General features: G+C 68.6%; 38 protein-coding genes (1 of these 38 running past the window's edge). 21 read left to right on the top strand and 17 right to left on the bottom strand.

Features of this window, described 5'->3' with window-relative positions:
- The 14 genes from LLH23_07685 to LLH23_07620 form a co-directional block, all read left to right on the top strand.
- A protein-coding gene (locus tag LLH23_07685; protein MCE5238360.1) for an alpha/beta hydrolase crosses the window boundary here: on the top strand, positions 1-207 show its final stretch. The gene continues 756 nt to the left of window position 1, outside the view; only the last 207 of its 963 coding nucleotides appear in the window; its start codon lies off the left edge, out of view; it ends in the stop codon at positions 205-207.
- 363 nt (positions 208-570) lie between these two features.
- Positions 571-1,107: a 30S ribosomal protein S6 gene (rpsF, locus tag LLH23_07680; protein MCE5238359.1), complete on the top strand. Its 537-nt coding sequence runs from the start codon at positions 571-573 to the stop codon at positions 1,105-1,107.
- A 137-nt stretch (positions 1,108-1,244) separates the two neighbouring features.
- Positions 1,245-1,730, top strand: coding sequence for a single-stranded DNA-binding protein (locus LLH23_07675; GenBank protein ID MCE5238358.1), 486 nt, complete (start codon positions 1,245-1,247; stop codon positions 1,728-1,730).
- Positions 1,731-1,855: 125 nt separating this feature from the next.
- Complete coding sequence (locus LLH23_07670; GenBank protein MCE5238357.1) at positions 1,856-2,824, top strand: ROK family protein; 969 nt, start codon at positions 1,856-1,858, stop codon at positions 2,822-2,824.
- Positions 2,825-2,946: 122 nt separating this feature from the next.
- Positions 2,947-6,624 carry a transcription-repair coupling factor gene (gene mfd, locus LLH23_07665; protein MCE5238356.1) on the top strand — a complete coding sequence of 1,226 codons (3,678 nt, stop codon included), beginning with the start codon at positions 2,947-2,949 and terminating at the stop codon, positions 6,622-6,624.
- A gap of 32 nt (positions 6,625-6,656) precedes the next feature.
- A complete protein-coding gene (locus tag LLH23_07660) occupies positions 6,657-7,979 on the top strand; it encodes a stage 0 sporulation family protein (protein ID MCE5238355.1) in 1,323 nt (440 codons plus the stop codon).
- A 6-nt stretch (positions 7,980-7,985) separates the two neighbouring features.
- Entirely contained in the window at positions 7,986-8,207 is a 222-nt protein-coding gene (locus LLH23_07655) for a zinc ribbon domain-containing protein (protein ID MCE5238354.1), read from the top strand.
- 115 nt (positions 8,208-8,322) lie between these two features.
- Positions 8,323-10,269: a methionine--tRNA ligase gene (gene metG, locus LLH23_07650; protein MCE5238353.1), complete on the top strand. Its 1,947-nt coding sequence runs from the start codon at positions 8,323-8,325 to the stop codon at positions 10,267-10,269.
- Between the two features lie 144 nt (positions 10,270-10,413).
- Positions 10,414-11,829, top strand: coding sequence for a GAF domain-containing protein (locus tag LLH23_07645; GenBank protein ID MCE5238352.1), 1,416 nt, complete (start codon positions 10,414-10,416; stop codon positions 11,827-11,829).
- Positions 11,816-13,282, top strand: coding sequence for a transglutaminase-like domain-containing protein (locus LLH23_07640; GenBank protein ID MCE5238351.1), 1,467 nt, complete (start codon positions 11,816-11,818; stop codon positions 13,280-13,282). Before LLH23_07645 ends, LLH23_07640 begins: the two co-directional genes overlap by 14 nt.
- A gap of 76 nt (positions 13,283-13,358) precedes the next feature.
- A complete protein-coding gene (locus tag LLH23_07635; protein MCE5238350.1) occupies positions 13,359-14,588 on the top strand; it encodes a hypothetical protein in 1,230 nt (409 codons plus the stop codon).
- A 4-nt stretch (positions 14,589-14,592) separates the two neighbouring features.
- Positions 14,593-15,543, top strand: a complete 951-nt coding sequence (locus LLH23_07630) for a D-alanine--D-alanine ligase (GenBank protein MCE5238349.1) — start codon at positions 14,593-14,595, stop codon at positions 15,541-15,543.
- A gap of 155 nt (positions 15,544-15,698) precedes the next feature.
- Entirely contained in the window at positions 15,699-16,730 is a 1,032-nt protein-coding gene (locus LLH23_07625; GenBank protein MCE5238348.1) for a hypothetical protein, read from the top strand.
- An 86-nt stretch (positions 16,731-16,816) separates the two neighbouring features.
- Entirely contained in the window at positions 16,817-18,481 is a 1,665-nt protein-coding gene (locus LLH23_07620) for an amidohydrolase (protein ID MCE5238347.1), read from the top strand.
- Positions 18,482-18,539: 58 nt separating this feature from the next.
- On the opposite strand, the gene LLH23_07615 is transcribed toward LLH23_07620, so the two are convergent.
- The 3 genes from LLH23_07615 to LLH23_07605 form a co-directional block, all read right to left on the bottom strand.
- A complete protein-coding gene (locus LLH23_07615; GenBank protein ID MCE5238346.1) occupies positions 18,540-19,235 on the bottom strand; it encodes a response regulator transcription factor in 696 nt (231 codons plus the stop codon).
- Complete coding sequence (locus LLH23_07610) at positions 19,228-20,376, bottom strand: DUF4118 domain-containing protein (protein ID MCE5238345.1); 1,149 nt, start codon at positions 20,374-20,376, stop codon at positions 19,228-19,230. Before LLH23_07610 ends, LLH23_07615 begins: the two co-directional genes overlap by 8 nt.
- Positions 20,377-20,588: 212 nt before the next feature.
- Positions 20,589-22,514 carry an APC family permease gene (locus LLH23_07605; protein MCE5238344.1) on the bottom strand — a complete coding sequence of 642 codons (1,926 nt, stop codon included), beginning with the start codon at positions 22,512-22,514 and terminating at the stop codon, positions 20,589-20,591.
- A 243-nt stretch (positions 22,515-22,757) separates the two neighbouring features.
- On the opposite strand from LLH23_07605, the gene LLH23_07600 reads away from it, so the two are divergent.
- Positions 22,758-26,174, top strand: coding sequence for a hypothetical protein (locus tag LLH23_07600; protein ID MCE5238343.1), 3,417 nt, complete (start codon positions 22,758-22,760; stop codon positions 26,172-26,174).
- A gap of 113 nt (positions 26,175-26,287) precedes the next feature.
- On the opposite strand, the gene LLH23_07595 is transcribed toward LLH23_07600, so the two are convergent.
- Positions 26,288-27,667, bottom strand: coding sequence for a hypothetical protein (locus tag LLH23_07595; GenBank protein ID MCE5238342.1), 1,380 nt, complete (start codon positions 27,665-27,667; stop codon positions 26,288-26,290).
- Between the two features lie 11 nt (positions 27,668-27,678).
- A complete protein-coding gene (locus LLH23_07590) occupies positions 27,679-28,662 on the bottom strand; it encodes a hypothetical protein (GenBank protein ID MCE5238341.1) in 984 nt (327 codons plus the stop codon).
- A 130-nt stretch (positions 28,663-28,792) separates the two neighbouring features.
- Between LLH23_07590 and LLH23_07585 the strand changes: the two genes are divergently transcribed.
- The 6 genes from LLH23_07585 (at position 28,793) to LLH23_07560 (ending at position 37,379) form a co-directional block, all read left to right on the top strand.
- A complete protein-coding gene (locus LLH23_07585) occupies positions 28,793-29,992 on the top strand; it encodes a Gfo/Idh/MocA family oxidoreductase (GenBank protein ID MCE5238340.1) in 1,200 nt (399 codons plus the stop codon).
- Between the two features lie 24 nt (positions 29,993-30,016).
- Positions 30,017-31,099, top strand: coding sequence for a magnesium/cobalt transporter CorA (gene corA, locus LLH23_07580; GenBank protein ID MCE5238339.1), 1,083 nt, complete (start codon positions 30,017-30,019; stop codon positions 31,097-31,099).
- A 129-nt stretch (positions 31,100-31,228) separates the two neighbouring features.
- Positions 31,229-31,600 (top strand): FxLYD domain-containing protein, encoded by a 372-nt coding sequence (locus LLH23_07575; GenBank protein ID MCE5238338.1) that lies wholly within the window; start codon positions 31,229-31,231, stop codon positions 31,598-31,600.
- 52 nt (positions 31,601-31,652) lie between these two features.
- Complete coding sequence (locus tag LLH23_07570; protein MCE5238337.1) at positions 31,653-32,651, top strand: Gfo/Idh/MocA family oxidoreductase; 999 nt, start codon at positions 31,653-31,655, stop codon at positions 32,649-32,651.
- An 82-nt stretch (positions 32,652-32,733) separates the two neighbouring features.
- Positions 32,734-33,981: a Glu/Leu/Phe/Val dehydrogenase gene (locus LLH23_07565; GenBank protein MCE5238336.1), complete on the top strand. Its 1,248-nt coding sequence runs from the start codon at positions 32,734-32,736 to the stop codon at positions 33,979-33,981.
- Between the two features lie 140 nt (positions 33,982-34,121).
- Entirely contained in the window at positions 34,122-37,379 is a 3,258-nt protein-coding gene (locus LLH23_07560) for a heparinase II/III family protein (protein MCE5238335.1), read from the top strand.
- 6 nt (positions 37,380-37,385) lie between these two features.
- Here LLH23_07560 and LLH23_07555 read toward each other — a convergent pair whose 3' ends face one another.
- From LLH23_07555 to LLH23_07500, 12 genes are all read right to left on the bottom strand, one after another.
- On the bottom strand, positions 37,386-38,216 hold the full coding sequence (locus LLH23_07555) for a GRP family sugar transporter (GenBank protein ID MCE5238334.1): 831 nt from the start codon (positions 38,214-38,216) through the stop codon (positions 37,386-37,388).
- Positions 38,213-39,847 (bottom strand): hypothetical protein, encoded by a 1,635-nt coding sequence (locus tag LLH23_07550; protein ID MCE5238333.1) that lies wholly within the window; start codon positions 39,845-39,847, stop codon positions 38,213-38,215. Before LLH23_07550 ends, LLH23_07555 begins: the two co-directional genes overlap by 4 nt.
- A gap of 49 nt (positions 39,848-39,896) precedes the next feature.
- A complete protein-coding gene (locus LLH23_07545; protein MCE5238332.1) occupies positions 39,897-42,164 on the bottom strand; it encodes a hypothetical protein in 2,268 nt (755 codons plus the stop codon).
- Positions 42,161-44,518, bottom strand: a complete 2,358-nt coding sequence (locus LLH23_07540; protein MCE5238331.1) for a hypothetical protein — start codon at positions 44,516-44,518, stop codon at positions 42,161-42,163. Before LLH23_07540 ends, LLH23_07545 begins: the two co-directional genes overlap by 4 nt.
- 34 nt (positions 44,519-44,552) lie before the next feature.
- Positions 44,553-45,668 carry a hypothetical protein gene (locus LLH23_07535; GenBank protein MCE5238330.1) on the bottom strand — a complete coding sequence of 372 codons (1,116 nt, stop codon included), beginning with the start codon at positions 45,666-45,668 and terminating at the stop codon, positions 44,553-44,555.
- A gap of 151 nt (positions 45,669-45,819) precedes the next feature.
- Positions 45,820-46,362: a TlpA family protein disulfide reductase gene (locus tag LLH23_07530; protein ID MCE5238329.1), complete on the bottom strand. Its 543-nt coding sequence runs from the start codon at positions 46,360-46,362 to the stop codon at positions 45,820-45,822.
- A gap of 67 nt (positions 46,363-46,429) precedes the next feature.
- Complete coding sequence (locus LLH23_07525; GenBank protein ID MCE5238328.1) at positions 46,430-50,998, bottom strand: hypothetical protein; 4,569 nt, start codon at positions 50,996-50,998, stop codon at positions 46,430-46,432.
- A 4-nt stretch (positions 50,999-51,002) separates the two neighbouring features.
- Positions 51,003-51,638 (bottom strand): AMMECR1 family protein, encoded by a 636-nt coding sequence (locus LLH23_07520; protein ID MCE5238327.1) that lies wholly within the window; start codon positions 51,636-51,638, stop codon positions 51,003-51,005.
- A gap of 176 nt (positions 51,639-51,814) precedes the next feature.
- A complete protein-coding gene (locus LLH23_07515; GenBank protein MCE5238326.1) occupies positions 51,815-53,452 on the bottom strand; it encodes a glycoside hydrolase in 1,638 nt (545 codons plus the stop codon).
- Between the two features lie 23 nt (positions 53,453-53,475).
- The gene (locus LLH23_07510) at positions 53,476-54,471 is read right to left on the bottom strand and encodes a hypothetical protein (protein MCE5238325.1); all 996 of its coding nucleotides are present in this window, start codon (positions 54,469-54,471) and stop codon (positions 53,476-53,478) included.
- 87 nt (positions 54,472-54,558) lie between these two features.
- A complete protein-coding gene (locus LLH23_07505) occupies positions 54,559-56,844 on the bottom strand; it encodes a dehydrogenase E1 component subunit alpha/beta (protein ID MCE5238324.1) in 2,286 nt (761 codons plus the stop codon).
- A 233-nt stretch (positions 56,845-57,077) separates the two neighbouring features.
- On the bottom strand, positions 57,078-57,671 hold a 594-nt coding region (locus LLH23_07500; GenBank protein ID MCE5238323.1), incomplete at its 5' end, for a hypothetical protein.

Here is a 57,671-nt window from a genome sequence, read left to right as displayed (position 1 = left end):
GCGCGGAGTGTCTCCTGCCCGGCGCTGGTGCTATGGGGCGCGGACGATCCGGTGGTGCCGCTGTGGGCCGGGCGGAAGCTGGCCCGGCAGCTGGGCTGTGAGATCCAGGTGTTCGACCGCTGCGGGCACTTCCTGCCCGAGGAGTACCCCGAGGAGACGGCGGAGTCGATTGAGGGCTTCCTGGAGGGGTTGCCCGACGGGAGATGAGGGGGCGCAGTCGGTGTCGCGCCAGGGCCAGGGCGGGGTGTCGGCGAAGCCGACAGGGACCCCGCCCCGAACGCTGTCCCGGTGGCTCCCCGCAGCGGGGTCCCCGTCGGCCCAGACTGCTGCGCAGTCTGACGCCGACACCCCGCCCTGGTCGCTGCTGGTAGCCCACCGGCGAACGTGGGCTACACCCAGCGGAGAGCGGACAGCCCGGGTGTTGCTCTGCCGACGGGGTTGTGCTATACTACTTGTCCACTATTCGCGCCAGTGTTAGGACGCTGATCCCGCTTGAGCGGGATCAGCGCTTCTTCCTGCTCCGCCGCGCACGCGGCAGAGCCTCTTGGCCAAGGGAAGGATGTGAACGGGTTGCCCAAACAGCCTGTGCTCTATGAGGCGATGTACATCGTAGATTCCGCGCTGGACGAGGCCGCGTTGGAGGGCATTGTCAGCACGTTGGAGCAGCATGTGCAGAACATGGGCGGCGAGCTGGTCGCCACCCGCGAGTTCGGCCGCCGCCGGTTGGCCTTCGAGATTGACGGCCACACCGCCGGCACCTACATGATCACGTACTTCAAGAGCTTCGGGGACGTGGTGGACGAGGTCAAGCACGAGATGCACCTGATCGAGGGCATCGTGCGCGGCATTGTCGTCGTGGCCAACCCCAAGGCGATCTTCGACCCGCAGGCCAAGGCCGCCGAGCCGGAAGCTGCGCCGGCTGAGGCCCCCGCGGCTGAAGCTCCGGCCGCCGAGGCTCCGGCTGCCGAAGCTCCCGCTGCTGAAGCCGCCGCTGAGCCGGAGGCCGAGGCGCCTGAGACCGCCCCCGAAGCCGAGGCGGAGGCCGCGCCCGAGGCTGATGCAGGTGAGGCTCCGGCGGCTGACGAAGCTCCTGCGGAAGAAGCCTGAAGCGCTGACGGCGGGCCATATGGCCGAGCCTCAGCGGCGAACTGCATCGCAGCGAACTGCACAGCAGCGGAGGGCGCTTGTCCTCCGCTGCTTCGCCTTGAGAACCACCCCATTCCAGCCGGGCCGGAGGGATCAACATGATCAACAGCGTTGTGCTGGTCGGTCGTCTGGCGAACGATCCGGAGATGCGCTATACGCCCAGCGGCATGCCCATTGCGAACTTCCGCCTGGCGGTGGACCGCGGCCGCAAGAGTGAGAGCGGCGAGGACCAGACCGACTGGCTGAACATCGTGGCCTTCCAGAAGACCGCCGAGCTGGTCGCCCAGTACCTGGACAAGGGCTCCCTGGTCGGCGTCGAGGGCCGCATCCAGTCGCGCTCGTGGGAGGGGCAGGACGGCAAGCGGCAGTATGCGGTCGAGATCGTGGCCAACAACGTGCGCTTCCTCGAGAGCCGCGCCGAAGCCGAGCGGCGCCGCGCCGCTCGCGGGCAGTCGGGACCGCCCGGGGCCAACCAGGCTCCGCGTCCGTCGGCGCCGCAGGCCCCGCCGCAGGGCCCGCCCCCGACACCGCCGGATGACTACGGCCCCGTCGGCGAGAATGAGGACCCCTTTGGCGATCAGTAGGCCGGCGTAGGGGCTGTCTGTGGGGCCGATGCTCCGCCTGGCGACGCCCGACAGGAGTGTCGGGCGTACCTCTCCCGCTACAGCCCCGACACGCGGCCCAACCGTTGCAGGAGTGAGTGAGTTCCATGCCGGATGCGGACCTGGCACTGGGCATTGACCTGGGTGGGACGACCTTCTCGGTTGGCGTACTGGACCGTGAGGGGCGGCTGCTGGCCGAGACCAGCCACCAGACCCCCCAGAGCTCGAACCCCGACGAAGTCCTGGAAGAGCTGGGCCGGGCGGCCCAGCGGCTGGCCCGCGACACCGCCCCCGAGCGCGGCATTGCCGGTCTGGGCATCGGTATCCCCGGGCCGGTGGACCCCCATACCGGCCTGATCAGGCAGTGCCCGAACCTGCACGTCCTGGACGGGGTGAACGCCGCCCGGGTGCTGCAGCGCGTCACCGGCCTGCAGGTCGTCATCTCCAATGACGCCTACAGCGCCACGCTGGCCGAACTGCGCCACGGCGCCGGGCGGGGCTGCCGCTACATGGCCCTGCTGACGCTCGGCACCGGCGTGGGCGGCGGCATCGCCATCGAGAACAAGGTGCTGCGCGGCCCGCGGCAGATCCTGGGCGAGGTGGGGCATCTCATCATCCAGCCGGGCGGGCCGAAGTGTGGCTGCGGCAGCCATGGCTGCCTGGAGGCCCTGACGGGCCGGCAAGCCATCGTGGACCTGGCCGTCCGCAAGCTGCAGGAGGGCCGTCCCAGTCGCCTGGGCGACATCGTGGGGGCCGAGCACGAGCAGATTGACCCGCGGCTCATCGCCGACCAGGCGCGCGACGGCGATGCGCTGTGCGCGGAAGTCATGGACGAGGTCGGGCACTACCTGGGTCTGGCGATCTGCAACATCATCGTCCTGTGCGATCCGGACAAGGTCATCCTGGGCGGCGGGATCGCCGCGGCGGGGGAGGTGCTGTTCGGCTCGATCCGCCGCACGGTACGCCACGCCGGGCGGATCAGCCGCTTCGATCCGGCGAACATCGTGCCGGCGGAGCTGGGCAACCGGGCCGGAATGGTCGGGGCCGCTTCGCTGGTGTGGGAGCACCTGGCGTAGGGGACCGACCCCGCCGGGCCCATGGCACTGACATAGACGGGGTCAGCCCCCTGCGGACCGGCTGACGCCGCTCCTCCGGGGACAGACCCCTCGGGGGGCAGACCCCCCAGCGATCATCCATCGTGTCGAACGCTGCCATCAACAACCTGAAGTGGATCATCGAGGGGACGCCGCCATACCAGGAGATTGCCGCCGCCGTCCGGCAGGGACAGCAGGTGTGCGTCGAGGGGATCAGCGGGGGCGGCAAGTCCTTCTTCATGGCTGCACTCCTGGCGGACGCCCGTCGGAGCGCCCTGGTCCTGACCTTCAATGACGAGCGGGCGACGCAGCTCGCGTCGGACCTGCGGGCCCTCCTGCAGGGCGGGGTGTCGGGCCAACGGCCCGACGGGGACCCCGCCCGGGTTGTAGGCAGGACGGCAGCGGCGGGGCCCGTCGCACACGACGCGACACCCGCCGCCCAGCGGCAGGTGCTCATCTATCCCTCCGTCGCTTCTGCCCTGTATGACGGCGTGACCCCCGAGCGGGCGACCGTGGCTGAGCGGCTGACGGTGCTGGAGCGCCTGTGCGCTGGCGAGCCCGTGATCGTCGTGGCGAGCATCCGCGCCATCACGACCCTGACGATGCCGAGCGCGGACCTGGTGGCGGCACGGCGCGAGGTGGCCGTGGGGGACGAGATTGACCGCGATGATCTGGCCCGGGCACTGTACAACCTGGGCTATGAGTCGGTGGACCTGGTAGATGATGTTGGGCAGTTCTCGGTGCGCGGGGGCATTGTGGACGTCTCGCCGCCGACTAGCACGCTCCCGGCGCGCATCGAGCTGTTCGGCGACGAGGTCGAGACGATCCGGCATTTCGACCCGCTGACCCAGCGGTCGGTGGACACGATCCAGCGGATCGGCCTGGGGCCGGCGGGAGAGATCCTGCTGACCGAGCGGGCCGTCAACCGGGCCCTGCCGATCATCAAGGGGGCCTACCGGCGCGAGCTGGACCGGCTGAACGAGGAAGGCAAGCACCGCGAGGCGTCGGTGCTCAAGGAGCGCCTGAGCGAGGACCTGGAACTGCTGGAGCAGCTCCGGCCCATGCCGCGCCTCGTGCACTATCTACCGTACATCTATCCCGAGCCCGAAAGCCTGTGCTCATACCTGCCGCCGGACGCCATCTTCTTCGTGGATGAGCCGGTGCGGGTACAGAGCGGAGCGCAGCAGTTCGAGGAGGATGTCCACGACGCCTACCGGCGAGGCCTGCGCCTGGGGCAGCACTTGCGGCTGCCCGACACGTCGGTGATGCACTTTGACAAGCTGGCGGCCCTGCACCTGACGCGCGGACGGCCGATCGTGTACCTGAGCATGCTGCAGCGGCAGGTGCCGTGGGCGCCGAAGGCGCCGCTGGTGCACCTGGCGACCCCGCCCGTGGACAGCTTCGGCGGGCGCTTCGAGCTGCTGGCGGACGGGCTGGGCGAGTGGCAGCGCGAGGGCCAGCACATGCTGGTGTGCTCGCGCGACATGGACGGGACGGCGGAGGTGCTGCAGTCGCGGGGGCTGCGGGATGTGGTGGCGCGGCCGGAGGCGGAGCTGAAGGCCGGGCAGATCACGGTGTCCCCCCTGGACCTCGACAGCGGCTTCCGGCTGCCTGAGGCCAAGCTGGTGCTGCTGACGGGGCGGGAGATCTTCGGCTGGCGGAAGCTGCGCCGGCCCGATGAGCCGGTCTACGCCCGGGGTTTCCAGCTCCTGTCGCTGCGCGACTTGAACGAGGGCGACTACGTGGTGCACATCAACCACGGGGTGGCCATCTACAAGGGGCTGTCCAAGCAGACGGTCGGCGGCATCGAACGCGACTACATGCTGCTGCAGTATGCCGAGGACGAGAAGCTGTACGTGCCGGTGACGCAGCTTGACCGGGTGCAGAAGTACATCGGGGCCGAGCAGGCCAAACCGGTCATCACGAGCCTGAAGCGCGGGCGCTGGGACCTGACCAAGAAACGCGCCAAGCGCTCGGCGCAGTTACTGGCCCGAGAACTGATGCGGCTGTACACGGCCCGGGAGATGGCGCAGGGCCATGCCTTCGCCTCGGACTCCCCGTGGCTCAAGGAGCTGGAGGCCTCGTTCCGCTTCGAGGAGACGCCGGACCAGCTCCGTGCCATAGAGGACGTGAAGCAGGACATGGAGAAACCTGTTCCTGCGGATCGCCTCATCTGCGGGGATGTCGGCTACGGCAAGACCGAGGTCGCCATCCGTGGGGCGTTCAAGGCGGTGCTGGGCGGCAAGCAGGTGGCGGTGCTGGTGCCGACAACGGTGCTGGCTCAGCAGCACTTCAACACCTTTCGGGAGCGCCTGTCACGCTACCCGGTCGAGGTGGGGGTGCTCAGCCGCTTCAAGACGCCGACGGAACAGCGCCGCCTGGTGAGCAGTCTGAAGGCCGGGGCCGTGGACATTGTCATCGGCACCCACCGGCTGCTGGGCGAGGACGTGAGCTTCGCCGACCTGGGCCTGCTGGTGATTGACGAGGAGCAGCGCTTCGGGGTGCGGCAGAAAGAGAAGCTGAAGCGCTTTCGCGAGGGGGTGGATGTCGTCACCCTGACCGCCACGCCGATCCCGCGGACGCTCAACATGGCCCTGTCGGGCATTCGCGAGATATCGATCATCAATGACCCGCCCCAGGGGCGCCTGGCGATCCACACCGAGGTGCGCGAGCGCGATGACGCGCTCATGGCCGAGGTCCTGCGGCGCGAGCTGGCGCGCGGGGGGCAGGCGTACTTCGTCCACAACCGCGTCCAGTCCATTGGCCACGTCGCGGCCCACGTGCAGCGCCTGGTGCCCGAAGCGCGGGTGGCCGTGGCGCACGGCCAGATGGAGGAACACGACCTCGAGCGCGTCATGATGGCGTTCTACGCCGAGGACTTTGATGTCCTGGTCTGCACGACGCTGATCGAGAACGGCCTGGACATCCCGAACGTCAACACTATTGTGGTAGATGACGCGGACCGTCTGGGGCTCTCGCAACTCTATCAGCTGCGCGGGCGGGTCGGGCGGTCCAGCCGCCAGGCCTTCGCCTACCTGCTCTATCGCTACCCGGACCGGATGACCCAGGAGGCCGAGGAGCGGCTCAAGGCCATCGAGGAATTCAGCAAGCTGGGCAGCGGGTTCCAGATCGCGCTGCGCGACCTGGAGATCCGCGGGGCCGGGGACATCCTGGGGGCCGAGCAGAGCGGGCACATGTCCGCCGTCGGGCTGGACCTGTACACGCAGATGCTGGCCGACGCCGTCAAGACCCTCAAGGGTGAGAAGACGCGCTCGGCGGAGGGCCACCCGACCGTGGACCTGCCGCTGGAGGCGATCATCCCGGCCGAGTACGTGCCCAACGAGAACCAGCGCATCTCGCTCTACCGGCGGCTGGCGGCGGTCGAGGATCGCGACCAGCTCCAGGCGCTCGTCAAGGAGACCAAGGACCGCTACGGTCCGCTGCCGTCGCCGGTGAGGAACCTGGGCCGCATCGTGCAGCTCAAGCTGCTGGCGATGGAGGTGGGGGTGGCCGACATCGCCGTGGCCGACCAGCGCGTCACGGTGACGATGACCGAAGACAACCAGTTCAGCGACCGCGAGCAGCGGGTGATGCGCGGGCTGTATGTGCCCACACTCAAGCAGCAACGCAGCGGGGCCAAGCCGCTGCTGCCCCGCTTCCAGGTCGCCTCGCACCAGCTCAGCTTCGGCTACTTCAAGGCCGAGCAGCCGGAACTCATCAAGCGGCTGACCGAGGTGCTCAAGCGGCTCCGGGACCGGCAGCAAATGGTGGCTACGGCGTAGCGGCGGGGCGGAGAACACGAGAACGTGAAACCATGACCGAAGAGTACTTCGAGTATGCCGAGCCTGCCGCGATCGGTGTTTCCTTTCGCCGGAGCGGTAGGGTATACTACTTTGCGCCGAATGGTCTGCGCGTGCGCCAGGGCGACCAGGTGCTGGCCGAGACCGAGAAGGGCGTGGACATCGGCGAAGTCGTGTTCGTGAAGTATGATCTGCCCGGCGCCGACGAGGGGCGGCAGCTCAAGCCGCTGCTGCGCCGAGCCACCCCGGAGGACCTGGCCCGGGAACAGGAGCTGCGGCAGAAGGAGCGCGAGGCCCGGCGCGTCTGCGAAGAGAAGGTCACGGCTCACAACCTGCCCATGCGGCTCATCGCCGCCGACTACACGTTCGACGGGCAGCGGCTCGTGTTCTTCTTCTCGGCCGAGGGCCGGGTAGACTTCCGCGCGCTGGTGCGCGATCTGGCCGAGACGTTCAAGACGCGCATCGAGCTGCGCCAGGTCGGGGTGCGCGACCAGGCCAAGATGATCGGCGGGCTGGGGCCGTGCGGCCGCCCGCTGTGCTGCAATGCCTTCTTGCGGAACTTCGATCCGGTCGGCATCCGCGTGGCCAAGGACCAGGGACTGTCCCTGAACCCGGCCAAGATCAGCGGCATCTGCGACCGGCTGATGTGTTGCCTGCGGTTCGAGCACGAGACGTACTGCGAACTGGCGCGGAAGCTGCCCAAGGCCGGGCAGACGGTGAACACGCTCAAGGGGCAGGCCGTCGTCAAGCATGTGAACCTGATGCATGAGCGGGTCCAGGTCCAGTACCCCAATGAGGAGACCGAGGACCTGAAGGCCGACTACATCTGGGCGCTGGATGCACCGGAACCCGAGTGCGTCAGGGAAGCGCGACAGGCCGTCCCGCCGCTGCCGACCGGTGACGAGGCGACCGTTGAGGAACCGCGCAGCCGCATGCGCCCGTCACGGGCCGAGCGACCGTCACGCGGTGAACGCCCGGCGCGAGGCGAGCGCCCGGCGCGCGGGGAGCCCACCTCGCGGCCGCCACGCCGCGCCGCCGCCGACAAACCGGCGCCGGCGACGGCCCCGGACGCTGCTGCGGAAGCGCCCGCCGGCGAGGAAGCAGGGCCGTCGTCGCGGCGTCGCCGGCGTCGCCGCTCGGATCGCAGGCGCAAGCCGGCTGAGGGCGCGACCCCGCAAGGGGCCGCCCCGGCCCCGCCGGCCAGGCCGGCCCCCGCGCCGCAGGCGCCGTCCGCCCCGACTGCCGGCGAGGCGCCAGCCACCGGGGAACAGCCCCGGCGTCGGCGCCGCCCACGGACGCGGCCGCGCCGCAAGGGGCCCACACCGCCACAGGAATGATCGTCCATGCCTGTCTATGAGTACAAGTGCAAGCGCTGCGAGCATGTCTTCGAGAAACTGATGTCGCGGGAGCAGCGGGACAAGCCGGGGCCCTGCCCCGAGTGCCACTGCGCCCGCAGCCAGCGGCTCATGTCGGTCTTCGCCGGGCACAGCTCCGGCGGGGGCTCCATCGGCGGCAGCAGTTGCAGTAGCTGCTCGAAGGGTAGCTGCGCCGGCTGCCATCACTAGCAGCCCTGTAGGGCGGGGGCTCGTACCCCGCCCAGTCTGTCTACTTTGTGCCATGCGGGGCGGGGTACGAGCCCCCGCCCTACAGGGCAGCATCACCTGAACAGCGGAAACGAACATGCCCGAAGTCTTCTACATCACCACACCCATCTATTACGTCAGCGGGCAGCCCCACCTGGGCAATGCCTACACCACCATCGCGTGCGACGTGCTGGCGCGCTACCATCGCCTGCGGGGCGAGCTGGTCGTGTTCGCCACCGGCACCGATGAGCACGGGAACAAGAGCGTGCTGGAGGCCGCCAAGGCCGGCCTGGCCGTGGATGAGTACGTCGCCCAGATGGTGGGCGCGTACCAGGGAACCTGGGAGCGGATGCACGTGAAGTATGACCGCTTCATCCGCACCAGCGAAGAGGAGCACGTCCGCGTCGTGCAAGACGTGTTCGCGCGGCTGCGCGCCAGCGACGACATCTACCTGGGCGAGTACGAGGGCTGGTACTGCGTGCCCTGCGAGACGTACCTGCTGGAGGCCGACATCGCCGACGGCAAGTGCCCGGACTGCGGGCGGGAAGTCAAGCGCGTGGCCGAGCCGGCGTACTTCCTGCGCACCAGCAAGTACGCAGACCGGCTGCTGGACTACATCGAGGACAACGAGCGGTTCATCATGCCGGAAGGGGCGTGCAAGGAGGTCCTGGCCTTCATCAAGCAGGGCCTGCGGGATGCGTGCATCTCGCGCGCCCGGACGGACTGGGACATCCCGGTGCCTGGCGACGACAGCCAGTCCATCTACGTCTGGTTTGATGCCCTCATCAACTACCTGACGGTGGCGGGCTACGGGGTGGACGAGGCGAAGTTCGCGCAGGTGTGGCCGCCGTCGGTGCAGGTCATGGCCAAGGACATCCTGCCGCGCTTCCACGCGACGATCTGGCCGGCGATGCTGATGGCCCTGGGGGTGCCGCTGCCCGAGATGATCTTCGCGCACGGTTGGTGGCTGGCCGACAGCGGCGACAAGATGAGCAAGTCCAAGGGCAACTTCGTCCTGCCGTATGAGACGGCGGTGGAGCTGGCCGAGCAGTCGGGGGCGCGCACGGCGGTGGCAGTGGATGCGCTGCGGTACTTCGTGCTGCGCGAAGTGCCTTTCGGCCTGGACGGCAGCTTCAGCTTCCGGGCGCTGGTGGGCCGCTTCAACGCGGACCTGGCCAACGACCTGGGCAATCTGCTGAACCGCTCGCTGCCGCTGGTGGAGCGCTATCTGGATGGCGTCGTGCCGACGCCGGGACCGGGAGCCGGGAACCTGGCAGAGTCGATCACCCGCACGCGCGCGACGGTCGAGCAGGCCCTGGAGGTGGCGGACTTCCGCGGGGCGCTGGAGGCCATTTGGGAGCTGCTGGGCGAGGGCAACAAGTTCCTCCATGAGCGCGAGCCGTGGACGCTCCACAAGGACGGGAAGCAGGTCGAGCTGGAAGCCGTCCTGTATGATGCGTTGGACTGCGTACGGGTGGTGGCGATCATGATCGCCCCCTTCATGCCCGAGGTGGCCGAGGAGATCTGTCGGCAGCTCGGGCTGGCGGCCCACGAGGCCCTGCAGTGGGAGCGGGTCGAGGCGGGGCAACTGCCGCCGGGGACGAAGATCGAGCGAGACAACCCGATCTTCCCGCGCATGGACATGGAGCGGCTGGAGCAGAAGCTGCAGGGCCGCGAGCAGCAGCAAGCAGCCCTCGCACCACCGCAACCGGAGGCACCCGTGGTGTCGTTCGACCAGTTCAAGCAGATGGACTTGCGTGTGGGTAGGGTACTAGAGGCCGAACGAGTGCCGGGGGCGGACAAGCTGCTGAAGCTGCTGGTGGACATCGGCGAGCCGGAGCCGCGGCAGATCGTGGCCGGCATCGCGCAGGAGTTCAACCCGCGCGAGTTGCTGGAGCGCGCGGTCATCGTGATCGCCAACCTGGAGCCGGCCAAGATCCGCGGCGTCGAGAGCCGGGGGATGCTGCTGGCTGCCGGGGCGGAGCAGGCGCTGGCGTTGCTGACTGTGGACGCGGACGTGCCCGTGGGGACCAAGGTGCGGTAGGGCGCGTGGGGTCGGGGTTGCGCGCGTGAGGACACGCGCGCCCACGCGACGGAAGCGACGGATGTGCGCATGAGGACATGCGCGCCCACGCGGCCGCAATTCTGACCGAGGGATGATCCCGTGACCAAACGGCCCTTAGGCCCAATGATAATGCTGCTGCTGGCCATGGCCGGCATCACCGTCGTGGTGCGGGTGGCTGACAACGAGCGGGCGGTCGAGATCGCGCGCCAGTTCTACTACCTGCCGATCATCTACGCCGGGTTCAACTTCAGCATCTACGGCGCCGTGATCATCTCTTTGCTCGCCGCCTACCTCAGCGCCACCAAGGGCGCCCAGACGAGCTTCGAGTACAGCACCTATCTGAGCCTGGAGGACCTGGCTCCCATCCTGCAGCTCGCCATGTTCTTCGTGGTGGGCTACTTCGCTTCGACCGTCTCCCGGGCCATCCGGCGACGGGCGGTGGAGGCCCGGCTGCTGTACGAAGTGGCGCGGAGCATCACCACCTCGCTGCGCCTGCGGCAGGTGCTCGATCTGATCGCCACCAGCGCCCAGCGCGTGATGGGCGCCCGGGCCTGCGGCATCCGCCTGCTGGATAAGGAGACCGGCGAACTGCGCCCGGTGGTCATGCACGGGTTGAGCGAGGAGTACCTGGCGAAGGGCGCCGTATCGCGCGAGGGCAGTCCGCTCGACCGGCGGGTGCTGGCGGGTGAGGCCGTGCAGGTGCTGGATGTCCGTAACGACCCCGAGTTCCAGTACCGCGCCGCCGCCGATGCGGAGGGGCTGCGGTCGGTGCTCAGCGTGCCGCTACGCAGCAAGGACGAGCCGCTGGGCGTCATCCGCGTGTACGCCCGGGGCCGGCGCCGCTTCCGCAACCGCGAGGTGGACCTGCTCACGGCCTTTGCGCACCAAGCGGCGGTGGCCATTGAGAACGCCGAGCTGTACGAGGACATCCGGCGGAACTACTACGAGACGATCCGGGCGCTGACCACGGCCATCGAGGCCCGCGACCCAACTACGTACAACCACTCCGAGCGCGTCACGGAGTTGGCGGACCGGCTGGCGGCATCGCTGGGCATGGGCCCCGACGAGCGTGAGACGCTGCGCTTCGGCTGCATCCTGCATGACGTCGGCAAGATCGGGGTGGAAGAGAGCGCCATGGAGGCGCGCGACCCGGAGGACCGAGAGCTGATCTTCTACCGCATGCACCCGCTGATCGGGCGCAGCATCCTGCAGCCCATCGGCTTCCTGGCCGACGCGGTGCCGACCGTCGTATACCACCATGAGTGTTGGGATGGCTCGGGCTTCCCGGAGGGGCTGAGCGGGGAGAACATCCCCTACCATGCCCGGCTGTGCGCCGTAGTGGACGCCTACGAGCGCCTGCGCAACCCGCAGCGGTTCGCCCAGCAGGCCCTGTCCATCGGCGAGGCCATCGAGGAGATCACCGCCGGCGCCGGCACGATCTTCGACCCCCGGCTGGTCTCCAGCTTCCGGAAGCTCATGGAGAGCGGGGCGCCTCGTGCCGAGCCCGAACCCTCTGAGAACGCGGATGAGCATGAGTGACGCGCACCGCGCGGTGAGGCGGTGGGCGAGCGTCCTGTTCCTGATGGCCGGAGCCGGCGCTGCCACCGCCGCGCCCGTCGCGCTGCCGGACGGCGCCCTCGGCACCCACTGGTACACCATCAGCATCCTCGGCACCCGCAGCGGCTGGTCCGAACAGTCACTGCGCCGCACGCCCGACGGCTACGAGAGCCTGGAGCGGACGGTGCTGCGCGTGGCCCTCGATGGGCGCGGCCTGACCTCCGCCCGTTCCGAGACCCGCCGCTATGACGAGGCCCTGCGACTGGTCGAGGTGGAGAACGAGGCCGACCAGGTCGGCCGGCGCGTGCGCGTGACGGCTCGGCGCCAGGACGGCACGCTGCTGGTCACCCGCACCAGCCCAGATGGCGAGACACGCCAGCAACTGCCGATCGGCGAGACGTTCGGCCAGGACCTGCGCGTGCTGCAGGCGTTGCTGGACAAGCAGGTTATCCCCGGCTGGAAGACCGTCTTCAGCACCTTCGACTGCGACCTCGGGCAGGTGGATGAGGTCACGATCAACGCCGTCGAGCGGGTCGAGACGCCGCGGCCGGCGTGGGTGCTACAGGCGCAGAGCAAGCTGCTGAGCGTGCTGAGCCGGACGTGGGTGACCGACGAGGGGGTCATCCTGCGGCAGGAAGTGCCCGGGATGATGCAGATGACGATGCAGTTGGTGACCCAGGAGGAGGCGCTGGCCGACCTGCAGCCGTTCCTGCTGGCCAGTTCCGTCCCGGTGGACCGGAACATGGGGCGCCCCGGCAAGCTGCAGCGCGTGAGCCTGGAGATTGCCGATGGTGGCGGCGCGCCGGACACGCTCTTCCCGACCACCCCACGCCAGACCGTTACGCCGGGAGACCACACGGCCGTACTGACGGTGGTGGCCGGGTCGGCGCCCGGGGCGCCCGGACAACTGCCCTTCACCGCCCCGGAGTTGCAGCCGTACCTGAAGCCCAGCGAGACGGCGCAATCGGCCGATCCGAAGCTGGTGGCGCAGGCGCGGGAGGTCATCGGCAGCGCCACCGACGCCTGGCAGGCGGCGCGCCAGCTCATGTGGTGGGTCAACCGCCAGATGACCAAGGTGGGGAGCGAGCCGCGCCCCCTGTCGGCCCTGGAGATCCTGCAAGCCAAGCGCGGCGATTGCACCGAACATGCGGTGCTGCTGGCGGCGCTGGCGCAGGCCGTGGGCATTCCTGCCCGCATGGTGGCCGGGCTCGCGTACGACGCCGGAGCGTACCACTACCATGCCTGGAACGAGCTGTATGTCGGGCAGTGGGTGGAGATGGACCCGACGTGGGGGGAAGAGACCGTGGACGCGGGCCACGTGCAGGTCGCCGCGAGCGCGCTGGACAGTGCCGCCATCGCCCGCATGAGCCTCGCCTCCAGCAAGACGATGGGCATGCTGAAGCTGAAGGTCCTCGACTTCGACGCGCAGCCGTAGCGGGAGGCGAGGCCCGACAGGAGTGTCGGGCGTACCCCGCTCTACAGACCGCTTCGACAGGCGGTTGTGCATGAACATGGCTACCCGACTCTGCCTCCCACTCTCTGTCCTGGCCTGTGCCCTGCCGATGCTGGCGCAGGGCCAGCCGGCCGCCCCGGCGCAGTGCGTGGTCGTGGTGGGGCTGTACTGGCCGGACCATGACCTGGGCCGTGCGCAGGTGCGGGTCTTCCGCGACAAGACGCGGCGCGACCTCGTCGAGGCGTTCCCCAGCACCGGGGCCGAGGGCAGAGTCGTCGTAGCCCTGGCGCCAGGCACATACTACCTGACGGCGATTGTGGACCTGAACAACGATGGCCAGCTCAACGCCGGCGACGGGCTGGGCTTCTATGGCGTCGAGGACCCCAACACCCAGCAGCCGGAGCCGCTGGAGGTGAAGGAGGGGGCCCCGCCGGCCGTGGTCAGGATGGCGATCTCCCTGACGATGCTGGCGGAGGGGAAGCTGGCGCCGACAAGCGTGAAGCTGCCGCCGCTGGAGGCGCCCCCCGTGGTCAAGAACTGCCGGGTGGCGGGCGTGGTCACGGGCGGGTCGGGCAGACTGCGGGTGTGCTACATGGTCGCCGCCGACGGCAGCTTCTCCCGGGCGGCGCTGCCGGGGGCCGACGGCAGTTTCAGCGTCGTCGTCCCGGCCGGCAAGTACTACGTGTTTGCCGCCGAGGATGCGAACGAGACGGAGGGGCTCGATCCGGGCGACCTGTTCGCCGTCCATGGCTACCGGCCCGAGCAGGGCGCGGAGTTCCCGACTACCGAGATCGCCGATGACGTCGCCGACCTGGCACTGGCGCTGCAGTGGCGTGTCAGTGGCACGGGGCTCTTGCGCAGCCTGGACGACACGGCCACCGGGCCGCAGGTGGCGCTGGAGACGCTCCCGGCGGTGCTGATCGGCTCTGTCGCCAACGTGCCCGCCGGGTCGGGAGTGGTGGTCAACGCCTGCGCCGACGCGCGTTTCGCCGGGCTGGTGGACACCGCCGCCACCGCCGGTGGCCACTTCGCGCTGGCGCTGGGCGCCGGCGCATACTATCTGAGTGCCGTGAGTGTCAGAGGCGCTGAAGCGGCCGCGCCGTCCCCCGGCAGTCGCTCCGAGGGCGACCGCATCGGGTTCTACGGCGTGAGCAACCTGCGCTTGGCCCACGGCCCGCAGCCGGTGGCGCTTCGCCCCGGCGAGATCCGCACGGTCAGCATCGCCCTGACGGCGCAGCTAGACAAGGACCTGCGGCCTGTGCCGCTGGCTAACGAACCAGGACAGTGAACCCATGGACCTCGCACAACTTCGCAGCAAGCGCATAGCCGTACTGGCCGGCGGCAAGACCGGCGAGCGGGAGGTGTCGCTACGCACCGGGCAGGGCATCGCCGACGCCCTGGGGCGGCAGGGCTTCAGCGCGATCCTCCTCGACCCCGCCGAGGGCCTGTTCAATCCGCTGCGCGACTCGGGCGCCGAGGTGGTCTTCAACGCCCTCCACGGCGGCGATGGCGAGGACGGCACGATCCAGGCGGCGCTGGAGCTGATGGGCCTGCCGTACACCGGCTCCGGGATGCTGGGCTGCGCGCTGACGATGAACAAGGTCCAGTCCAAGCGCATCATGCAGGCGCTGGGCGTGGCCACGCCACCGTTCCTGTACCTGCGCGGCCGGTTCGCCCCCGAGTGGCTGGGGCGGGTGCTTGCCGAGATCGGCCTGCCGTGCGTCACCAAGCCCAATGACGACGGTAGCAGCCTGGGGGTCACGATCTGCCGCGAGGAGGCCACCGTGGCGCGCGAGTTGGAGAGCCTGGCGGGGCAGTATGGCGATGTGCTGGTGGACCGGTACGTCGAGGGGACGGAGTTGACGGTGGGCGTACTGGGCTGCGGGAAGACGCTGCGGGCCCTGCCGGTCCTCGAACTCGTGCCGCACAACGAGTTCTACGACTACGAGGCCAAGTACACCAAGGGCCTGACCGACCTGGTCTGCCCGGCGCGGATCTCGCTCGAAGCCGCTGCCGCCGCGCAAGAGTTGGCACTGCTGGCCCATACCGAGCTGTGCTGCCACGGCATCAGCCGCTGCGACATGCACCTGGATGAAGCCGGCAAGCTGTGGTTCCACGAAGTGAATAGCTGCCCCGGGATGACCGAGACCTCCGATGTCCCCCATGAGGCCTTCGCGGCCGGCATGACGTACGACGAGTTGGTGCTGGAGATCCTGCAGAGCGCCCTGGCGCGCCGGCGGTAGGGCCGTCCAGGATGTCCGGTCCCACGCGGACGGCCCGGCGGGGTATGAGCCCCTGAGATCGCGAGCGATCTCTAGGCCCTACAGGCGCTGTCGCCAGGCAGGAATCCCGGTGTTCCTGTCGAAACCTCCTTCAACTCCTGAAAGAGAAACTCCTGATGACCACGATCGAGAACATCCGTGCCTGTGTGGAGTTGCAGGTCCCTGACAATCTTCCCGTGTTCTGCCTCAGCCAGGAGTTTGACGCTCGTTACAGCGGTCTGACGTACAGCCAGTACATCCAGGACGCCGAGACGGTGGTGCAGTGCCAACTGAACGCCATCGGGAAGTTCGGCTGGGACTGGAGCTGGCTGCACCTGGACGACACGCTGGAGTTCGAGCCACTGGGCGTCGGCGTGGCCGCCGGGGAGAACATCGTCCCCGCCACCGCCGACTATCTCCCCTTCACCCGCAAGCAATTGAACGCCTTGAAGGTCCCCAACCCGCGGACCTCTGCCCGCATGCCGCTGCTGCTGGAAGCGATTGCCGGGCTGCGCGAGGCCCGGGGCGACCAGACATGCATCACCGGGCGGGTGGCGGCGCCCTTCTCGGCGGTGACGCTCATCTTCGGGATGCAAGAGTCGTTCCTGGTGATGATGGACAACCCGCGGCTCTTCAGGGACGCCCTGAAGTTCGCCGAGGAGCAGGCCATCTCGTGGGGGCTGGCGCAGGTCAAGGCGGGAGCCCATGCCATCTGGTATGGGGACTGCAACGCCTCCATGCACCTGATCTCGCCGGGGCAGTTCGAGCAGTGGGCCCTGGAACCGTGCAAGCGCGTCTGTGAGGCGCTCAAGCAGGCGGGAGCCTTCGTGTTCCTGCACAACAGCGAGGAGCAGCTCCCGGGCCTGCGCCTGCAGGCGCTGACAGAGCCCAGCGCCCTGAGCACGGGCCCCGGCATTGACCGCGCGGTCGTGGCCGACGAGTTCGGCGGCAAGATCTGCACCCTGGGCAACGTAGACCCCATCGCCCTGTTGCAGCTTGGGTCGGCCTCACAGGTGGCGGCTGAGACGGACCGCCAGGTGCGGCTCATGGGGCGTGGGGGGATGATCCTGAACTCCGGCGAGTGCGTCCCCCGCGAAGCCAAGGCCCCGAACCTACACACCATGGCCGACTCGGCCCGCAAGGTGTGGGATCTCATCCAGCAGCGCTAGACTGACTGCTCCCGTTTCCCCCGGTTCATCCTGGCCTTACCCGTCGCCCGTGCCGACCAGATCGCGTTGCGGACGGAGGCGCCCCCATGGACCGTCGAGACTTCGTCTGGCTATCCACACTGACGCTGGGGGGAGTGGTCGCGCGCTCCCCCGAGGCTGCCGCACAGGCCCGGCGGAACGCTGATCTGGCCTTCTATGGCGGCCCGGTCGTCACCATGGACTCGGCCCAGCCAGTCGCCGAGGCGGTGGCCGTGCGGGCCGGACGGGTCATCCTGGTCGGCAGCCAGGCTCAGGTGCAGGCGGTCTGCGACCGCGGGACCCAGATGGTTGACCTCGGGGGGCGGACACTCACGCCCGGCCTCATAGACGCCCACAGCCACCTGAGCGCCTTCGGGCACATGGAGCTGTTCTTCGCCAAGATCCGGCCGCCGCAGGTGCATGACTTCGACAGCCTGCGGCGCGTGCTCGCGGCCGCCGCAGAGAAGCTGCCGCGCGGCGCCTGGATCGTTGCCCGCGGGTTCAACGAGTTCGACGAGGAGCGCTTCCCCTGCCGCTGGGAGGTTGACCCCGCGACCCCCAACAACCCCGCCTTGCTGATCCACTGGACCGGCCAGTACGGTGTGGCGAACACGCTGGCACTCCAGGAGGCCGACCTCTTCTCGCCCCAGGCCCAGGACCCCTATGGCGGCAAGTTCCTGCGGGACCGCCAGGGCGTACCCGATGGTCGCCTGCTGCACTACCCGGCCATCTACGCCGTCTACCAGCCCACGATGACACCCGAGGAGGAGTACCGGGCTGTGCTGTGGGGCGCGCAGCGGTTCATCGAGCAGGGCGTCACGTGCGTCCACGACAACTTCGCCAACCAGCGCTCGAACATCGCGTACGTCACCGCTGAGCGGCAGGGGGAGCTGCCGCTGCGCCTGCGGCTGTACCCGTATGTGGCCAACCTGCAGCACTGCCAGCAGATGGTGCAACGCCTGAAGCGTTATGAGGGGCCGCTGGTGCGGGTGCAGGGGGTCAAGCTGGCGGTGGACGGCTACCCGCTGATGTACAAGGTGCTGCCCCAGCACCAGCAGATCAACATGCCGATGCACCCGGCGGACCAGTTCCAGGCCATCGTCTCGACCATCCACCGGGGCGACTGGCAGGTGGATGTCCACGCCGCGGGGGATCGCGGGGTGGACCTGACCCTTGAGGCGTTCAGCAAGGCCGCCGGAGGGGGCCGGGCCGTCCGCGACCGTCGGCACCGCATTGAGCACTACATGTTCTACCGGCAGGAGAGCATTGACCGGACGGCCGCCATGGGGGTACCCGTGTGCACGCAGCCGGCGTGGATCGACATGCGCGCGGCGGACCTGGTGCGCAAGCTGGGACCCGAGCCGGTGGCGAAGATGGTACCGCTGGGCAGCTTCCGCGAGGCGGGGGTAGCGATCTGCTTCGGGGCTGATGTGTGCGCCTCGCCGACGCACCTGCCGATGGACAGCATCATCCCGGCGGTCCGCCGCGACCCGCCCGGGAACATCCGCCTCGACCCGTCGGAGCGGCTCACCTTCATGGAGGCGCTGGAGGCCCACACCCTGACCGCGGCGTACGCGGCGTTCGACGAGGGGGACATGGGCAGCATCACGCAGGGGAAGGTCGCCGACTTCGCGGTGTGGGACAACGACCTGCGGCAGGCCAACGAGAACAGTCTCCACGACCTGAAGGTAGTCGCGACTTACGTGGGTGGCAAGCAGGTGTGGCGGGCCTAACCGGCTACTGGGGGGTGCGGCCACGCGGACCTGCCCCCGCTCCGTGCTCAAGCCCCAGCTACCCCGGTGGCGCCGCCAGGCGGTACCCCACGCCGGGCTCCGTCAGGATGTACCGCGGGCGCGTCGGGTCCGGCTCCAGCTTGCGGCGCAGGTTGCTGATGTTGACGCGCAGCAGGTGGGCTTCGGGGTCATAGCTTGCCCCCCAGACCTGCTTGAGGAGTTGGCCGTGGGTCAGCACCTTCCCGGCGTGCAGGGCCAGGGCCCGCAGCAGTTCGTACTCGGTGGGCGTCAGGGACAGTTCGTGCCCTCCGAGGGAGACGAGCCGGCGCTCAAGGTCCACGCGGAGTCCCTCGACCTCATAGACCGGCTCCCCGTCTGGCCGCGCCGCCCTACGCATCGCGGCCCGCAGCCGTGCCAGCAGCTCCCCGACGCCGAAGGGCTTGGTCAAGTAGTCATCCGCCCCCGCATCCAGTGCCCTGATCTTCTCGCCTTCATGCTCCCTGACCGAGAGGACAACGATCGGCACCGCCGACCACTCACGCAGGCGCGTGATGACCTCGTGGCCCTCCAGATCCGGCAGCCCAAGGTCTAGCACGACCGCGTCCGGCCGCACGGCCGGGACGGCATCGAGGGCCTCGTGCCCGTTCGGCGCCTCGTATACCTGGTAGCCTTCGGCCGTTAACGTGGCGTTGAGGAAGTGCCGAATGGCTTTCTCATCATCAACGACCAGAATGCGGGGGGCCGCCTTACTCATGGGGGGCCTCGTCTCCGCCGGCCAGCGGCAGCCGGATGGTCAGGATGGCTCCCCCCGCAGGGCTGTTGCCGGCGCGGATGGTGCCACCGTGAGCGGTGACGATCCCGCGGCTAATGGCCAGCCCTAGCCCGACGCCCCCCGTACGCTGTGGCCCCGACTGCCGGCGGAACCTCTCGAACACCCGCTCCAGGTCAGCAGCGGGAATGCCCGGTCCGCGGTCCCGCACCGTCACCTCAAGCTCCTCGCGGACGATCTGCGCGGCGACGACCACGGCTGCCCCCGCCGGCGAGTGCTGGACTGCGTTGTCGAGCAGGTTCACCAGCACCTGGACCATGAGCACGAAATCCAGAGGCACGAGGGGCAAGTCCGGCGCAAGGCTAACCTCGACCAGCCGGTCGCCCAGTCGCCGGCCCATCTGGGCGAGCGCCGCCCCGATCAGATCCTGAGTGTCCGTCGGCTCCCTGCGCAGGCGCAGCGCGCCTGCCCGCAGCCGCGTCATGTCCAGCAAGTTGCCCACCAGGTGGTTCAGTCGCTGCGCTTCCTCCAGCGCCGTGTCCAGAAGCTCCGCCTCACTCGCCGCGAGCATCTGGTCGCGGCGTTCGGCCCACTGCCGCAGGCCGCTCAGCACCCCCGTGATCGTCGCCAGGGGGGTTCGCAGGTCGTGTGACAGCGAATCCAGCAGCGCCGTCTGCAACTGATCGGTGGCTCTGAGCAGCTCCACTTGCTTGACCACCGCCGCCTGCTCGCGCACACGCGCCACCAGGGAGCTGGTCACCAGGCTGGTGATCAGCAGGCCGGCGAAGGTGACCAGGTACTCTGTGGCGTGCACAGCCAAGGTCAAGTACGGCGGCACCATGAAGAAGTCGAAGGCGAGGGTGCCAAGGACGGAGGCCAGCAGTGCGGCCCCCCGTCCCAGGTACAGGCCCGCGATCAGGACGCCCGCCAAGTAGAGCATCACGATGTTCGTAGGCTCGATCAGGCGGCGGATGGGAAGACCTAGGGCGGTGGCGGCGGCGACCAGCGCGGTCGCGTACAGGTACCCGCGCAGTCCATCGCACCCACATGGCCGCTCCCGATCGGGTGGGTGGTCGCTCAGTCGGTCTGGCGCCATGGCGGTATTGTAGTCGACGGGTCCCAACATTCATAGGTCATTTGTGGCCACCGCGGGGGCGATCGTCGCCTGGCAGCCTTCCGTGACAGCGAGGCACACACCGCCCGCTATGGCGTCCTCACTGATCTCAGGCCATTGTTCAGACGCCATCGCGAACCAGAACGAGAGGCCCGTGCTCCAGGCGCCGCTAGCCCAGTAGACCGCCAACAGGATCCAGCAAACTCCACCGACGATAGTGACGATCATGGTTCCTCAGGCGGCTCCGCCACGGAGCCGTCGTCCTCGGGCGCTGCGGCAGGCGGCCACTCCTCGGCCGCTCCGCCCAAATGGTAGGGCACATTCACCACCACGACTCTTCGCTGGTACAGCAAGGCTAGCTTGAGCCGCCAGCCCGTCTGGTTGTGCAGGATGCTGTGGATCGGGTGGCAGACCACGAACTCGGGGATCACCACCGTGAGCAGGTCCAGCTTCTCCTCCCGGAGCAGCCGGCTGATGTACTCGATGATCGGCTGCTTGAGCTGACGGACGGGCGACTCCAACACGGTCAAGCGCAAGCCCTGCCCCCACTTCGTCCATTGCTTCCGCACCGGCTCGGCCTGCCCGGGCTGCATCTCGACGTACACGGCCTCAGGATCCCGGCTTGTGGCCCGCGCATAGGCCAAGGCAGGCAGTATGCCGCGGTGAACGCCTGAGACCAGGACAACTGTCCGGTGGCGTGAGAGCGCCGGCGGCACGCCCACGCCGTTCAGTGAGAGGGCGCGGGCCACGCCCTGGTAGTGCCGGTGGATGCGGAAGAACACAAAGACCATCGCCGGCACCATGAGCACCACGATCCACGCCCCGTCCAGGAACTTGGTCGTGGCGAAGACCAGCATCACGACGGCGCAGCAGAGAGCGCCCAGGCCGTTCACCAAGGCCTTGACCTGCCAACGCGGCTCGCGCAGGCGGAACCACCGCCGCACCATGCCTGACTGGGATAGGGTGAAGGACAGGAACACGCCGATGGCGTACAGCGGGATCAGCCGGTCCACGGTGCCGTGGAAGACGACGCACAGCAGCGCGGCCATTCCCCCGAGGACCACGATCCCGTTGTGGAAGACCAAGCGGTCGCCCAATTGAGTGAGCTGACGCGGCAGGAACCCGTCCGTGGCATGGAGGTTCGCCAGACGCGGGAAGTCGGCGAACGCCGTGTTGGCCGCCAGGATGAGGATGCCGGCTGTCGCCGCCTGCAGGACGTAGTAGAGCGGTCCGCCGGCATACACGATGCGGCCCACCTGGGAGATGACCGTCTCGTGCTCCAGTGGCGTGATGCGATAGACGTGAGCCAGCACTGTCAGTCCCAGGAAAAAGGTCGTCAGCAGGCCCGACATCCAGGCCATCGTCGTCGCGGCGTTGCGCGCCTCGGGTGGCCGGAACGCGGTCACGCCGTTGCTGATCGCCTCCGTACCCGTAATGGCAGCGCAGCCGTTGGCGAAGGCATGCATGATGATGAAGGCGAAGGCGAAGGTGGATAGCGGCGTGCTGGACGACGCGACGGGTGCCGGGTGCTCGGTAATGACGGGTAGCCCAGAACACAGCAGGTGGTAGGCGCCCATCCCCAGCATCAGCAGCATGATGGCCACGTAGGTGTAGGCCGGCGTCGCCGCGAACCACCCAGATTCCCTCACGCCTCGCAGGTTCACGAGCGTCATCAGGGCGATGGCCACCACGCAGAGCGCCACGCGGTGCGGGAACAGCGCGGGGAAGGCCGAGGTGATGGCCGCGACCCCGGCGGCGATGCTGACGGCCACCGTCAGCACGTAGTCCGTCAGGAGCGCCGCCCCAGCAATCTGGGCCGGCGCCTCCCCGAGGTTGTCCCGAGCGACGATGTATGCGCCGCCGCCGCCAGGATACGCCATCACGGTCTGCCGGTATGAGATCGTGACGATGACCAGCAGCCCAACAATGCCCAGCGCAATGGGGATCGAGTAGCCGAACGCCATCGCGCCGACCACCGGCAGCAAGTAGCGGCCCAGGACGATCAGGATCTCCTCAGTCGCGTAGCAACTGGAGGACATCGCGTCCGAGGCAAAGACCGGCAGGGCCAGGAGCTTGGGCAGGCGCTGATGCAGCGCTGCGTCTGTCGGGATGGGACGGCCGAACAGCAGACGTCGTAGATCAACAGACATGGTACATCGCACCTTGCGTCGGGCCTGCAGACGGAGAAATGGCCACCCCTGCGGGTGGCCGTAGTGCACCCCGTATGTGCCCTGCATTATCCGTCGAGAGGGCGTCAAGATGCTCGATAGGTGTCCTGCGAAGGCGTCAAGGGTGTGTCAATATGGCATCCTTGCCCCCCCCGGGCAAGCAGGAGCGGAAGGTCCGGGCGCATGACCAGACGAACGTCAGCGCCACGGACCGGAGGGTTGCCCATGGCACGCACGATCGTTGGTCTGGTGCTCCAGGTGCTGGTTGCGGCGGCTGCTGTTGCCGCCCCGCTCCCCCGCGCTGCCGAGCCGGCACAGCCTGTCCTCCCCGACGTGACGCAGGTGCGCGAATTCCAGCCCCAACCGGTGTCGTGGTGGCCCTATGTCATCAACGCCGGGTGGGGTGGGGGACGCGGCGGGCCGGAGCGCCTCAGCGGTTGGACCGCTGAGAACTGGCCGCTGCTGGACTACCTGGATCGCTCCTCTGATTTCACCAGCAACGAGTGGCTGTCCCACCGCGGCATCTGGTACGAAGTGTACGGCCACAACGAGTACCAGGAGACGATCCACTTCGTGCTCGACGGGGCGAAGAAGCTCTTTTGGGACAACGGCTTCGCGCAGGACTTCAACGGGGAGCGCGTGCTGTCGCCCGAGTACAACAACAGCCAGGCGTGGTGGAAGGAGAGGGTCGGGTGGGACGCCTACATCGTATGCAACAACGCCCCGCGCTGGTCAGCGGTCATTGACTATGACCTCATCAGCGCCGCGGCGCTGGGCCATGCCACCAGCCAGGACAACATCGGCGGGCCTACCAGCCGCATCGGCGCCGGCAGCCACGGCCGGTACTGCGACTTCTGCTCCCGCCGGTTCTTCGACTACCTGGCGCGGACCAAGCGTCTGCCCGACTTCCGCGCGAAGTACAAGACCATCCGCGACCACGTGCAGGCGACGCAGATGGACGTCATCGAGCAACTCCCGCCGTTCGGGAAGTGGACCTTCGACCCGCCGCAGGCGGAGGTCATTGCGAAGCTGTGCGAGCCGCCGGTGATGAACCAGTACCAGAAGTTCCTGTACCTGTCGCACCTGTCGAACTGGGTCGCCTACTACGGCGACTGCAAGCTGACGGCGGCGCGGCTGGGGCGGGAGTTCGACGTGCACGGCAATCAGGGCGGGTCGGCCATCGGGGCGATCCCGTACCAGGTCGCGCTGGGCGACTTCGTGGACACCGTGTGGTTTGAGAGCCAGGGCATCTCGGCCTATGACATGTTCAGGTACCACTGGAACAACGCCGACGGGGCGCTGCGGTATGCGATGGGGCGGGCCATGACGCGCGGTACCAAGCCCTTCATGTCCATGCTCAAGTTCCACAAGCCGACGCCCGACGTCGTCGAGCACGAGATCGCCGAATGCTGCGCGGGAGGCGGGGTGTTGTTCCCGTACCAGGACAGCTTCGAGAAGGAGCCGGAGCTGCGGAAGCTCATGACGGACTACTACCGCTTCCGCCACGCGCACCGGGCGCTGTACCAGCCGCAGAACACGCAGCCGCTGTCCGACGTGGGGCTGATCTACTCGATCCCCAGCCTGATGTACCACGACTACATGTACTCGGTCAGCAAGCCGCTGTGCGCCTTCGAGGGGATCGCGCGGGCGATGCAGGAGGGACACATCCAGTACGATGTGGTCATCATGAACCACCCGGAGATCTACCGCGACCACTGGGGCATCAAGGAGCTGAAGCGCTACCCGGTGCTGGTGCTGCCGGCGGGCGAATGCCTGAGCGAGGCGCAGATCGCGGTCCTGACGGCGTATCTGAAGCAGGGCGGGACGCTGGCCGTGACCGGGGACTGCGGGACGCGCGACGAGGACAATGTGCCGCGGGCCACGCCACCGCTGGCGCAGTGGAAGCAGGCCGGACGGGTCGTCGAGATCAGGCCGGGGAAGACGTTCCTGCCGCCGCGGGCGACGGAGAGCGAGGCGACGCAGGCGCAGACGGAGGAGACCATCGCGGCGTTGCGGGAGGCAGTCAGAACCCCGACCGTGCAGGGGGAGCTGCCGCGGCTGCTGTGGGTGAAGACGTGGGTGCATGGGGCGGGGAACGGCGTCCTACCCCCTACCCCCTCCCTGAAGGGAGGGGGAACGGCCCCCGCCCCGCAGGCAGGAGCCCCCGCCCCGGCGTTCGTGAGCGCGCACTTCGTCAACTATGGCGTGGACTTCGAGAGCGGTAAGGTGACGGATACGACGCCACTGCGGGTGACGCTGGCGGCGCCAAAGGGCGTGGACGCGGCCGAGGCGACGTGGCTGGTGCCGGGCAAGCCGCCGCAACCCATGGCGCTGGAGATCAAGGACGGCCGGGCGGGATTCCTGATCCCGGGCGTGCATCTCTACGGCATCCTGGTCATCGGGCCGGCCGGGGCGGAGCAGCGCTTGAGCGAGCGGCTGCAGACCGAGGCGCTTCTCGCTCGCGCGAAGATGGCCGTGGCCACGAAACCCTCGACCGACTCTCTCCTGGCCGATGTCACCAGGTCCGAGCACGGTGTGCAGACGCCCGAGAAGGCGCAGGAATTGCTGCAGTTCACAGCGGGGCAGAGCGACACGGACTACCTAGGGTCCCTCCAGCACGCCGCCATCGTCGACAAGCCGGTCGCGGCCTTCGCCTTCGGCGCGCCAGCGGACTTCCCGGGCTGGAAGGCAGTGAAGGGTGACATGGCCTACACCGCCGACGCGGGCTGCGGCTGGCTACCGGCGACCGATGACAGCGATCCGCTGCCGGATGAGGTGTACTACGACTCCGCCCAGCGGTATGGGAAGGACTTCGTCGGGCCGGATCCGAGCGCCCACCGTCTGCCCTTCTGGCCGTACAAGGAGCCCGTCCCGCAGCCGCTGCAGTGGAGCCTGTCCTCCGGCACGGCGCGGACGTTCCGCATTGACGTGCCCCCGGGCGGCTATCGGGTGCGCGTCGCCAATGTGAACGCCTCGTGGACCAACTACAACTTCCGCGTGTCGGGGATGGTGTCGTGCCACGGCCGGGTGATGCTGCCGGACGCGGTGCTCGACAAGAGCAGCCTCGCGGCGCGGAGCTTCGAGACCACGGCACAAGACGGACATCTCGACCTGACCTTTGGCGGGGCGACGGGCTGGGGCGTGGCGGCGGTGGTTGTGGAAGCCGCGCCCCCGCGGGCGCCAGCCATGCCCCTGCCCGCCTGGACCTTGCTGCGCGACTGGCAGGTCAGCCCGCGTTATGCCAACCCGGAATGGTGGCGCACCGTGACGACACCGCTCGAGGGGCGACTGGGGAGCCTGCCGCTGGCGGGCTGGACGAAGCTGACCGCCAACTGTGAGGAGCACCCGTCCCCGTGGGCGGGGTTGCCTGTCATTGACCTCGGCACGAACCGCGAGGCCGAGGTCGGCGATGTGGTCTACGCGGTGACGACCATCAAGGGTGGCAGGGAGCTGTGCTTTGGCGCCACGAGCCAGGCCACGCTGTGGCTCAACGGCAGACTGCTGGGGTCTGTGCCCAATGAGAAGGGGCTGCGTGAGGAGCTCGTTGCGCCGCTGAAGCTGCAGCCGGGCGAGAACAAGCTGGTGGTGAAGCTGCAGCGGTTCTGGGAGCGGCGGTGGCTGTTCATGGCGACGGTGAAGTGAGAGGGCCGTAGGAGCGCCGGCTTCCAGCCGGCACGTCTGGCACGTGGTCATCGCACGGCTGCCAGCTGGAAGCTGGCGCTCCTACGGCACGACGCTCCTACGGCACCAGGGGCCTACATCGCCTGCAGCAGCTCCGTCGCCCCGGCGACGATCTGGTCGAGAGCCTCGGGCTGGAGCTTGGCCCAGTAGCGCGTGTTCACCTCATGGCCGCCGCGGGCGAGGGCGGCGGCGGTGGGGATGTAGCCGACGTACTGCGTGGCGCAGTGGGCCACGTACGTCGGGTAGAGCGGCGAGGCGATCTTCAGGGCCAGTTGGCCCTCGACGAAGGGCTCGCCGGGGAGGGCCACGATCGCTGCGTCCCCCAGGCGCAGGGCCTGCACCTCGTAGGCCAGCTTCCCCTCACGACGGCTCTGCAGATACACGCTGGCGATGCTGGCGGTGGTGACCCAGTCGCCCGTCACCTGCGTGTGCGCCTCGTCCTGCCATTCGGGCGTCAGGCGGCAGCGCAGCATCTCCTCAGACTTCGCGACCTCCTCAGCCGACAGCGGGCGGAAGGGCAGGGGCACGAGTTTCGAGCGGCAATCGAGCCGCGTGGGCGGCGCGAACTCCATCGTCCCGATGGCCCTGCCCACCATGTCGGCCAGTTGCCGTCCCATCAGCACGTGATCGTCAGGGTAGTCGGGCTCGAACGGCGGCCAGGGGTTGATGTTGCCACACGCGCCGTTGAGGACCAGGGGGACGGCGCCGGGATAGGCCTGCGCCAGCTCCGCGCACAGGGCGCCGGGCCAGTCGGGTGACACGATCCGCCTGGGGAAGACGTGCACCGGGTGGCAGGTATAGTGCGCCAGGAGGGCCTTCATTCGGCCTGCCGGGGTGCGCAGGGCGATGACGCCGACCTCCGGGTCCATCGGGCCCTCGAGGTAGCGCAGGTTCGTGGGGCCGAGCGGCTCGGGCCACGTGCGACCCGGCATGAAGACCCGCCCATCGCGCCCGACGGCCCGGCGGTTGAAGGCCAGGCGGCCCTCGATGCCGCTGGCGGCGGCCAGCTCGACCGGCTCCAGGCCGGCGTAGGCTTCCCGCACGGCCTCGACGGCCCGGCCCAGCGCGAACTCGGAGTAGGCGCTGTCCCCGCCGCGCAGCCACTCACAGTCGGGCGGCAGTGCGGGGAAGTCCGGGTCGAGCATGAGATGGCCCAGCGAGGGCGCCGAGTGCGTCTGGGTGGCGCAGACGATGACTTGCTCCGGCGTGCAGCCAACGATCTCGGCGGCGGCCTGGCGCAGGGGGGCAGAACAGTCCGCCGTCACGATGGTGACATCGAGCACGATCAGGCAGGCGCGCCGGTCACCGGCTTGCAGCACGAGGGCACGGGCGAAGAGCGGCTCCAGGACGGCCTCGGCCGGGCGGTGGACACCCACCGCGCCGGCCAGGTGGACGGGGCCGACGGGGGTGATGTCGGCGCGGGCGGCGCCGGCCATCCAGAGGGGCTGGGTCATGGGATCGGACCTCAGGCGTTGAGCGCCCACAGAGTGTCGAACTCATGCCGCATCTTGGCGTACAGCGCGGTCTTGGCCGGCGCCTGCCAGAGCGGGCTGTTGACGGTCGGCTCTCCGGCGAGATACTGGATGTAGACGGCGGACTCGTCGGTGACGGTCAGCTCACCGTGAGGCAGGCCGCGCTTGATCTGCCGGAACTCGATGCCGTCGGCCTGCGCTGCCACGGCGGCGAAGTACTCCTGCATCTCCTGCAGACGTCGCACCAGGCTGTCCAGGGGCTCCTCCGGCGTGGAGGCACTGGCGAAGGCGGGCAGGGCGGGATGAGCCGGGTCGAGAATCATGAGGCGGGCGCGACAGCCGCCAGCGGCCTTCTCGGCCAGCAGGTTGGCGAAGTAGTTGCCGCGCCGCCAGATGTGCAGCGTCGTGCCCATCACGTCGAAGCGCTCGCGGGTGTCGGCCAGCAACTGCCGCCAGTTGTCGGTGGTGCCGAACTCCTGGCACCGATCCATGAAGCAGAAGCCGCTGCCCGGCCCGCCCAGCGGGATCATGCCGCCGAACGGGAACACCGGCGCGAACTCCTGGCGCTCCAGCTCGCGGATGTAGTGGACGATCTCGCTCACGTAGGTGCGGTCGAAGAGCGCGCGGGGCTTGAGGTCGTAGATGATGCAGCGCAAGTCCTGCACGTCGAACGGCAGTTCCTCGCTGCGGTCAATGAGGATCAGGACCGGCTTGGCCGCCGCCTGAGCCACGGCCAGCTCGTAGAAGACGTTGGGGTTATGGCCGGTCAGCAGCGCGATGCACATGTCGTCGGCAAAGATCTCCTGGAACATCTGCTCCGTGATCTTGCCGGCCTCCCGCAGGTGGTCCGAGCGCACCGCCTCGATCTCGCATTCGTCCATGGCGGGCTTGATGATGTAGTCGTACACATCGTCGGCATGTTCGCGGATCTCGGAATCGCGCGTGCCGATGGGGCTGATGACGAAACAGCGACGCATGGGTGAAGCCTCTTGCCTTCGGGGGTGCGCGCCATTTCGCGGGCCACTGCCCTGATCCCTGCCCGGCGGTGCAGGAGAGCGGCCCGCCGCAGGGAAAGGGTGAGCAACATACACTCACGCAGGTGATCTCATGGGTCTCAAGGTCGGTTTCTGTGGCGTCGGCGCCTTCGCCGACAACTTCATTCCCCTGTTCAGGGCGCACCCGCTGGTGGAGCAGGTGGTATTCGCGGACGTCAACGCCGAGAAGCTGCGGGCGAAGTCGGAGAAGTGGGAAGTGCCGCAGACCTTCGCCTCGCTGGACGAGCTATGCCAGACGGACGTGGACGCCATCGCTATCTTCAGCCAGAACTGGCTGCACGGCCCGCAGGCGGTGCAGGCGCTGCGCGCGGGCAAGGACGTGTACTCGGCGGTACCGGCGGGCATCAGCGTCGAAGAGATTGACGAGTTGGTCCGCGCGGCGCGGGAGACCGGCCGCATCTACATGATCGGCGAGACCAGCTACTACTACCCGGCAGCGATCTACTGCCGCCGCCGCTTTCGCGACGGCGACTTCGGGCGGGTAGTCTACTCCGAGGGCGAGTACTACCACGACTACGACCACGGGCTGTATGACGTGATGCGGTGGCGGGGCGGTGAACGGTGGCGCGAGACCGCCGGCAGCCCGCCGATGCACTACCCGACCCATTCGACCGGGCAGGTCGTGTCGGTCATTGACGCCCACGCCGTCAGCGTCTCGTGCTTCGGCTTCGTGGACAATCACCCCGACGGTCTGTTCCGCGCGGACGTGAACATCTGGGGCAACACGTTCTCGGACGAGACCGGGCTGTTCCACATGTCCGATGGCAGCATCATGCGCATCAACGAGTTCCGACGGGTGGGGCACCCGGGGGCCGAGGCGATCAGCATCTACGGCACCGAGGGCTGCTACGAGCAGCAGGTCGGGGCGCAGTCATGGGTCACCAAGCAGCGGGGCGCCACGGAGGACCTGCGGGAGCTGCTGGCGCCGGTCGGCGCGCCGCGGAAGGTGGAGGGGGAGATGGCGGTGCTCAAGGACGCGCAGACCCATGCCGGCGTGGCGCGGGTTCATGACGTGAACCGGCTGCCGGTTCAGTTCATGAACCTGCCCAACGGCCATCTGGGGTCGCACCAGTTCCTGGTGGATGACTTCGTGCGGGCGTGCGTGGAGCGTGTGCAGCCGCCGTGCAACGCTTGGGCGGCGGCGCGCTACGTGTTGCCCGGCCTGACCGCGCACGAGTCGGCCGTGCGGGGCGGCGAGTTGATGCCGATCCCCGATCACGGCGACTGCCCGTCTGAGGTGGTCGAGTTCTAGCACTCACAGCAGGGGTTGAGGGCCATGCCCACCACGATGATGTTGCTGCGGTACGACGCCGACCAGCTCGAGGAGCGCGAGCTGTCAGCGCCGGAGGAGTTCATTTCGGCCCTGAGCCAGCCGGGCGTGCTGTGGCTGCATGTGCAAGGGGAAGTGGCGCCCGAGCAGTTGCGTCGTTTCGCGGACCTGCTGCACCTGCACCCCCTGGCAGTGGAGGACGTGGCGAACGAGCCACAACGCCCCAAGGCCGAGGAGTATGAGGAGCAGGACTTCATCATCGCCCACACCATCGAGGCGCTGGACCACCAGTTCGTGTTCCGCAAGTTCTCGATGTTCGTGGGCGAGAACTACGTGCTGAGCTTCCAGACCGGCCCCGATGCCGTCGCCGAGCCGGTGCGCCAGCGCCTGCGGACGGCGCGCGGCCTGATCCGCCACCACGGCGTGGACCACCTCATGTACGCCCTGCTGGACACCATCGTGGACAGCTACTTCCCGATCCTGGAAGACATGGGCGAGTACCTGGACGAGGTCCAGGAGCAGGCGCTGTGGCACGACCGCGGGGACACGGTCCAGACCATCCAGGGCGCCAAGCGCGAGCTGCGGCAGGTGCGCCGGGTGCTATGGCCACTGCGCGATGTGCTCAATGTGCTCATGCGCGATGACAACAACACGGTGTCACAGCCGGTGCGGCACTTCCTGCGCGACTGCTACGACCATGTGATCCAGCTCATGGACATGGTGGAGGTCTACCGCGAGGTGGCGGCCGACCTGATGGATGCGTACCTGTCGGCCATCTCCAACCGTATGAACTCCATCATGAAGGTGTTGACCATCATCGCGACCCTGTTCATGCCGCTGACGTTCCTCGTTGGGCTATACGGCATGAACTTCCGGACGGACGTATCGCGCTGGAACATGCCGGAGCTGACGTGGCGCTACGGCTATCCCTTCGTGTGGGTTGTCATGGTCCTGTGCGTCATCGTCATGCTCGCGTACTTCCGGCGGCGGGGCTGGATCGGGCGCCCGGATGTGCCGTGCGTCGAGGACGAGGAGCCGTGCCCGACCCCGCCGCGCCGCCGCCACCGCGACCGCGTGGACATGATCTAGCGCTGCCGTTGGAGAGCCGCGCTCCGACGCCTGGCAGGCAGGTACGACGACGGCAGCGGCTCTGGAGAGTCGCGCTCCGACGCCTGGCAGGCAGGAATCCGCCCCCGGGCGGCGAACCGTGACACTACTATGCCCCTGAGAAGGCCCCTTCATCCGGCCCTCCTGGCAGCGGCCGCGCTTCTGCTTCTGTGCGGCGGATGCGCGCGCGGCGGCAGGGGGAAGATCACCGACCTGTTCATCAGCAACCAGCGCTACGTGATTGACGAGACGCGCGACATGGTCCACGTCTACGGGCGGCTCGAGAACACGGGGCGAGCCCGCTTCCGGCAGGTCGAGGTGCAGGTCACGCTGCTCTCGAAGTCCGGCAGCAGCCGGGGTGAGAACAGCACCATCCTGTCGGGCATCCAGCCCCTGGAGAAGCGCCTGTTCGCGGTGGACGTCACGAGCCACGGGCGGGTCAACAGCGTGGATGTCCAGGTGCGCGAACCCAAGGCGCCGTGAGCCGCTACAGACCACCGTTCCCGGCACGCCGCGACGGACGAGGAGAAGCGACATGAGCAGCATCGAGCCGGTCGTGCGCACGCCCCTGCGTGCCGCCATCGTCGGCGCCTCCGGCATCGGCAAGCACCACGCCAAGTGGGTGGCGGCGCTGGGCGGGGAAGTGGCCGCCATCGTCGGCTCCTCGGCCGAGACCGCCGCCGCGACCGCGCGGGCGCTGCAGGACCAACTGCAGATCAGCCCCCGGCCCTACCACGACCTCGCGGCCATGCTCACCGCCGAAGCCCCCGATCTCGTGCATGTCTGCACGCCCCCGCACCTGCACCATGGCCATGTGATGGCCCTGGCCTCACACCGCTGCCACCTGCTGTGCGAGAAGCCGCTGACCTGGGATGACGCCAAGCCGGGCGAGCAGCTCTTGGCCGAGGCGCGGGAGATGGTCGCGGCCACCACCCGCCCGGACCGGGTCACGGCGGTCAACCTGCAGTATACGGCCGTGCCGCTGGCGTACGACGCGCTGCTGCAGGCGCTGGGACTGCCGCGCGAGCGGCCGCGCACGTTCTTCATGCACATGGACTCGCGCCGCGAGCGGAATGTGTATGAGATCATCTGGCGGGAATTGTCGCCCCACTGCCTGAGCGTGCTGGCGGCCTTCTGCGGGCCGGGCCAGGTGGACTTCGACACGGTGGACCTGGTGCTGGGCGAGCGGCAGGACCGGGCACAGTTCGTGTACGTCTGCGCCGACGGGGCGCGCTGTGAGGCGGAGATCGTGGTCGGCACGGTGCTGGAGGGGCCGCTGACCCGGCGCTTCGGCATCAACGGCGTCATCGCCGACTACGAGGGGCGCAACGACGCGGCCGGGGTCTTCCGCACGTATCTGAAGCTGGACGACGCCGAACAGATGAGTGATGACTTCATGTACCTGTCCATGCGGCAGATGCTGTTGGCCGTGACCGGGCAGACCGAGCAGCCGCTGGCGACGCTGGCCGAGGGGTTGCACAATGAGGAGATGCAAATCGGCATCCTGGCGAGGGGGCGCCGAACCGGCGACTGATCCCAAGCACCGGTCGTCCGACAGCCGCAGCCAGAGCACCGCCGTAGCACCACCCGATCGAGCCCCCTGAAGGAGGCAGTCCATGGCCGCATACAACCCTCGCGAGGTCGCGCTACAACAACTCGCCGACACCGCCGCACGCATCAGTCTCCCCGATGCCATCCACCAGAAGCTCCGCCACCCCAAGCGCATCCTGACGGTGTCCATCCCCACGGCGATGGACGACGGCAGCGAGCGGGTCTTCACCGGCTATCGCGTGCAGCACAGCATGGAACGCGGGCCGTGCAAGGGCGGCATTCGTTACCACCCGGACGTGACGCTGGACGAAGTGACCGCGCTGGCGATGTGGATGACATGGAAGTGCGCGGTCGTCAACATCCCCTTTGGCGGCGCCAAGGGCGGCGTAGTCTGTGACCCCAAGGAAATGTCGCTGGACGAGTTGGAGCGGATGACGCGCCGCTTCACGAGTGAGCTGGTCCCGATCATCGGCCCCGATACCGACGTGCCCGCCCCCGATGTCTACACCAACGCCCTGACCATGGCCTGGATCATGGACACCTACAGCATGAACAAGGGCTACCAGGTGCGCGGCGTGGTCACCGGCAAGCCGGTGGAACTGGGCGGCTCCCTCGGCCGGGACACGGCCACTGCCCGCGGCTGCGATGTCTGCACGCGCGAGGCGATGAAGGTCCTGGGTATCCCGCCCGAAGGCGCCCGTGTGGTCGTCCAGGGCTTTGGCAACGCGGGGAGCTACTACGCCATGTTCGCCGAGCAGGCCGGGTGCAAGGTCATCGCGGTCTCCGACAGCAAGGGCGGGGTGTACTGCGATCGCGGCCTGGACGTGGCGGCCGTGCGGAAGCACAAGCGCGAGACAGGCTCCGTGGTCGGGAGCGCCAACTGCGACGCCATCGGCGATGCGGAGTTGCTGGCCCTCGAGTGCGAGGTAATGGCACCGGCGGCGCTGGAGAACGTCATCACCGTGCAGAACGCTGGCAACGTGCGAGCCAGGATCATCGCCGAGGCGGCCAACGGGCCGACAACCCCCGAGGCGCAGCCCATTCTGGACGACAAGGGGGTTTTCGTCATTCCGGACATCCTGGCCAACGCCGGCGGCGTGACCGTCTCGTACTTCGAATGGGTGCAGTCGCTGCAGTACCTCTACTGGTCGGCGGAAGAGGTGGACTCGCGCCTCCTGGACACCATGGAGAAGGCGTTCCGGGCCGTGTACGAGGAGAGCCAGGAGAAGCGGATCAACATGCGCGACGCGGCCTTCAACATCGGCGTGGGGCGTGTGGCCAAGGTGCAGATGCTGCGGGGGATCTACCCCTAGCCGCCGTTCTGCAGCACCCGCAGAGATGTCTACGCACAGCCGCCGGAGGAGTCCCCGGCGGCTGTTGCGCTGCCCCGGAGGGAGGACCTGTCGCCCCCGGGGTCAAATCCTCCCGGTACTGCCTGTCCCCGGAGGACGCCATGGCTCGCGCGCTGTGCTGTTTGCTGCTGATGCTCGCCGTGCCCGTCTGCAGTGCCGAGGAGAAGCAGTACGCCATCCCGCCCGCGGCCGCGTCTCGGCCCACGCCGTCTGCGGCGGAGGTCGCGGCGGCCCTCGGCACTCGTCTCGACCTCACGCGGCCGGAGAACCGGGACCTCGCCGGCCTGCTCCAGAAGGAGCAGGCCACGGCGGCGCTGTCCCTCTGGCGCGACCGCGTCGTCGCCCGCCTGCGCGCGCACGACTTCGGCGAGTTCGGCTGGCACGACTACGCCCTGCACCCCCGCAGCACCAACTCCGTAGACTATGTCACCGGCGTGCTGAGCTTCGACGAGTACCTGAAGACCAACATGTACGGCCTGCTGGACATCCGCGGTTTGGCCGGGCCCCCGGGCCAGGGCAAGCTCGTGAACTGGTACGTCAGCGTGGATGACGTGCAGGACTGGGGCGCGCCGGAGATCGCCGCGTGGGACCGGAGCGTGAAGGCTGAGCGCACTGATTTCGGCACCTTCGCGTTCGCCAAGTCCTTCACCGGGCGCTACTGGCAGACCGGGAAGGACGTCTACCTGCAGAAGGCGCTGGAGTTGTTCGCGGACTTCTCGCGCAACCACGCGCGGGGCTTCTGGGAGATCTACTTCGCCAACCAGGGGCTGTCGGACAGGTTCATCGGGGAGAAGCTCGGGGTGGACTGGCGCCTGAACACCAATGCCCTGCAGATCGGCTGGCGGATGAAGAACTTCCTGAAGGTCCTGGCCGGGCTGAGCAAGTGCCTCGGCCCGGACAAGCCCAAGGCATGGAAGAACGTGCTGGGGCCGACGCCGGCGCCGCTGACCCGGGAGCAGCTCGACCGGATCAGTGCGCCGGAGTTGGCTGAGATCGCATTGAGCCTGGAGCGCGACCATGTGAGCAAGATCCTCTGGTTCGTCGTACGCGACGGGGCGGTACCGAACCAGCGAGCCGAAGGCATGAAGGCCCTCGCCTTCTACGCCGCCATCTTCCCGGAGTTCAAGACGACGCCGCAGGTCGGCGAGTACCTCGAACGCGCCTACGACAACTTCCTGACGAGCAACTTCGCGCCCGACGGCGGGAGCCTGGAGCAGTCCTTCAACTACAACGGGCAGGACAAGGAGGGCCTCGAGGAGGTCCTGCGGTTCTACGGCGACAGACGGCCGCGCTTCGCCGACCAGATCGAGGCGCGGGTAGCGGCGCGACGCGCCGTGGATGACGCGCTACAGACGCCGCTGGGGAGCTTGCCGCAGGTAGGGAACTCGCTCGACCATCCCGGACAGCCGGTGTGGCAGGGCGAGGCGGCCATCGCCAGGCAGTGGGAGCTGAACCACGGCAAGGTGCGGCCGCAGCGCTACACGTCCATTGCCCTGCCCTACAGCGGCTTCACCGCGATGCGCAGCGGGTGGGGTCTGAAGGGCCTGTACTTGTTCTTCATGAATGGGCGGCCGCAGTCGGGGCACTCGATGCGCGACAACAACGCGATCCAGGTCACGGCGTACGGGCGGCAACTGCTCGTCTGCGGGGGCGACCCGACCTATGGCGTGTTCCGCACCCCGGAGGCCAAGGGCGCGGACTTCTACCTCAGCGAGGCCTCGAGCCTCAAGAACAACACGGTGCTCGTGGACGGGCGATCGCAGTCAAAGGCCGGGCCGCACGCCAGCCGTGCGTGCCGCACCCCGATCGCCTCCCGCTGGCATACGTCGCCGCGCTGTGATGTCGTGGACGGCCTGTACGACCTGGGCTACGGGGATTTCCAGAGCAACCGCGACACCAACGTGGACAAGTCGGTCCAGCACTACCGGCGGGTGATCTTCGTCAGGCCGCTGAAGCTGTGGTTGGTCGAGGACCGCATGGTCAACACCGGCGACAAGCCGCACGAATACTCACAGGTGTGGAACTTCCTGCCCTACGCCGAGGACGCACGGGCCGACCGCTGCGTCTGGGGCTTCAGGGCGGACCAGTTCGACCTGCAGCCTCAGGCCAAGCGCTTCCGCACGACCGACCCGGGCGGGCCGAACGTCGAGCTGGTGCACTTCGGGCCGTCCATACAGTACCGCAAGTACTGCGGGAACCGCGACCCGTGGCTCGGATGGTACGCCTTCGGCATCGGCGATGCGCGGCCGAAGGTGGATGTGCACGTGGCCTGGCAAAGCAGCGACAGCGACACGCTGCTGACGCTGATCGTGCCGCTGGACACGGGCGAGGCGTCGCCCGTCGTCGAGCCGACCGAGGACGCGGCCGGCGACGCACACGACCTGAAGATCAAGCTGCGCGATGGGCAGTGGCTGTGGTATCGCAGCACGCCGGCGGAGGGCACCACACCTGCAGGGGCTCCCATGGGGTCGCGGGCGATCCTGGCGTGCGAGCAGGGGCGGGAGACATGGGGCGTCGCCTTCGGCTCGCAGAAGCTGAGTGTCAATGGCCGAGACTACACGCCGCCGAGCGAGGACTACGAGTATGTCGCGCCGCCGGACGGCCAACCGGTCTTCACGCCCATCGAGGCCCCTGTCGTGCCGGACCTTGTGCCCCCGCGGCCATTCCTGAAGATCGAGGACGCCGACCCGGTGACGGTCGCGAACCTGCGTGAGGGGCTCCAGGTGCGCTACACGACCGACGGCCGCGACCCGGATGTCGGGTCCACGCTGTACGAGGCGCCGGTGGCGCTCAAGCAGCCGGGTACGGTGAAGGCGCGCTTCTTCGCGGGCAAGCGGCCGCTGCCCCTGGTAGCCACACGCGACGTCCGGCCCTGGCCGTGGCCGCTGCGCACCGCAGACCGCCAGGAGACGCAGGGGCTCGAGCCGGGGCTGAAGTATGACTTCTTCGTCCACCAGTCCAGCATCCGCATCTACGACCTGATGCTGCGCAGGCCGGAGCGGTCGGGAGTGTGCGCGGGGCTGGACATGAGCCTCTCCGAGCCGGTGCGGTTCTGCGGTGTGAAGTGGCGGGGCTATGTCCGGGTACCGCGGGACGGCGTCTACCACTTCTTCCTCGATAGCCCGGAGACGGCCGCGCTCTTCATCCAGAACCCGGAGCGCGACCTGCAACTGCCGGTGCTGGCGACGGTCGGGTGGTGGGGCAGCCAGGACAGCGGCAGCGCGGCGCTGCAGGCCGGGCTGCACATGATCGAGATCCAGTTCATGCGCAACTCGAGGAACGAATTGAAGGTGGAGGTCGAGGGGCCGGGCGTGACGCGGCAGGCGTTGACCGACCAGTGGTTCTGGCGGGAGCGGTGAGGCCTACTACAGGTTGATGAGCACGACGGCCGCGAGGGCCACGGCCAGTCCGGCGCGTCCGAGGCGGCCGGGGACTTCGCGCCACAACCAGGCCGCCCCGCCCGTCGTGAACACGAGCCCCAGCGCCGCCGTCACCGGGAAGACGACCGCCCCCGGCAGGCTGTCCAGGGCGGCGATGATCATATAGCTCGTGCCGAAGTTGATGACCCCCAGCGGCATGCCGGTTGCCACCTCGCGCCACCCGAGACGGCGGCACCGCAGCAACCACGCCACCAGCGAGACCAGGGCCGCCGTACCGAACAGGATGCCCAGGAACGCCGGCCGCTCGGCAATCAGCCCGGTGGCGTGAAACCACTTGTTGGTCAGCAGACACGAGCCGTTGGCCACAAAGAGCGCCAGGAGCAACGGGACTTGCCGGTGCGTCAGGCGCGCGCCGCCCACGCCGCGGTCGAGGCTCAGCAGCGGCATGGCACCGATGGCCAGCAGGGCCCCGGCGGACTCGATGGGCCGGGGCTGCTCGCCGAAGATGAAGATGGACCCCAGCACCGGGATGAGCACCGACAGTCGCGTGATGGCGTTGGCGATGGCCACGCCCTTGAGGTCCAGGGACTGAATGAGGATCAGGTAGGTCGTCGCGTAGATGACGCCGCCGATCACGCCGATCTGCCACGTCGGCGGCGACACATGGCCCGAGTGGGACAGCGCGAAGGCCGCCACCGAGGCGGCCACATAGTTCAAGCCCATCACGGCCAGTTGGCTCTGGCCGGCGCGCTGGCTATGCCGGACGATGAGGCTGAAGCACGAGGTGCACAGGACGGCGAGAGCCAGGGCAATCATGGGGCGGATTCCGAAGCGGGAAGATGCAGTGCCGGTGGGAGGGTGACGCCGGGCCGGGCGTAGATGACGAACTCGCCGTCGCCGCCCTGCGGCAGGCGGTAGATGAAGCCGTAGCCGTGGGCCTCCAGACCCCGGTAGAGGGCCTCGTCCACGTCGCGCAGGTTGTGGGCGACATCGGGGGCTGGTTGGTCGAGCGGGACGTCATCCCACCGGGCCGCGACGGCCAGGAGGATCAGGTCGGGCCGGCGGCTGAAGACCTCGCGGGCAATGGCCTCGTTCTCCTCGTCGCCGCGCCGCGCGCTGCCGTGGCGGATCAGGGCGATGCGGCGGTCCACCAGCCCCAGCGTGTCCACCAGGGGCATCCCCGAGAAGTACCCCACGCCCCCGATGCGCTTGCATGCCAGCACCGTCGTCGGCGGGAAGTGCTGGCGCAGCCACCGACCGGCCTGCTCCTGGGGTTGGCCGGCCATGACGCTATAGGGATAGCGCCCGGCGACGAACTCCCCGCGCACCTGCGCCACCTGGATGACGTTGAGGACGGTCACCAGCGCGAGCACAGCCACGACGGTCGGGCGGTGGGGCAACAGGCGGACGAGGCCCGCGTAGCCCACGCCCACCAGCAGTGGCGTCAGCGGCAGCAGGAAGCGATGCAGGGCCATCCAGTCGCCCCGGGCGTGGATGACGAGGGCGGCTTGGACGGCCACAAGCAACAGTGCGGCCACGGCTGCGGACCGCGGGCTTTCCAGCCCGCGGGCATCGCCGCGGGCTGGAAAGCCCGCGGTCCACAGTGCCCCCGCCGTCAAAGTCAGCCACAGCCACACGCCGCCGTCGAGCAGGTAGTCTCGCAAGTACACCAGCGGCGACAGGAGCGACATGGTGCCGAACGCGCCGGGGGGTTTGGCGTAGAACGTGTTGGGCAGCCAGGCGCCGAAGACCGTGTGACGGACCAGCAGAAAGAGCGCCATCACACCGAGGGCGAAGGGCACGGAGAGCCAGTAGGGGCGCGCCCCATCGCGCCGGGGTTGGAGGGCGGTCACCGTCAGGCCGCGCCAGAGGAGGAAGGCAGCGAGGACGACCATCCCCTCGGGCCGTGTGAAGGCCGCTGCCAGCGCACACAGCACCACGGCCCACCACGCCCGCCCTCCGGGCACGAGCCAGCAGTAGACGATGGCCGTGAGGAAGCACGCGTACAAGACGGTCTCCAGGCCGGAGACGGCGTAGACCGCCAGCGGCGCGCATGTCGTCAGCGGCAGGAGACCGAGCGCCGCCAGCCAGTCATAGCGTTCCGTCAGCCGCACCACAATCGCCAGCGCGAACAGCAGCGCCCCCAGCCCGGCCACGATCCCCAGCACCTTCGCCGCCACCACGAAGTCCAGTCCCGCCCGCCTTGCCGCCACCAGCAGCCCCAGCCACAGGGGGTTGCTGTAGCCCTCGACGCGCTCGCCGGGGTTGAAGCACAGGCCCTGCCCGGCGGCGGCGTGGCGGGCATAGCGCATCGTGATGTAGGCGTCGTCGCTGGTGAAGGGGACGAAGAGGAGGCACACAAAGACGAAGACGAACAGGAGGCACAGCACCAGCAGCAGCGGCGACCGCGCGGGGGACGGGGAGACGGGGGCGTGCGATGCAGTCATGACACCAGCGCGTTCGGCCTCGCGGGCGCAATCTCCTCCTCGGCCCGTCTCACCGCGCCGCTGCAAACGGCCCGGCGATGATCTCGCAGGGGTAGCTCGCCTCCCCGATGACTTGTCCCGTCTGCTGCAGGCGGGCCCGCACCGCGTAGCGACCCGGCGGCAGCTTCGCCAGCGGCAGCGCGTAGGCGTCCTCCGCCGCCGGGGCGGTCCAGGTCCGCGTCACCAGGGGCTGCGCGGCGCCTGCTGCCATGGCAGAGATCTCCAGCGTCGTGGCAGACGCCGCGGCTGGATCGAGGGCAACGGCCCAGCGTCCCGTCAGGCAGGAGTCCTCGCCGTAGACGACGCGGGCATCGGGCGTGAGCGCCAGGGGCGGTGGCACGGTGTGCGTCACAGCGGTCGTGTACAGCAGTCGACCGCCCGGCTCCTCGGTGAGGTCGTAGCGCAGCGTGATGGGGCCCGGCTGGCTGAAGACACACGGGATACGGGCGACTACCTGGCCGCGTGGGGGCACGGTCACTGTCGTCTCACCGAGGCGGCGGCTCTCGCCGTCTACGGCGAGGGCCGCGCGGACCTGCGCCGGCTGGTCGCGCCGGCTGGTGATCTCCAGCGGCACCCCGCCCTGGCCGAAGAAGAGCCGCTCGGACAGCAGGGGCCGTCCGCTGATGACATCAGCGGCGGGGTCGAAGGGCAGCACCAGCCGGCCGAAGCGCGCCGGCTCGCCGAAGTTGGCGCCGACCTTCACCCACGTGTACAGGGCGCGGTTGCCGCGGAAGCTGGAGCGGGCGAAGTTCGCGCCCCACTGGCTGCCCGCGGCCTCCGCCAGGCGCAAGCCGACGAACTGCAGCCTGATCTCGGCGGTCCAGCGGTCGGGGGCGACCTGCGCGGCGGCCACGATAGGGCCGTTCCACTTGTCGCCTGCCAGGCCGGGCGCGCCGGTGTCCTGATCGAAGAGCACGCCGCGCGAGTTGACGATGATCTGGTAGTAGGTGTGCCGGTCGAGGCTCGTGTCCAGGAACAGCTCCACCGAGTCGTCCTTCCAGAGGGGGCCGTCGCGCTCGGTCGCGCCGGCGAGCAGATGCTCCGTTGATGGCTCCTGGCAGATGAACCCAAAGTAGAGCGCCTCGCGGTCGGCGCAGGCCAGGACGGTCGTCTGCACCGGGGGCGTGTCGGGGTTTCTGGAGTGGACCTCGAACGCGCTGCTGCGGCCGGCGGTGGCCCAGCAGGGATCGTCGAGGGCGCCGTCCACGGTTGGGGGGCGGGCTGCGGCGCTCACGTGCAGCACCTTGTCGGCGGCGGTCTCGACGGCGGCCGCAGGCCTGGGCTCCATGGCTTCCGGCGTCACCGACAGCGGCGGCAAGCTGCTGCCGGGCACGAGCGAGACCCGCAGGTCGTCGCAGTAGACCTCGCCCTCGTCGCTGGTGAGGTTGAAGGACACCGTGGCCTTGCGCGCCCCTGCGGGTGCGGTCGCTACGCCGCTGACATACGTCCAGTCGTGGGGCAGGCTGGCGCCGTGTAGCTGCAGACGTCCCTCGTTGAGGCGCTGGTTCTTGCCATCGGTGAACTGCAGGGACAGGAACGCCGCCGCGCGGTTCTTGAGGCGGACGGCCTTGAGCCAGGCTTCCAGGCGCAGCGACTGGCCCTCGCGCACCTCGATCGGGGGCGGCCAGGCCCACCAGAACGGGCGGTTCGTGTTCGCCGGAGGGCCGTTCTCGAAGACACGGGCGATCTTCAGCGAGCGCTGCCCGGTGCGGGCCGCCTGGTCCGACCAGACGCGCTCGCTCTTCTCACCGGGCTGGTCCCACCCGCCGGCGACGAAGTGCAGCGGCCAGTCCGCGTGGGCCGGGTCGGGCTCCTCGAAGCTGGTGACGAGACCGCCGGTCTCGGCCCCGGGGACGAACGTGGCGGCCAGGGGCTGCCAGGCCTGCGCGTCGCCGGGCGCGACGGTGCGGAAGTACAGGTGGCACAGGTGCGCTTCGAAGGGGGCGAGGCGGGGGAGAGGCCACTGCAGCCGCAGGATGGGGTTGCCCGAGGCATAGCGGAGCTGGGCCTCCTGTGCCACCGTCACCTGCAGCCGCTCGCCGCTCGCCGCGTCGCACAGGACGAGCGACCCGGCGGCCAGTACTCGGCCGGGCTCCAGCAGCCGGTTGAAGTCGAGTACGACCGTGGCCGTGGCGTCGCCGCGGGCGTACAGGTCGCCGACGAGCCGCAGCGGCAGGCGCCAGTCGGCTTCGGGAACGGTCCAGGCCTCGGCCGCCGACGACGGCCAGGGGAGGGCCAACAGCAGGGCGACAGGCAGCAGCGCGCGCAGCCGTCTCATGGCTTCCCTCCCAGGACCTGGTCGAGCTTCATCATGTAGTCGGCCATCTGCCAGCGGAACTTGTCCAGGTCGCGCACGGGCCACTCCTTGCCCTGCACGTCGTGCTCCATCTTCGGGTCCCAGTACACGGTGTCTATGGCGTTGGGCAGCTCGCTGAGCTTCCCATCCAGCCAGGCGCGCGCCTGGGCCGCCGCCTTCACCGCCGCAGGCTTGCCGGAAGCCTGGGCGGCCTTGATGCGCTGATCCAGGTTCCACAGGTACTCGTAGTCCACTGCGCCCTGGACCAGGCGCTTGAGCCACACCGTGGGCTCGATGCTCGTCATGCTCGTGGGCAGGCCCATGGGGAACATGCCGCTGATCTCGAAGACATTGCCGGGCTGCCCGTTGGCATAGACGCCGGATTCATAGCTGGCGCGCGTGATGCCATGCTTGAAGCAGAACCAGCCCACTGAGAAACGGCTGCGGGTGAAGTTGTAGGCCCACAGGCGCTTGCCGTGCTGCTTCATGAAGTCCAGCCACTCGGTCTTCATCATGGCGGAGTTGGGTTCGGGGTACATGACCAAGCCCTTGAGGATCGGAGCCATGTCCGAGGCGCCGTTGCCCCGGAGGGTGTTACTGACCTTCGCCTCGCGGAAAGCGTCATGCACCGCGAGGCCGAATTGCGCGCCGGCTTCGCCGAAGTTGGTGTACTCCCCGAGCGCCTCGAAGGCCACCTCCGGCCAGCCGGCGGCCTTGGCCTTCTCGTTGATCATCCGCACGCCACGGATGAACTCCTGGCGCGCCTGGGGGGTGGGCACGAAGCGGATGTCGCGGTCCCCGCGCGGGTAGCGCCCGCCGAGCTTGAGGACTAGGAAGTCGGCCCGGCAGATCATCGTGTTGTCGCGCGGCCAGGCGTTCTCCTCGCGGATGATCTGCATCAGCTTCGTCGTGTCGGCCATGGTGATGTCAGCGATCTTGTCGCCGTCCATCTTGATCTCATCGGGGTTGATGATACACTCGGCCCGGCAGTACTGGTTGTCGCGCATGAAGCGGACCTCGGCCCGGATGGCGTCCCAGTACTTCTGTGGGTCGAACTGCGGCAAGTAGGCCTTCGCCAGGTAGTACATCGTGCCGAAGTACATGAAGCGTTCCACCGGCGGAGTCTTCAGCTTCACCGGCACGACCCGCACACGCAGTTGCAGCGACGCCGGGGGCGCATTCGCCGCGGTCACCTGGAGGCGGCCGGTGTAGATGCCCGGCGCGGCGGCTTCCGGGGTCGTCAGGCTGATCCAGAAGCGCCTGCAGGTGCCGCTGCCGATGAAGGTGGGCCGCAAGGGGAGGATGAGGCACTCCTGGAGCGAGTATTGCTGGGCCCCGCACTCCCAGGGCAGGAACTGCACCAAGCCAGGGCGCAGGGCCGTGGCCGGCAGGAGCTTCCCAGTCTCGCTCTTGAGGTCGGTCAACTGGAACGTCACGTCGCGCAGATCGCGCGAGGCGTACACCGCGAACGAAGCCTGCTCCTGCTCGCCTGCAGTGGCGACCAGGGCCATCTCTGTGCGGCTATCGGCCGGCCTGGGCTGCGACCAGGGGTGCAGGTCCTCCGAGCAGCACGTCTCGGCCAGGACATAGCCGCGCTGGCGCTCGGTGTCGGACACGGGAGCGGCGGGGTCGGGCGGGGGCTCGACCTCCCGCCAGAACTGGTTGAAGGCGGCGCGGCGCTCAGCGTCGAGAGCCTGGAGTTGGTCCGCCACGCGCGTGGCCACCGCGCGCTCCGCCACGACCACGGCGTTGACCGGGAAGCTGAGTGCCGGGCTGAAGCCGACGAGCAGCTTGCCGTCGGTGACGGTGACCTCATGGCGCAGCCACGTGAAGCGGGGGGCGATGAACTGCGCGAAGATATCGTCACCCGCGCGCCAGTCGTAGTTGGCCAGGCGGAACAGCTCCGCCTCCGGCGGGGCGATGGTCTGCACGACCTGGCCCTGCAGGAGCAGGTCGTGGGGCTCGCGCAGGTAGCGCAACTGCCAGATGTTGCCCATCTCGCCGGTCAGGACCCACACCGTGTAGTCGCCATTGGGGAGGTCCAGACGGAGGTTGAGCTTGTTCGAGCGCGTGCCCCGCACGCTGTCCACGGCCAGGGCGTCGAGGTTCTCGGCGCGGTAGGCACGCAGCTCGGCGGCTGGGTTGAGCCACCCCACGCCCTTGTCGGCGGCATAGGCGCTATCGGGGGTGAGGCGGGTAAAGCCGGGCCAGACAGGCGAGTCGGGCTGCCCCATGTCGTAGAGCCAGACGTTGGCCGGGCCCGCCACGACCATGCCACAAAGCAGCGGCGCCGCCATCATCGCGATGAGCAGCGCCGGGCGCCTCCTCGTATTCATGCGCGACCTCCGCCAGCCGGAGTTGGATCGTCCGCTACAGCGGGTACTGTCCCACCTTCTGCAACTCGTCAATCGCCGCGAGGTAGTTCTCAGCCTTGCTGGATACGCAGACCGAATGCGAGGCTCCGGCCACGTACCCGCCGCCCGGCCCACAGCCCGCCACGGCCTCGCGCACCTGCCGCCTGATCTCCTCGGCTGTGCCCATGACGAGGGTGTGCGTGGAGATGCCGCCCCACAGCGCGATCCGGTGGCCCCACGTTCGACGGAGGCCTACAATGTCCTCCTCAGGCTGGATGGCCTGGTAGACATCAATCCCCGCGTCAATCATCTGGTCCAGGATCAGGCGGTTGTCGCCGCAGGCGTGCCAGAGCACCGGCAGGCCGCGCTGGTGGAGCTTGTCGCACTGGATGCGGATGCCGGGGACATAGACATGCTCGAAGGTGGCGGGCGACATGAAGGGCCCGTGGTTGTGGCCGAAGTCCTCGCCGATGGCGACGTTGTCGGCGCCGCGCTCCAGGTACATGCTCCAGTCCGTGGCCTCGGCGCCCCTGATGCGGCTGGCGCGCACGCCCTCGGGGTCTTCGGCCAGGCGCATCATCATCGGCTGCCAACCCAGGGCCGACACGTAGCCCAGGGCGGCCCGGCGCCCGGGGCGGATCATGATGTAGTGCGTGTCACCCAGTTCGGCCAGAACGTAGTCAATCAGCTCCCACTCCGACTCGTCTATCTCGGCCGGCGGCTCCCACAGGTCAGGGGCGGGCTGAGGCTCAAAGGCGTTCTCCTTCATCAGCCCCAGGTCGTGGGTCAGCTCGCTGTAGCGATACAGGTTGCCCTTCCAGTCGCGCCAGGTCTCGTCATCTACTTGCTGGAGGCGCTCGGGCTGGAAGCCCTTGGGCGGGACCATATTGACCGCCACGCCGTCCTGCCCCGTCTCGCGCACGAACTGGACGATATCACGCTTCTGGCTCTCCACGATCTCATCGCGCCGCCCGTCCCAGTACGCCTGGATCTCCTTGAAGTGGCCGCGCCAGAAGGTCGGGTGGCCGAGGATGTCCTCGACGATGGTGTAGTCAATGGCGAACTCCATGATCGGGACGCGATCGGGCTCGCGGTGCTGCAGGGCGGTGGCGACGCGCTGTTTGGGGGTCATCGCTGTCTCCGATGGTGAGGTTGGGGGGCAAGGACACAGGTACGCCCGACACTCCTGTCGGGCGACGGAACATGCCCGACAGGAGTGTCGGGCGTACCACGATGCGGCACAATGCCCGACAGGAGTGTCGGGCGTACCGGCTGGCGTCGGTCTACCGCGACAACGCCTTCCGCACCGCCGCCAGCACCGGCGGGTTGCCGGGGTAAGCCTCGTGTACGTATGTGACCCGGCGCTGCCGGTCGAGGACCAGCACCGTCGGCACGCGGCGCAGGCCGATCTGGCGCGCCAGCTCCGACCGGCCATCCAGCAGCACCGGGAAGAGGAGCTTCTGGTCGCGCAGGACCTTGCGCCGGGCGTCGGACCACTGGCCGTCCACGCTGATGCCGATCAGGCGGAAGTGCAGGTCCGCCTGCTGGCGCGACAGCTCCTTGAGCTGGGGCAACTGCTTGACCCACGTGTCGCACCAGTAGGCGAAGAAGTTGACGACCAGCACGGACTCGGTGTAGTCGGGCAGGCGATGCAGGCGCCCGTCCCGATCGAACAGGGCGAAGGCCGGCATGGTCAGTCCCGGCTGCGGGGCAGGCCGGGTGTCGTCGGCGGACGCCAGCGACGCAATGAGCAGGGAAGCCGCCAGCAGTAAGGGCAGGGCAGGGAGGGGCCGGCTACCAGCCGGCCCGTCGTGAGGGTCTCCCATTGCCTTGCACCGTGCGCCAGTGACGGCGGGCCGGATGATATCCGGCCCCTCCGGCGGCCCCATCGCGCTACTCCTTCACATCCGCGATCTTCATCCGCACCGGCTTGCTGTTGCCGCGCACCTCGGGGAAGTACATGAGCTCGGCGGTGCTGGGCAGGATGCGGAAGCTGCCCGGGGCCTCGGTGCGCAGCACGTAGGTGAAGGTGCGCTCCCCGCGCCACAGGTAGTCAAAGTACAGGACCAGCTTGTTGTCCCACACTTCGCGCCGCTCGCAACCGATGCTCGGGATGCGGTCCTCCTCACCCTCGACCACCTCACAGCCCGCCGGGATCGGCTCTTGCAGCAGGGCGTAGCGGAGGTTGTCCTTCGTGCGGATCGTCACATCCACGAACACGACCTCGCCCGGGTCGAGCACGTCGGCGCCGGAGGGGTCCACGGCCGGGATGCGGTACTTGCGCTCGATGGTGATGCCCTTGGCAACCGGCACGACGTCCTTGCTGGGCAGCAGGTAGCTCAGCCGGGCGCTGTAGTACAGGCTGCAGCGACCCTTGCTCCCCTCTCCCCCTGGGAGAGGGGCAGGGGTGAGGGCGAAGCGCAGCTTGTTCGCCCCGGTCTGCAGGTCCGTGGCCGGGATGGCGAACGTGACCGGGTCCTTCAGGGCGTCCTCGGGCTTGAAGGCGATCTCCTTGACGAGCTTGTCGCCGCTGAAGACCTTCGCAGTGAAGGCCTGGCCGAGTTCCTTGCTCTGGGCCATGTACCTTGTCAGGACCAGGACCGCCGCCGCGGTGTCCTTGGTGGAGGTCCAGGCCTTGCCACTGCGGGCGGCCATGGTCCAGCGCACCGCCGGAACGATGGCCGAGCTGTCGGGCTTGACGGTCAGCAGCAGCGACAGCACCTGCGAGGTGACCTCGACGTTGTTGTCCAGCCAGGAGTACTTGTAGCGGCCGTCGGCGGGCCAGTAGAGCGCCTGGCCGAGCGGTTTGCCCTGCTGCTCGAGCTCGCCGGCGATGGTCCGGGCCATCTCGGCCAGCTTCGGCGCCACGGCCGGGTCCTGCCCGGTGGCCTGCGACAGGGCGTGGAGCGACAGGGCCAGGCTGGCCTGGCTGAACATGTCGAGCTTGGCGCGCTGCGCGGCGAGTTGCCCGGCGATGTTGGTGGCCTGCTGGAGGTCCTCCGGCTTGGGCCAGACATCGGCGAACGCCAGGGACCACAGGAGATACGCCTGGGCATCGCGGTAGTTCTCCTCGGTGAGCGCCTCGCGCAGGTACGCCGTCCCGCGCACCATGGCGTTGTGCGCCGCCACGTAGCCGTTCATGTCAGCCAGCTTCAGGCCGTAGACGATGTAGGCGCTGATGTATGGGTCGCTGTCGTCGAACTCCCACCAGTGCCACCCGCCGTCAGAGTGCTGGAAGCGCAGGAGCTTCTGCAGACCGAAGCTGATGTAGCGGTCGAGCATCTTGGGGCGCGGCCGTTGCGAGCCGAGGTCCTTGAGCGCCTTGACGACGATCATGTTGGGCAGAAAGCCGTCCATGGTCTGCTCGGCGCAGCCATAGGGATAGGTGGTGAGATAGTCGAGGGCCTCAAACAGCGGCCCGGCCAGCGAGGGCGACAGGGCGACCTGCACCAGGCCACTGCCCGCGACGGCGTTGGCCGGGAGGTCCAGGGAGACGGTGGCCGCGTCGGAGGTCATGCCGGCGGCGGCCACGACATCCGGGGCGCCGTCCGGCTTGATCGGCAACGTGGCCTCGGTGGCGTCCTTGCCCCCAGGGCCGCCGTCGGCGCTGACGAGGAACCGCGCATTGTCCTTGCCGGTGACCTTGATCTTCCAGGTCAGGCGCTTGAGCCCGTCATTCTCCAACTTGATGCTCTGCTCGGCCGCGCCGAGGATTTCGGCGCCCTCGGCCGTCAGCGTGACCTTCACATTGCGCTCGGTGCCGGTGTAGTTGTGCACCGTCGCGGCGGCGGTGGCCTCATCGCCCTGCACATAGAAGCGCGGGAGGGTGAAGCGCACCAGCAGCGGCATGGTGACGACGACGTCCTTGCGGTTCTCGCCGGCCTGCGTAGCTTTCGTGACGCCACGTGCGGTGGCTCGCCAGGTCGTGAGGTTGTCGGGGACGGTGAACTTCACTTCCGCCGTGCCGTTGGCGTCGGTCACGACCGACGGGCCCCAGTAGGCGGTGTCGGTGAAGAAGCGCCGGACGCGCGGGGCAGCATCGCCAGCCTTGCTGGAGCCGTCGCGGGGCATCTCAGCTCGCTCCATCATCGGTGCGGCTGCCGGCATCATCTGATAGGCCCCGCCCGGGTACATGTTCTCGAGCGAGAACTGCGTCTCGACACGGTTCTCCCGCTCGCCCCAGAACGCATCGAACGGGTTGGGCGTGGTGTCCGACCGGATCTCGTAGACGCTGGCGTCCACGACGCCAAGGCCCACCTCCGCCGGCACCGCCGCCCCGCTCGCATCGCGGGTGGTGATGGCATAGCTCGCGGTCTCGGCCGGCTGGTACTTGTCCTTGTTCGGGGTGATCGTCACCGTGAGCTGCTTGTCGGCGAACGGGACGGACAGGTCATCGTTCGCGCCGGTGAACTCGCCCTTGCGGATGATCGCCGCGCGCACCTCGACGTTCGGCCGGAAGTCCTCGGTGATCGGCACCTTGAAGCTGAACTGGTTGGCCTGCAGCCGGACGACCTTCGAGGAGAAGAGGTGCTCGCCCTCGACGGTCACGAGCATCCAGGCCCCGAGCTGATCGGTCTCACCCTTGATGACAGCGGTGTCGCCCGGTTTGTAGGAGCTGGCGTCAGCGCTCATCTCCAGCGAGGGCCAGCGCCGCAGTTCCTTCTTCTTGACCACGTCAATGCTCTCGGAGTCATAGACGGGGTTGCCGTCCTGGTCCTTGGCCCAGGCCTCGAAGTGGTGGTAGCCCAGACGCTTCAGGGGGAACGACACCTCCGCCCGACCCTCGCTACTCGTCTCGACGACCTTCTTGGTGGTCTCCTCGTACGAGCGCCCCTCGCGGTCCTCCAGGTTCTCAACGAACGAGAGGTTGACGGCAGTGGAGACGGGCTTGCCCTCGCGGTCGGTCGTGCGCACCGTGACGGTCGCGGTCTCGCCGACCTGGTACTGGTAGGCGTTGGGGCTGATGTCGAGGTTGATGCCTGCGCCGGCGATGAGCGTGCTGTCGCTGCCGGAGCGCGGGCGCAGCGCCGTCTCGCTCACCTCGGCCGAGATGCTCAGGCTGCGGTCATACGGCAGATGCTTGGTCTTCAGGTAGAGGCGCAGCTTGCCGTCCTTGTCCAGGCGTCCGGCGCCCTCGAAGCTGTCCTCGATCTGCCCGATGGCGGCCGTGCCCAGGCCGGCGGCGGAGACGATGTGCGCCGGCGGCGCCTCGCTGGCCTCATTGAAGCGGATGTTGTAGCTGACCTTGCCGCCCGACACCGGGCTGCCGAAGAAGTACTTGGCGGAGATGGTGAAGTAGACATCGTCGCCGCTCTTGTACAGGGGCTTGTCAATCTTCACATCCACGGTGAACTCGGGCTTGCGGTACGCCTCGACGCGGAAGCTGTGGAAGAAGATCGTCTCCTTGGCGCCCTTGCCGACGGTGACGTTGAGTTCGTAGTCCCCCAGCGGCGGCTCGGGGGCAAGCTGGAACTCGCCATTGAAGGTGCCCCATGCGTTGAGCGGGAGCTGCTCGTCGTAGACGACGCTGCCGCCGTCGGTCTTGATGCGCGCACGCACAGTCTCGGTGCTCGCCGCGGGCAGCGAGTACTGACCGCTCGCGAACTCGCGGATCGTGCCGCGGAACTTGATGTTCTGGCCGGGGCGGTAGACCGGGCGGTCGGTGTAGAGGGTCGCCACGTAGGGGTCAACGACGGCGGGGGAGAGGCCCTGGGCGAAGGCGGGGTCGCCGGCTTGCGTCGCCAGCCACGCCGGGGTGCTCAGCGGCGGCGCATCGAACTTCACGAGGCCATCGCCCGTCGTCGCCTTCGTCTGCACCTTCCCCTTCTCGCCATACAGCGCCACGGGTACGCCCACCGCCGGCTGGCCGGTGGTGGCGTTGACGACCCAGGCGAGGACCTCGTGCGGCGAGCGCTTGGCCAACATGGCCCGGCCTGACACCGCCAGCCACGTGCGCTTCTCGATGCCATAGGCGGTCGCTGAGACCACATAGACCCCCGGCGCCAGGCCCATCACGGGCACCGTCTTCTCCTCCCACGAGTCCAGCGAGTACGCCGTCTTCACGGTGAGCGTCTTGGCCGGACGCTGGCCGCGGAGCTTGAGGTTCTTAAGCCGGTAGGGCAGGCTGCCGGGCACCTTCGCGTCATCCTCGGCGGCAGCCGCGGCGCTGGGCGCCAGGGCCTCCAGGGCGACCCGATACACGGCCAGGTTGGCCTGCTTGAGGTTGTAGGTGGACAGCGACAGCAGCACCTTCTTGCCCACGGCAAAGGTGCGCTGGCTCGCGCTGACCTGTAGGTTAGGCGCCTTGGCGCTGGGCTGGCGGGTCTGAACGCCCCGGCCCGGCGGCGGAGGCGGCAGCGGGGGCGACCCAGGTGGCGGCGGCATCGGGGGCTGCGCCGTGACAACTGAAGCGCAGAGGCCGACGAGGGCGCCGATGAGCATCCAGCGGATGGAGTGTGACATGTTCCTACCTCCCAGACTGACTCGCACCTGTGGGGTGCTCCATGAACCGAACCGCCGTGAGGCGGAAGTACTCGACCTGTTCCCCATGGCGTGCCCCGGCCCGCGTCAGCGCCCACGACACGAAGCGGTCGGGGCGCCCGGTCTCCCCGGGCAGCACCACGCCCGTGCGCAGCGCTGAGCGGACTGCCAGCCCGTCGCTGACGGGGTCGAGCGCGAAGGGCTCGACCGTGGCCTGCGGGGGATCCAGAATGGACACGATGACCCGCAGGCCGGGTAGCTCGGCGGGCCTCAGCGGGGGGAAACGCGTGTCATGGGCGGCGGCCCGCACGGCCGCCTCGATGAGGTCCGCGGCCAGGCTCGGCCCTTGCGGCCGCAGCGTCCCCATGCAGCAGCGCGGCGCGCCGTTCACCTGGGCGGAGACAAAGACACCGGCGTGCTCGTACAGCAGCGCCGGCAGGTCCTCAGGCACAGGCAGGCGATTGCGGTGGAGACAGTACTCGTCGAGAGCCTGACGTGCCAGGCGCAGAGCCGCTGCGCCGGCGGCGGGGTCGTGGCGAAAGCGGGCGGCAACCTGCGCGGGGGCCGGGGAGAGCGGCCCGAGCAGGAGGAACGGCAATAGAGGCATCAGCAGACGAAGCACGCGCACGCTCCCAACATGGCTGAAACGCGCCATCGTCCCTTGGTGCAGGTTGGGCGGCCTTTCCTTCCCGGCGCGCAGAGGACCGGAGCGTGGTGGGCGGTTGGACCGCGGCTCTCCAGAGCCGCACGCGCCCCACAGACCAACTGCGTGCCGGCTGGAAGCCGGCGGTCCTACGGCTACGGCACCTTCCACCGCGTCGCCGCGACGTACTGCATCCCGCCGGGCTCGAAGAAGTAGTACACCGTCACGACCGTGCCGTCCCGGAGCTGCACCGAGTGCGGATAGCCCAGGTCGAAGCCGCCGCCGCCGCCGCGCAACTCGTAGATGTGCTGCAGGTCCCAGCTTTCCCCCTCGTCGTTGCTGACGACCGCGCGAATGCCGGGCGTCGGATGACGGAAGCCATAGCTCAGCAGGATGCGGCCATCCTGCAGGCGCAGCAGGTCCGGCGGATGGCCCTGCACGCCGGTGTCTTTGAGGCCATGCCACGTGGCGCCCTTGTCGTCGGAGGTCGCCTGCCAGAGGTGATCGTTGCCCTCGCCCGTGCGCATGACCATGAGCAGCCGCCCGCTCTTGCACTCGATGATCTCGGGCTCGTTCAGGCTGATCTCCGGCTTCAGGCCAACCTGGATGAACTGCCAGGTCTCGCCGTAGTCAGTCGAGCGCAGCAGCCACGAGGAGTCCTTGTCATCCGGCTTCTGGGAGCCGTAGACGGGGAAGAGGATGGTGCCATCGGCAAGCTGCAGGGAGTTCATGCCCGAGGCCAGGCAGGCCATGAAGGGGTACTGGATCTCGCGGTTCTCCCACGTCTTGCCGTCGTCTTTGGAGAGGCCGCACATGGCCCCGGCGCAGAAGGCGACGGTGCCGGGGCGTACGTCGCGCACGAGATAGCCCTGCTTCTGCAACTCCTCGCGCTTCTCGGCCGGGTGCTCCTGCCACCACTTGCACCAGACCCGCACTTGCCGCCCGTTCGGGCCCACGAAGGGCTTGCCGGGGAGCATCGGCCCCTTCTGCCAGGTCTTGCCGCCGTCGTCGCTGACCATGGAGACCGACCCGGCGCCCTTGGCGTCAATGTGCGACTTCGGCCCCCCGGCCCGGAAGCTGGTCGCCAGACGGCCGGTGGCCTCGTCCATGCGCAGGCCGGGGAAGACGGCGTACGTATCGGGCTCGCGGAAGATCGTGACCTGCTCCAGTTGCGGCGGCACGATAGCCTGCTGCAGTTCCATGGGTGACTTGAACCTCACGTAGTCCCACAGCGACTCGCCCTTGGCGGCGCTGGAGGCGCTGCCGAAGGTGAGCTGGTTGCGTCCCTGGTGCGCCGGCGCGGTCGCCTTGCCGGTGGCGTCAATCGCCAGCTTGTCATCCACATACAGCTTCAGGTCCTGCCCCTTGAGCGTGAGGCGGTAGACGTGGAAGTCCTTCGTCGTGTCCAGCGCGTACTTCAGCTTCGCGAAGGCCAGGTCAATCCCGTCGGTGCGGAACTGCACGCCCTCCTCGTTGACCCCGTTGGACACCCAGAGGCAGACCCCCGCGTCGCCCTCGCTGGACACGACCTTCATCCGCGCCTCGACCACGGCCTCCTGCGCGGGGTCGGCCTGCCAGCTCACCTGGAAGCAGTGGCCCGAGCCACGCTCGGTGCTGTCATCGACGATGCGCAGGACCCCGTCCTTGACTTCGTGTCGGGTGACGGTGCTCTGCCAGCCGCCAGTGTTGGGCGCCTGGTCCATGTCGAAGCTGAGGGTCCAGTCGGGGGTCTGGGCCAGGAGGGGGAGTTGCAGGACAAACAGCGCACCGACACATGCCGCGATGGCTCTCATGGTCACGCTCCACGGTCCGAGGGTCAAGCGCACATGGCGATGAGCGCCTGGATGTTCTGGTGCGGCGTCTCGTACGGAATCGCGCCCGTGCCCAGCAGCAGGTTGGGGCGCCTGGCGGCTAGCTTCACCACCTCATCCACCGCCACCTGCATCGCCGCGGGGGTGCCGGACGTGTAGACGGCCGGGTCGAGGTTGACCCGCACACGCACCTCCGGGCGGGCCGCCGTCCGGGCGAGGAAGGCGTCGCGGTCGGTCTCGGCCGGGCAGATCAGGAAGTCGGTGCCGGTGCTCAGCAAGTCCTCGACGATGGGCGCTGTGTCGCCGCCGATGATGCAGGGCAGCGCGGCGGGGCCCGCCGCACCCGTCGCGGCACCCGCCGCCTGGATGACGGCCGACACCTCCTGCATGGCGCACTGGAGCGCCGGCAGCTCGATCTCGCGGAACTGCCTTGGCGACAACAGGGGCGGCGCGGCGGCGGACTCGAAGAAGGCGATGCCGAGACCGGCGGCCAGGATGGCCTCGCAGGTGCGCACCTGCCCCGGGACGAGGGCCAGGAGGAAGTCCCGGACCCGGCTGGGTTCGAGCGCGGCGGCCATGGCCAGGGGCTCGAGGCCGAGCAGGCTTTGGGCGACCGAGAAGGGGCCGCTCACCGGCAGGCGGACGTCGGCCTCCGGGAAGTCGGCCTGCAGGCGCTGCGCCGCCTCGATCATCAGCGGGATGCGTCCGGCCGTCGCCGGGTCGAAAGCGCGGCGGCGCGGATCATCGGCGAGCGTCATGATGGGCTGCGTGATGGCGGGAATGCCCGCGCCGGCCGGGCGCACCAGCTCCGCGCCATAGGCCTCCGCCTCCAGGTTGTAGATGTCGATGCCGACGACCAGGGGGAAGTGACGGTAGGCCAGGTACGCCTCGCGATGGGCGCGGTAGACCAGCTCGGCAGAGCGGCACACCTCCCAGGGCGTGAGGCCCAAGAAGGAGGCGGCGTGTTCGTAGACGGACAGCGACAGAGGAATCCGTGGCATGGCTCGTGTCACGAAACGGCCCGCAGACGACCGTGGGTGGTCGCTGCGGGCCGTAGTGGTCTCCTTAGCGGGTGGACCATCGGGCGTCTACCGCCCCACAGTCTGCTGGATGCCCTTCAGGATCTTGTCCACGCTGGGCAGGAACTCCGCTTCCAGCGTCGCGGCCATCGGCGGCGGCGTGTTGTGGGCCGCTACGATCTTCACGGGGGCCTTCAGGCTGGCGAAGCACGCCTCCTGCGCCTTGTACGCGATGTGCTCGGCGTAGCAGCCGATCTCCGGCGCCTGCTGCACGCACAGCAGCCGGCCGGTCTTGCTCACCGAGGCGTTGATGAGGTCCTCATCCAGCGGCACGAGCGTGCGCGGGTCCACGATCTCGACCGAGATGCCCTCCTCGGCGGCCTTGTCGGCCGCCTCGAGCGCCCGCTGCATCATCCACGAGTACGCCACGACCGTGATGTCCGTGCCCTCGCGGACGACCTTGCCCACGCCCAGCGGCACCGTGTAGTCCTCCTCGGGCACGGGGTCCTTCACCAGGTAGAGGTTCTGGTGCTCGATGAAGACGACCGGGTTGTCGTCGCGGATAGCGGCCTTCAGCAGGCCCTTGAGGTCATAGGCTGTCGAGGGCGCGACCACCTTGAGCCCCGGGAACATCGTCGCCACGGCCTCGAGGCTCTGGCTGTGCTGGCCGGCGTAGCCCTTGCCGCCGCCGATGGTCGTGCGGATGACCATCGGGAGCTTGGCCTTGCCGCCGAACATGTAGCGGTTCTTGGCGGCCTGGTTGCCGGTCTGGTCCATCGTCATGAGGATGAAGTCAATGTACATCAGCTCGCACACGGGCCGCATCCCGGCCATGGCCGCGCCGGCCGCGGTGCCGATGATGGCCGACTCGGAGATCGGGGCATTGAAGCACCGCTGGCGGCCGAAGATCTCGAAGATGCCGCGTGTGGCCTGGAAAGCGCCGCCGTAGTCGGCCACATCCTCGCCATAGAGGACGACGCGCTGGTCGCGCAGCATCTCCTCGATGAGGGCCTCGATGACGGCATGGCGGGCCAGGATGCTGCCGGTCGAGTCGCGCCGCTGGGGCTTGTACTCCGCCAGCAGCGCCTCCTGCGGCGTGGCCCACTTGGGGTCTATGTCGTCCGAGGTGGTCTCGGCGGAGAGGCCCTCGTAGATCGTGGCGGGATCGGGATCGGTCGCCTCGGAGGCAAAGAGCGTGGCGCGGTCAATGCGCTCCTGCGCGATCTTGCGGTGGATGTCAATCAGGTCCTGCGTGGCGATGCCACTCTCGATCAGCGCCTTCTGGTAGGTCTCGACGGGGTCAATGTCCTGCCAGGCCTTCTCCTCGTTCTTGCTGCGGTAGGTGGTGCGGTCGTCGGACAGCGAGTGGCCCATGTAGCGGTAGGTGATGCACTCGAGCAGCACCGGGCCCTGGCCCTCGCGGCACAGCTTCGCCGCGCGGGTGACGGCATCGCGCACGGCCAGGACGCTCATGCCGTTGACAACCTCGGCGTGCATGTTCTCGCGGCTGTACCCGGCGCCGCGCTGGGCCAGCCAGTCAATGCCCGTGACCTCGCCCTTCTGCTGGCCGGTCATGCCGTACTGGTTGTTCTCGACCAGGAAGATGACCGGGCAACCCTCTGCGAACTGGTCCTGAGCGGCCCAGTTCATGGCCTCATGGGCGATGCCGTTGTTGGTCGCGCCATCGCCGACGATGCACAGGCAGACCTTGCCGTCCTGGAGCATTGAGGCGGCCATGGCGGCGCCGGCGCCGATGGCGAAGGAGCCGCCGACGATGGCATTGGCGCCCAGGTGGCCGGCGTGGAAGTCGGCGATGTGCATGCCACCGCCACGCCCCCGGCAGTAGCCCTCTTCCTTGCCAAACAGCTCGGCCATGGTGCGGTTGAGGTGCTCCTGCATGGCGCAGTCGAGCACGCCCTTGCGGTCGGACATGTCGTAGTTCGCGGCGTCCTCACCGATGAACTCGGCGAGCTGCGCCACGTCGCGCTTCTCCAGGGCAAAGGCGCCCTTGGCGATGGAGTGGCCGTGGCCGCGGTGGGTAGAGGTGATGTAGTCGTCGGCGTTGATGGCTCCGATGGCGCCGACGGCGACGGCTTCCTGGCCGATGGACAGGTGGGTGGCGCCGATGAACTTATAGTCCACCAGGGGCTTGAACTTCTTGCCCTTGAGCCTGACGATCATCTCCTCGAAGAAGCGAATGTGCAGCATGTGATCGAGCAGCTTCAGGGCCTCGTCCTTGCTCAGCCCCTCGGCGATGGCCTCCTGGATGTCGCCGTGGTACGTGAACAGGGGGATGGGGTCGAAGGTGATCTGGCCGGGAGTGAAATCGGGATACACGTCACCATCTTTGGGCATAGAAAAGAACTCCTCACGCACACGCGATTGCGGTGGTTGGTATTGGGGTTGGGCCGAGCGACCGTACGGCAGGCAACACAAGAGCCGCACGGGCACCACTGGCCCGTACGGTGGCGGCTGGACTTGTTGGGGTAGTATGCCACAAGAGGGGCGGTTTGTCGAATCAGTCAGCGCACAGCGAGCAGCCGCGGCCCAATGGGCCGCGGCCGCTCGGTACCAGCTTGCACGCGTGACTACCCCAGCAACTCCTCCGGCTTCACTTCCAGCGGCGGGAGCGGGTGCGGGCGTACCAGTGCGCCGCCCTGCTCGTAGCTGTCCATCGCCGCGAAGGTGATCTCCAGCACCGCCAGCGCGTCCCGGCCCGAGGCGCGGAACTCGTGCCGCGGCACGTTGTTGCTCACGTCCTCTAGGAAGGCGTGGATGCGGTTCGGGAACGTCTCGCCGAAATTGTGCGTGCCGGACTCGAAGACTTCCGGGCCGCCCTCTTCGCCGGGGGCGATGGTGCCCGGCTTGCCCGGGCCGCGGCCGTCGGGGGCCTTCCAGTAGGTGACCTTCTCGACGCAGTTCTCGATGCAGAACGTGCCCTTGGTGCCCGCGACTTCGCAGCTCCACCAGCCGCCCAGGCCATAGGTGCAGTCGCCGCGCTGGCTCAGCAGGTAGCCGACGGCGTCATTGGCATAGCGCAGGTGGATGCTGCAGGTGGACAGCAGCGAGTCGCCGGCGCTGCGGCGGAAGCCGGGCCGGTTCATGAAGGCCTGCACATGGGTCGCCTCGCCGCAGAAGTGGCGCATGACGCTGAGCGGGTGGGACATGAAGGCCTTCATGTG

This window comes from bacterium (assembly GCA_021372615.1).
GTDB lineage: Bacteria > Armatimonadota > Zipacnadia > Zipacnadales > UBA11051 > JAJFUB01.
Note: the sequence above shows the minus strand (reverse complement) of the source record. Positions and strands in the feature narration are given on the sequence as shown.

Excerpts from the sequence above, each read along its gene's own strand:
- LLH23_07675 (MCE5238358.1), top strand. The coding sequence starts at position 1,245 with ATGATCAACAGCGTTGTGCTGGTCGGTCGTCTGGCGAACGATCCGGAG.
- LLH23_07670 (MCE5238357.1), top strand. The coding sequence starts at position 1,856 with ATGCCGGATGCGGACCTGGCACTGGGCATTGACCTGGGTGGGACGACC.
- LLH23_07660 (MCE5238355.1), top strand. The coding sequence starts at position 6,657 with ATGACCGAAGAGTACTTCGAGTATGCCGAGCCTGCCGCGATCGGTGTT.
- LLH23_07655 (MCE5238354.1), top strand. The coding sequence starts at position 7,986 with ATGCCTGTCTATGAGTACAAGTGCAAGCGCTGCGAGCATGTCTTCGAG.
- metG (MCE5238353.1), top strand. The coding sequence starts at position 8,323 with ATGCCCGAAGTCTTCTACATCACCACACCCATCTATTACGTCAGCGGG.
- LLH23_07645 (MCE5238352.1), top strand. The coding sequence starts at position 10,414 with ATGATAATGCTGCTGCTGGCCATGGCCGGCATCACCGTCGTGGTGCGG.
- LLH23_07640 (MCE5238351.1), top strand. The coding sequence starts at position 11,816 with ATGAGCATGAGTGACGCGCACCGCGCGGTGAGGCGGTGGGCGAGCGTC.
- LLH23_07635 (MCE5238350.1), top strand. The coding sequence starts at position 13,359 with ATGGCTACCCGACTCTGCCTCCCACTCTCTGTCCTGGCCTGTGCCCTG.
- LLH23_07630 (MCE5238349.1), top strand. The coding sequence starts at position 14,593 with ATGGACCTCGCACAACTTCGCAGCAAGCGCATAGCCGTACTGGCCGGC.
- LLH23_07625 (MCE5238348.1), top strand. The coding sequence starts at position 15,699 with ATGACCACGATCGAGAACATCCGTGCCTGTGTGGAGTTGCAGGTCCCT.
- LLH23_07620 (MCE5238347.1), top strand. The coding sequence starts at position 16,817 with ATGGACCGTCGAGACTTCGTCTGGCTATCCACACTGACGCTGGGGGGA.
- LLH23_07615 (MCE5238346.1), bottom strand. The coding sequence starts at position 19,235 with ATGAGTAAGGCGGCCCCCCGCATTCTGGTCGTTGATGATGAGAAAGCC.
- LLH23_07610 (MCE5238345.1), bottom strand. The coding sequence starts at position 20,376 with ATGTTGGGACCCGTCGACTACAATACCGCCATGGCGCCAGACCGACTG.
- LLH23_07605 (MCE5238344.1), bottom strand. The coding sequence starts at position 22,514 with ATGTCTGTTGATCTACGACGTCTGCTGTTCGGCCGTCCCATCCCGACA.
- LLH23_07600 (MCE5238343.1), top strand. The coding sequence starts at position 22,758 with ATGGCACGCACGATCGTTGGTCTGGTGCTCCAGGTGCTGGTTGCGGCG.
- LLH23_07595 (MCE5238342.1), bottom strand. The coding sequence starts at position 27,667 with ATGACCCAGCCCCTCTGGATGGCCGGCGCCGCCCGCGCCGACATCACC.
- LLH23_07590 (MCE5238341.1), bottom strand. The coding sequence starts at position 28,662 with ATGCGTCGCTGTTTCGTCATCAGCCCCATCGGCACGCGCGATTCCGAG.
- LLH23_07585 (MCE5238340.1), top strand. The coding sequence starts at position 28,793 with ATGGGTCTCAAGGTCGGTTTCTGTGGCGTCGGCGCCTTCGCCGACAAC.
- corA (MCE5238339.1), top strand. The coding sequence starts at position 30,017 with ATGCCCACCACGATGATGTTGCTGCGGTACGACGCCGACCAGCTCGAG.
- LLH23_07575 (MCE5238338.1), top strand. The coding sequence starts at position 31,229 with ATGCCCCTGAGAAGGCCCCTTCATCCGGCCCTCCTGGCAGCGGCCGCG.
- LLH23_07570 (MCE5238337.1), top strand. The coding sequence starts at position 31,653 with ATGAGCAGCATCGAGCCGGTCGTGCGCACGCCCCTGCGTGCCGCCATC.
- LLH23_07565 (MCE5238336.1), top strand. The coding sequence starts at position 32,734 with ATGGCCGCATACAACCCTCGCGAGGTCGCGCTACAACAACTCGCCGAC.
- LLH23_07560 (MCE5238335.1), top strand. The coding sequence starts at position 34,122 with ATGGCTCGCGCGCTGTGCTGTTTGCTGCTGATGCTCGCCGTGCCCGTC.
- LLH23_07555 (MCE5238334.1), bottom strand. The coding sequence starts at position 38,216 with ATGATTGCCCTGGCTCTCGCCGTCCTGTGCACCTCGTGCTTCAGCCTC.
- LLH23_07550 (MCE5238333.1), bottom strand. The coding sequence starts at position 39,847 with ATGACTGCATCGCACGCCCCCGTCTCCCCGTCCCCCGCGCGGTCGCCG.
- LLH23_07545 (MCE5238332.1), bottom strand. The coding sequence starts at position 42,164 with ATGAGACGGCTGCGCGCGCTGCTGCCTGTCGCCCTGCTGTTGGCCCTC.
- LLH23_07540 (MCE5238331.1), bottom strand. The coding sequence starts at position 44,518 with ATGAATACGAGGAGGCGCCCGGCGCTGCTCATCGCGATGATGGCGGCG.
- LLH23_07535 (MCE5238330.1), bottom strand. The coding sequence starts at position 45,668 with ATGACCCCCAAACAGCGCGTCGCCACCGCCCTGCAGCACCGCGAGCCC.
- LLH23_07530 (MCE5238329.1), bottom strand. The coding sequence starts at position 46,362 with ATGGGAGACCCTCACGACGGGCCGGCTGGTAGCCGGCCCCTCCCTGCC.
- LLH23_07525 (MCE5238328.1), bottom strand. The coding sequence starts at position 50,998 with ATGTCACACTCCATCCGCTGGATGCTCATCGGCGCCCTCGTCGGCCTC.
- LLH23_07515 (MCE5238326.1), bottom strand. The coding sequence starts at position 53,452 with ATGAGAGCCATCGCGGCATGTGTCGGTGCGCTGTTTGTCCTGCAACTC.
- LLH23_07510 (MCE5238325.1), bottom strand. The coding sequence starts at position 54,471 with ATGCCACGGATTCCTCTGTCGCTGTCCGTCTACGAACACGCCGCCTCC.
- LLH23_07505 (MCE5238324.1), bottom strand. The coding sequence starts at position 56,844 with ATGCCCAAAGATGGTGACGTGTATCCCGATTTCACTCCCGGCCAGATC.